The following is a 57,369-nucleotide window of genomic DNA, read 5'->3' on the forward strand; positions in this document are numbered from 1 at the left end:
TCAAAAGCGTTATATCGGACCAGTCCGAAAAGCTTGTGGAAGACCGCTCGATCCTGTCGAAGGCGCTCGAGGACGATCTCGCCAAGCTGGCGGAAAGCCGGTCGAGCATCGACGGGCTGGTTGCCGGCCAGGTCGAGAAGCTGGCCGAAGGCCGCGACATCCTCAAGCGCGCGCTCGAATCCGATCTCAACACGATCAAGGACGTCATTTCAGGCCAGTCGGAAAAGCTGGCGGAAGATCGTGGTCAACTGTCGCAAGCCTTGGAGACCGACCTGCAGAATGTGAACGGCCTGATCTCCGATCACATGAACAGGCTCGCCGCAGACCGCTCCACCCTGTCCCAGGCGCTCGAAGACGATCTCGCCAAATTGGCGGAAAGCCGGTCGAGCATCGACGGGCTGGTTGCCGGCCAGGTCGAGAAGCTGGCCGAAGGTCGCGACCTGCTCAGACGCGCGTTGGAAGCCGACCTCAATACCATCAAGGGTGTCGTCGCCGATCAGTCTCAGCAGCTGACCGACAATCGCGCAGAGTTTGCGCGGGCGCTGGAGGCCGATCTCGGCGGTGTCAATGGTCTTGTGAACAGCCACGCCGAGAAGCTCATCCAGGACCGCTCGATCCTGTCCAAGGCGCTCGAAGACGATCTCGCCAAGCTGGCGGAAAGCCGGTCGAGCATCGACGGGCTGGTTTCCGGCCAGGTCGAGAAGCTGGCCGAAGGCCGCGACATCCTCAGACGTGCGCTGGAAGCAGACCTGCAGAAAATTGCGGCAAGCCGCAGCGACATAGACGACATCATCGCCGGGCACGTCGGCAAGCTGACCGAAGGCCGCGACGCGCTGACCCGTGCGCTGGAGGACGACCTCTCCAAGCTCGCCGACACGCGCAAGGAAGTCGACCGTTCCCTGTCCGGCCATATCGACCAGATCGCCGCCAGGAGCACCGACATCTCGGACGCCATTGCCGCCGACGTCGAAAAGATCGAGCAGGCGTTCAGCCGCCAGACCGGCATCATCGAGGAGCGTGCCGGGACCATGGAGCGCGCGCTGTCGACCGGCGTCGACAACGTCCGCAACGTGCTCGAAAAGAGCGCCGTCTTCGTTGCCGGAGCGCTGCGCGAAAAGGTCATGGAAGTCACCAGCGCACTGCATGAGCAGGCAGGCGCGGCTTTCAGTGACGCCGATCGCAAGATCGCCGAACGGGCGGAGCAGACCTCTGCTGCCCTGCTCGCCAGGGCGGAGGATATCGCACGCACCTTCGAGGAAGCGGATCGCCGCCTCGCCGCACGTGCCGAAGACACGTCAAGCGCGCTCGTTGCCCGGGCGGAGGGTGCATCGAGCGCAATCATGGCCCGCGTCGACGACACCTCGAACTCGTTGCTGGCGCGCGCCCAGGAAACGGCCGACCAGCTGGCTGCCCGTGCCAGCGAGATCGCCGGTACATTCGATGCGGCGGACCAGAAGCTGGTTGCCCGCGCGGTCGAAACGGCACAGTCGCTGGCGGAACGCGCCGGCGACATCCTGCGCAATTTCGAAGGCGCCGACGAACGGCTCAGCGTGCGCATCGGCGAATCGGCCGAAGCGCTCGCAGCGCGTGCATCGGACCTTGGCCGCATTTTCGATGCTGCCGACCAACAGCTGATCTCGCGCATCGCCGAAGGTTCGGAAGCGTTGTCGGCCCGCGCGTCCGAGATCGGCCGCATCTTCGATGAGGCGGATCACCGCCTGGTGTCGCGTATCGCCGACAGCACGTCGACGATCGGAGAACATGCTGACAACATCGTCGGGGCCTTCGCCAGCACCGAGCAGCGGGTTGCCGAACGTGCAAAGCAGACCGGGCAGGACCTAGCCGTCCACGCCCGTGAGATCGAGCAGGCGCTCGCCGGCGCCGACGAGCGCCTGGCCTCCAGCGCGGCGGCCGCGGCGGCTCGCGTCGAGGAACAGGTTGCCGGCGTCGAAAACCGTCTGGTCAACACCACCGAAACGATAGGCCAGAAGCTCAACGAGCAGGTTTCGACCGCCGAGGCGCAGCTCATTTCGCGCGCCAACTCGATCGCCGAAACCTTCACGGCGGTCGGCCAGCATATCGGCCAGAGCACCAACGACGCCGCCAAGACCATCGGCACCAACACCCGCGAGCTCAACACCATGCTTGCGGCACGTTCGGCCGAGATCTCGAAAATCCTTGACGAAACGGCACGGCCTCTGGTCGAGCGCTTCGCCCACGGCGGTTCGGAATTGCAAAAGAGCATGGAAGAGGTGACCGAACGTGCCACCGAGAAGCTGCGCAGCGAAAACGCCGCCTTGGTCGACGCGCTCGCCAGCCGCACGGCCGAAACATTGTCGGCCGTCGAAGGGGCGCGCTCGACGCTCGCCGACAGCGTCGCCGACCTCATCGGCCGCATGAGCACCTCGAGCGCACAGCTCGGCCAGCTGATCGAACAGGCGGCGGCCAATCTCGGCCAGGTCGACGAACGCCTGACCGGCAGCACGCAAAGCTTTGCGGCGACCACGGAAAAAGCCGCGCAGACCTTCGCCAGCTCGGCGCGTCTGGTCGATTCGAACACGACACGGCTTACCGAGCTGTCGTCCTCGACCTTGCGCGAGGTTGCCTCGATCGCCACCAAGTTCGACGAGCACAGCCGATTGCTGTCGAGTGCTTCGGACCTGTTGAGCTCGGCCCAGAGCAACCTCGAACACACGCTGGAAAGGCAGTCGTCGCTGGAGGACCTCGCCGTCGGCCTGGTCAAGAAGTCGGAGGATCTCGAAAAAGTCATGCGCTCGTTCGAGGATCTGGTCGGCCAGACGTTGCAGAACGCCGAAGGCAAGACGCTGGAGTCGGCGGACAAGATCCGTACCTCCATTGCCGACGTCGTCGATTCGGCAACCAAGCGCTTTGCCGACGCGACCGAGGAGATGCGACGCACCGCCAGCTCGATCAAGAGCGAGCTCGACCTTACCCGCGCCGAGCTCAAGAAGGGTGTCATCGAGATGCCGGAAGAGGCAAAGGAATCGACCACGGCCATCCGTCGTGCCGTTTCCGAGCAGATCAACGCCCTGAAGGAACTCTCTGATATCGTTGCGAAATCTGGCCGCAGCACCGACTCCTCGGAGCCGCGCAACCTGCGCCCGGCACAACAGGCGCCTGCCCCGCGCGCCACTGAGCCGCTGCGCCGTCCTCCGGCCCCGGAACCCCTTGCCCCGCAGGCGCCGTCGGATGACACCGCACTGCGCGGCGACCTGGAACGCCCGCCGGAGACGGCGCCGCGCCAGCGCGACCCTAATGGCCGCGCGCCGCAGGGCGGCTGGGTACGCGATCTCTTGACCGGGGCGTCGCGCGAAGAGGCCGCCAAGCCCGCAGCACCTTCGGAAGCGCCACGCTCGGCAGCCCCTGCCCAGCGCTCGCCGCTTCATGTCGTGGAGTCGCTCAACTCGCTTTCCGTCGACATCGCCCGCGCTATCGATCACGACGCCTCGATCGAACTGTGGAACCGCTACCGGAGCGGCGAGCGTGACGTGTTCACCCGGCGTCTCTACACGCTGAAGGGACAGCAGACGTTCGACGAGATCCGGCGCAAATATCAGATGGAGGCGGAATTCCGCGCCGCCGTCGACCGTTACTGCGACGACTTCGAAAAGCTGCTCAAGGACGTCTCGCGCAACGACCGCGACAACATGATGGCGCAGACCTACCTGACGTCGGACACCGGCAAGGTCTATACGATGCTAGCCCACGCCAGTGGCCGCCTGCATTGATCAGACGATGGGCGAACGGAAATAGGCGGGAAATTCCCGCCTTTTTGGAGCAATCGCTTCGGGTTTGAATTTCACATCGTCACCGGCGTTGGCCCTGCCCCTCAGGCGGCTCCGGCTGCGACAATTGAGTGCACGGCTGTGGTCAGATCACCGAATCGGTCCAGCGGACGATGTCCTTGGCGGCATCGCCGAACGCCCTGTCGAGCGCGTCGACATAGGCCTGGTTGCCGCTGCCGGAGACGGGCGCGGTCGCGTTGAAGCTCTTAGAGGCGCGCACCTCGCCATTGCGGTCGTTCAATATCCGCACGAACAGCTCGACCTCGGCGTGTTGGCCGCCGTCGACGCGGACTTCGAAGGAACGGACCTCGACGATCACCTGATAGTCGATCGCCAGGCCCTCGCCCGGCTTGCCGACACCGGCGAAACTGCCCGAGCGCTGGAATGTCTCGGCCAGCCGCGCCTGCACGATCAGCGGCAGCCGGTCGGCCCATTGCGCTCCCTTGAGGTACTGGATCGAGCGCACCGACGGCTTGATGACGATGTTCTGGCTGTCCAGCGCCTTGAGCGCGGAAGGCTGGGCGATGAGGATTTGTTGGCGGCCGCGGCCGCGCGCATCGAGCGACGGCGCCGACAGTTCGAATGTGTCCAGGGGCGCCGGCCCGCCGCCCGGCAAAAACGCGCAGCCGGCCAGCGAAAGCGCAAGCAATGCCACACCCGCAGTGGGCCCGCCCGCTTTGACCCCGCCCAATCTAAGCACGCCCAATTTAAGCACGACCGACTTCACACGCGATCCCCGTTGTCCCCGAATCGAATGAGCAAATCGCACCCGCAGCGTACTTGCCTGCCGTTCTTGGGGCCGGCGAAAGCCGAAGTCAACGCCGCACCCTGCCATCGAATTGCCGAACCTCACCTTCGCCGCCTGACAGGATTCGCTGCGGATTGCGGCTGAGATCCGTTACCGCCTCTTCGATGCGGTTGATCGAGCGACGGCTGTCTTGGACCAGCGCTTCGACGTCCTGCAGGCCCTGGCCGGAGAATCGCGCCAGATTGTCGGTGATGGTGCCGAGGCGGGCGTTCAGCGTGTCGGCGACCTGCTTGAACGATTTCAGGGTATTCCTGGCATCGGCTATCATGCCGTCGGCCTGGCCTGAGCCGAGCAATGTATCGACCTTGACGAGGATGCCGTCGACACGCACCGAAGCGTCGTTGAGGCGCTCCGCGAGCTGCTGCGCGTCCTTGATCGTCTGGTCGATATCGTCGGCCCGGTTGGCGAATTTGTTGGTCACCTTGGCGATGTCGGCGGCAGCCTCGTTGGCGTTTTCGCTGGCCTTCTGGATGTTGGCCAGCGCGGTGCGGACCTGTGCCGGATCGATGCCGTCGAGAACGCCGTCGACCTTGGCCAGCGTGCCTTGCGTCCTTTGGGCGAAATCGTTGATCGACCCCACCGCGGTGTCGACATTCCTGACGACCGTGTCGAACTGCTTGCTGGTTTCCTTCAGGTTCTCGGTCACCGTATCGACGTTGGCGACAATACTCTTGATCTGATCCTTGTCGACGGCGTTGAGCAGCCCTTCCGCCGCCTTCAGCGTGCCGTCAAGCTTGCCCGAGACGCCCCTCAGTTCCTCCGACAGCGAACTGACGCTGGCGAGGAATTTGTCGATGCCGTCAGAGTTCTTGGCCAGCGCATCGGAGAAGGTCTGCACATTGTTGACGGTCTGCGTCAGCGGCCCGCGAACGTCGCTGGTGAAGCCTTCGAGCTGGGAGAGAACCGTATCGGCGCGGGTGAAGATGTTCTGCGCCGTCTGCAACAGGTTGGTGACCGCCGACGGGTTGGCGACGATCTCGGCGACGCGGCCCTCCTGCTCCGCCTGGTCGAGAAGGTTGACCTCCTTGGGGTCAGCGCCCCTGAGTTCGATACTCGCTTGGCCGGCGAGGCTGACGATCCCGATATCGGCCTGCGTCGATTTGGTGATCGGCGTCGTGCGGCCTACTTCGGCTTCGGCTATGGCGTCGTTCGGATTGGCGGGGTCGATATAGACGCGCCTGACATCCCCGACCCTGACGCCGTTGAACAGCACGAAACTGCCGCGGCCGAGGCCGGAAGCCGATCCCGGAATGCGCACCCGCAGCATCGCCGTCTCACCCCTGTCGCCGATCGCGGCCGTCCAATAGACGAACGCGAATGCCGCCAGGATCGCGGCTAGCGTGAAAATGCCGACAATGACGTAGTTGGCTCTGGTTTCCATTTATCCACTTATGGCTACGCGCGGGCCGCAAGATCAAGTTGCCGCGCACGTTTTCCGCGAAAATAGGATTTCACCCAGGGTTCCTCGCTCTTGAGCATGTCGTCGATCGTGCCTTCGACCAGCACTTTCTTGTTGCCGAGCACGGCCACCCGATCACAAGCGGTGAACAGCGTGTCGAGATCGTGCGTGACCATGTATACGGTCAGATCCATGGTATCGCGCAGCTTGACGACCAGTTCGTCGAACTCAGCGGCGCTGATCGGATCGAGGCCGGATGTCGGCTCGTCCAGGAATACGATGTCGGGGTCGAGCGCCAGCGCGCGCGCCAGCGCCGCACGCTTGATCATGCCGCCGGAAAGCTCGGACGGGAATTTCTGCGCCGCATCCGGCGGCAACCCGACCAGTTCGACCTTGAGCATCGCCAACTCGTCCATCAGCTTTTTCGGCAGATCGAGATATTCGCGCATCGGCACCTGCACGTTTTCGAGCACCGTGAGCGCCGAAAACAGCGCGCCGTGCTGAAAGAGGACGCCAAGGCGCATGTCGATGCGAAGGCGCTCCCTCTCGCTCGCCTTTTCGACATCGACGCCGAACAGCTTGATCGTTCCCGACTGCTTGTGCACCAGGCCGAGAATGGTGCGCAGCAGAACCGACTTGCCGGCGCCGGAGGCGCCGACGAAGCCGAGAATTTCGCCACGCCGGATATGGAGCGACAATTTATCGAGAATGACCTTGTCGCCGAAGGAGACGGTGACGTCGTGCGCAGAAAGCACGATCTCGTCCTCGTCGGCCCTTTGCGTAGTCGTGGTCGGCTTTGTGCCAAGCAGCGCCATGTCAGAACTCGATCGCTGCGTAGAACATGGCGAAAAGCCCGTCGAGGATGATCACCACGAAGATCGACTTCACCACCGAAGCAGTCACGTGCTGCCCGAGCGATTCGGCGCTGCCGCCGACCTTCATGCCTTCGACCGAGGCGATCGTGCCGATGATCATGGCCATGAACGGCGCCTTGATCAGCCCGGCAAAGATGGTGCTGAGATCGATGGCAACGCGCAGCCGGTCGATGAAGGCGGCCGGTGCGATGTCGGAGTAGAGCCATGCCGCCAGTATGCCGCCGCCGAGTGCGGCGAAATTGGCAATGATCGTCAGGCAAGGCAGTGCGATCACCAGCGCGACCAGCCGCGGAAACACCAGAACGCCGATCGGATTGAGCCCGATGACCTTCAGCGCGTCGACCTCCTCGCGCATTTTCATCGAGCCGATTTCAGCCGTGATGGCGCTGCCCGAACGGCCGGCGATCATGATCGCAGTCATCAGCACGCCGAGCTCGCGCAGGATCAGCACGCCGACAAGGTCGACGACGAAGATATCGGCGCCGAAATAGCTGAGCTGATAGGCGCCTTGCTGGGCGACGATCGCCCCGACGATGGCCGACATCAGCACAACCACCGGGATGGCGCCGACGCCCATGCGGTCCATCTGGTTGAAGATCGCCGCCGGATTGACCGCATGGCCGCGGCCAAGCTTCATCTGCGCGCCGCGTATCGTGGCGCCCAGTATGTTCATCGCGGCCAGGAAATCGTCACGCATCTCATAGACGCGCCGGCCAACCGCCTCGAGCGCGCGAATGACGATGTTCGGCGGCCCAACGATGCCGGAATCAGGTTCGCGTCGAACAGCGTCACCGACGGCGCCGAGCAGGATCGAGGCAACCTCGCTTTGCCCCTGCATCGTGATTTTCACACCCTGCTTTTCGAAGGCGCTGACCAAACGGTCGATCACCCAGGCGCCGGCGGTATCCATTTTCTCGATATGCGAGAGGTCGAGCGCCAGCGTCTGAAAGCCGCTGCGTTGCTCGATCTTGCGCATCTCGTCATCGACGAGCGCCACGGTGCGTGTCGTCCAGGTGCCGGAGAAAGCGCAGCCGAGGACGCCGCCGTCCTCGCCGACCACAACTCGCGGCTGGTGGTCGGCCTCCTTGGCGGTCGTGCCGCTTGCGTCGCGTTTGCGGATCGTCAACATGGCGTCCTGTTTAGCCTGACGGGCCGATCTGTTTAACCTGACAGAACCCACCTGTCGATTTGCCGACAAGCTTGTTGTCGCACAGCCGGAGCAGAAAAATATGGCGCGTGTCATTTCGGTCGAGTCCGAGCGCTTTCCTATCGCCGGGACCTTCACCATCTCGCGCGGTTCGAAAACCGAAGCCGAGGTCGTCACAGTGACGATCCGCGAGGACGGCCAGAGCGGGCGCGGCGAATGCGTCCCCTACAAACGCTATGGCGAAACCATCGAGGGTGTGCGCGATGCGATCGAGGCGATGCGGGAGCAGATTCAAGACGGCATCAGCCGGGCCGCGCTGCTCGACGCCATGCCGGCGGGCGCGGCGCGCAACGCCGTCGACTGCGCGCTATGGGACCTGGAGGCGAAGATCGCAGGCAAGCCGGTGGCTTCCAGCATCTGCACGGCGCCGCCGAGGGCGCTCGAAACGGCTTACACGCTGTCGCTCGGCGAGCCCGAAGCCATGGCAGCCCAGGCCCGCGCCAATGCCCTGCGCCCGCTTCTCAAGGTCAAGATCGGCGGCGACAACGACATGGCCCGCATCCGCGCGGTCAGGGAGGCGGCACCGGCGAGCCGCATCATCCTGGACGCGAATGAGGGCTGGAGCGACGACAACATCGTTGCAAACCTGGCCTTTGCCGCCGAGCACGGCATCGCGCTGATCGAACAGCCGCTGCCGGCGGGCCGTGATGGCATCCTTCGCAACATCGCCCATCCGGTGCCGATCTGCGCTGATGAAAGCCTGCATGAGGCTAAAGACCTTGCCTGGCTTGTCGGCCTTTACGATGCGGTCAACATCAAGCTCGACAAGTCGGGCGGCTTGACCTCTGCCCTCGTCCTTCGCGATCGCGCCCGCGAACTGGGTTTTGGCGTCATGGTCGGCTGCATGGTCGGCACGTCATTGGCCATGGCGCCGGCGGTGCTGTTGGCCCAGGATGCCGATTTCGTCGATCTCGACGGTCCGCTGCTGCTGGCCCGCGACCGTGCGCCTGGCCTTGTCTACCAAGTTTCGCTGGTGTCACCGCCCGATCCGGCGCTGTGGGGCTGAACGCGCCGCAAGCCCGATCAGCACAAGGCCGACCAGGGCGATCGGGATCATGGCATAAAAGCCGTCGACGCCGAAGCGGTCGTAAAGCGGGCCGCACAGGAGCGTCACCACAGCGGTGAAAAAGCCGTTGGAGAAATAGGCGATGCCTTGCGCGGCCCCGGTGCGTTCCTCCGCGACCGTCTCACCGATCATTTTCTGCAGGCCGATCAGCACCAGCGCCACCGAGACCGCGTGCAGCGTCTGGACTGCGAAAAACCCACCTACGCCAAGGCCAAGCGGCCAGATCAAGGGAAAGGCAATCCAGCGCACGATCGCGCCTATTCCCGCCATCACCATGATCGATACGACCGAGAAGGAACCGAAAACCCGAGTAAAGATCATGAACATGCCGATCTCGGCCAGGACACCCCAACCCCAAAGCAGCCCGACCACAGAGTCGCCGATGCCGATCGATTTCCAGTAGATCGAGACGAAGCCGTAGAAAAACGCGTGGCTGGCCGTGATGACGCCGACGCCGACGGAGAAATACAGGAAATAGCCGTTGAGGAGTTTTGGCGCCGACTGCTGGATGTCGGCAGCCGAAAGCGGCGAGGCACGGCGGGGACGGCCGAGCCGCGGCGCGATCAGTGCGACGACAAGTGCGGCGCCAAACGCCACGAAGATGATCACCGGAACTGCCTGGGCGCCGGTCGCCGACAGGATAAAACCGCCGACAAGATTTGCGCACAGATAGGAGATCGATCCCCATTTGCGCATGTTGGCATAATTCGAGCCGAAGCGGCGCACCCCCGACAGCGCCAGCGAATCGGCGATCGGCGAATGCGGCGTCCAGGCGACAGTGAGCGCCAGCGAAACGGCCAGCACCATGGCATAGCTCGGCGTCAGGAAATAACCGGCGGATAGCGCCAACGATGCGGCCGTCAGCGCGACATAGACATGGGCGCGGTCGCTCGCCCTGTCGGCCAGTGCCGTGAGCAATGGCGTCGTCACCACGCGCAGGAACATCGGTGCCGCGAGAATGATCGCTATCTGCTCGGCATCAAAACCGTTTGCCTGCAGCCACAACGGAAAGTACGGCAAATGTATCCCGAGCGGCACGAAAAGCGTGAAGAAGATCAGGCCCATGCGCAACTCGAAATGACGCGGCTTGACGAGCTGTTCGGGTGAAAGCGGCGGCAGGGAGGACATCAGCAGGCAATCCGTCGGCGCAGCATTCGACCGGCCGGCCAGCCAACGCACGCCGATCCCATAACATGGCGAAAAAAGCGATGAAACCGCTGCGCTAAAGCGCGTCGCGTTTGACCGGCCTCATGCGACGCGCTTCAGGTTCTTGTTTTATGCATGTCGTTATCGCAAAACCGCTGCATACCCTCGGGTCAGGCCCTCAGGGCATGCTTTTGCGCGACATGCATGAACGCATCATCGCGTCAGGCAGCCTGGACTGCCCTGCCCTTGATGCCGACGATGTCGATCGGCACCAGCACTTCGCCGCCGGCCGGAGCCTCCGGCAGGACATGTGCCCAGTGCAGGATTTCCATCTGGCCGTCGAAATGCTCGACCACCGCGGTGCAGCTCTCCACCCAGTCGCCGGTGTTGATGTATTGCACGTCCTCATAATTTTCGATCGCGGCATGGTGGATGTGGCCGCAGATCACGCCGTCGACATGCGAGCGGCGCGCTTCCTCGGTTAGCATGGTCTGGAACGAGCCGATGAAATTCACCGCCTTCTTGACGTTGACCTTGGCCCAGGACGAAAACGACCAGTATGGCAGGCCAAGCAGCTGGCGAAGTCGCGTCACCACGCGGTTGACCAGCATCGCCGCATCATAGGCGTAGTCGCCGAGATAGGCCAGCCAGCGCGCATTGTGGACGACGGTGTCGAACTGGTCGCCATGGATGACGAGAAAGCGTTTGCCGTTGGCGGTCTCGTGGACGACGCGGTCGGCGACGACGATGCCGCCGAAATGCACGCCCTGGAACTGGCGCGCGAATTCGTCGTGATTGCCGGCGATGTAGGTGATGCTGGCGCCCTTGCGCGCCTTGCGCAGCAATTTCTGGACGACGTCATTGTGGCTTTGCGGCCAGTGCCAGTTCCGTCTGAGCCGCCAGCCGTCGACGATGTCGCCGACGAGATAGATGATATCGGCGTCGTGATGGCGCAGGAAATCGATCAGGAACTCGGCCTTCGCCGCCTTCGATCCGAGATGGACGTCGGAGATGAACATGCTGCGGAATGTGCGGGGCTCTGCGCCAGGCATTGGATTCTCACCGTTGCTTCCGAACAGGCTATGCCTCGATTCATGCAACAACCGTATGACGGTTGCGATTGGTCCAGCCCCAAGAGTAGGTTGCGACCCAAATCAGAGGAGAAATCGCCATGAATCTCGGTATTCGCGGAAAAAAGGCCATCGTCTGTGCTTCGAGCAAAGGACTTGGGCGCGGTTGCGCCATGGCGCTGGCCGAAGCGGGCTGTGATCTGGTCGTCAACGGGCGCAACGCCGACCAACTGGCCAAGACCGCCGCCGAACTGCGCGAAAGATTCGGCGTTGAGGTGACCGAGATCGTCGGCGACGTGTCGAAGCCCGAGGTGCAGAAGGCGCTGCTTGCCGCCTGCCCCGATCCCGATATCCTCGTCAACAACAATGGCGGACCGCCGCTTCGCGATTTCCGCGAGCTCGACCGCGAAAAGATCCTCGAAGGCGTCACCCAGAACATGGTGACCCCGGTCGAACTGGTTCAGGCTGTCATCGACGGCATGGCCGAGCGCGGCTTCGGCCGCATCGTCAACATCACCTCGCTGTCGGTCTATGTTCCCATTCCAGGCCTCGATCTGTCGTCCGGCGCGCGCGCCGGACTGACTTCGTTCCTGGCCGGCGTCGCGCGGACGGTGATCGACCGCAATGTGACGATCAACAACATGCTGCCGGGCAAGCTCGACACCGACCGGCTGCGTCCCCCGCATGAAGCCGGCACCCCGGAAGATCCGGCAGCCGCCGCCGCACGCAAGACCCAGGCAGCAGTCAACGTTCCGGCCAAGCGGCTCGGCACGCCGGAGGAATTCGGCCAGATTTGCGCCTTCCTGTGCTCGGTTCACGCCGGCTACCTGACCGGGCAGAACATACCGGTGGATGGCGGCCTCTACGTCAGCGCGTTTTAGCGCCTAACGCTTGGTCCCGCTGGCAACGGCGAGAAAAAGGATGTTTTTCTGACCGTCTTTCACGGCGGATCCCGAGGCTTGCTGCGGCCGCCCCTGACCGCCTCCACGCACTTATGAGAGTGCAACTAGTCTCGCCCCATCAGCGTTTTGATCAGCGTCTCGGCGAGCCAGCTTTCATATTCGTCCGAAGACCAACCCCGCTCCAACACGAGCATGCGATATACGTCGCGGCCGGTATACATCCATAGGATGTCGCGCACGCGGGCTAAGCCGAGTTGGCGCGCGACAGTGACGGATGCGACGAGAAGGTTGGCACGCGCTTCCTGGAGCTTGAAGCGAACGGTCTCCAACTCCGTCTCGATCGCCTTCAGCTCGGGAGACAGGGCCGAGACGCCTCGCATAAGGCCGATCTCCTCGCGTTCAGCATCAAGGATGACCCGAGAGATCGAGGCAGTAATACGCAGAATTTCCTCGGGGTCTCTCGCGTTCTCGGCTTGCTTAGCTATCTCCGCATAGCGCGGCCCGAAGAAGGAACGGTCGACCACGGCTCTTAGAATGCCGATCTTCGACTGGAACAGGGCATAGACGGTCGGTGCCGAAACACCGGCGGCTGATGAGATGTCATTAATCGTGACCTTTTCCACTCCGCGCGCAGTAAAAAGCTCTTTCGCCACATCGAGAATGCGTTGACGCGTGCCGGAAGCGCGCTCCGACCGCAGCCGTGCGTCGTAGCGCCTGCGGGTTTTTGAATTGTCATTCATATTGGATATAGTAAGCTATACCCAATATAACCGCCAGATCATTGAATCAGTAGGCTGGAAGGAGGAGCAGCATGATCAAGTTTGTGCCGATAAACCTCTGGGGGATCGGAACTGCGGTACTCGCAGCCTGGGTTGTCGCTGGGCTTTGGTATTCGCCGCTGCTCTTTATCCGACCGTGGGCCGAGATGTCGGGCGTCGACGGCGCGAAATTCGCCGCCGGCCTGGGGCGGGCGATTGCGGTCGACCTTGCCTCGTTTGCGGTCATGGCGTTTATCCTCGATCAGGTACTTCACGCCTGGGGCGCGCTGACGATCGTCTCGACCGTCCTCTGCACTTTCCTGCTCTGGCTCGGCTTCGTCGCTGTCACGCTGCTGCATTCGGTGACCTATGAGCACCGGCCTCTGCACTATTATGCGATCAATGCCGGCTATCGCTTGGTCAGCATGGTGGCAATGGGTGTGATCCTGACCGTGTTGCGGTAACAAAGGCGCTGTTGTCGACCTGTTCCAGGCATCCGGATTTGCTCGCACTGCGGCGCAAGTTGACCCAAAGGCGACCTTCCGGAACCGATTTTCCTTCCCCAAACCGGACTTTGAACGCAACCAGCGCTCATGACCCGAAGCGGCCAAATATCAGATGGAACATTCGACCATGTGCGGGGCAGTGCTAAAAGGTGACGAGCGGGTTTACGGCCGTGTCGCGATTCTAACGAAAAATTCCAAGCGCTGGCATTGGCACTTTATGGATGACGTGTGGCTGTTGCTGTCCGCCGGTTTTCTAGGCTTGATGAGAGGCTAGGTAAGCAAAATGAGCGATGTGGACGAACACCTCGATCTGACGGAGATCAACGCCGTCCGCAGGTTGTTGACGTCAAAGCCACGACCGGTGGACTGGGGCGAACGCCGGGCGCGGCTCGACGAGGTTGGTTCGGTGTGGCCGATTGCGGACGACATCCGATGCGAGGATGCGGTTCTCGACGGCCTTGGGGGAGAGTGGTCGCTAGCGCCTGAGAGTGACAGGGATAAGGTTCTGCTCTTCTTCCACGGTGGTGGCTACTGCTCCGGCTCTCTCCAAAGTCATCGTCGAATGGTGACCGAGGCAGGTCGAGCAATGGGAATGCGCACCCTCGCGATCGACTATCGACGCGCACCGGAACATCCTTTCCCTGCGCAACATGAAGACGCACTTACCGCATGGCGCTTTCTGAGCCGGCAAGGGATCGCGCCGGACCGCATCGTGGTTGGCGGAGACAGTGCGGGCGGCAACCTCACCCTGTGCTTGGTCAATATATTGCGCGCGGCAGGGGAGCGGTTGCCGCGATGTCTTTGGCTGGTCTCGCCCTGGACGGACCTTTCGATGTCCGGCGCGACACTATCAACTAAGGACGCGATCGACCCTATCATCCACCGGGCGTATTTGGAGGACCTGGCCACCGCCTATGTTCCCCATGGCGTTGGTCGGCGCGATCCCCTGATCTCGCCGTTGTTCGCCGATCTGGGCGGATTTCCCCCAATGCTGATACAAGTCGGTTCGGCCGAGGCGCTGTTGTCGGACGCAACTCGGCTCGCGGAAACCGCTGGCGCGGCTGACGTCAAAGTACGTCTCGAAATTTGGCCGTATATGATTCACGCTTGGCCGGTTTGGAATGCAGGATTGAGTGCCGGTCGCCGCACTCTTCACAGCGCGGGTGTGTTTGTCCGCGAATATTTATAACCCTGGGTGAGGCATTTGCTGGCGCCACTTTCTCGTTCCCAATCGACGAGACGAATGACAGCATTCCGCAGGCTGCACCGTTGTAGACATCACACTGGGCGGTGGCGGCCTCTACGTCAGCGCGTTTTGGTACCTAACGCTTGGTACCCGCTGGGAACGCCGGGAGGCAATCCATCTCGGCCGTTCTTGTCAGGAAGTGACGGCTCTGAACGCAGGCGTTGCAGGTGCCGTGCCAGACCATAAGGAGCCGATTTATCGTGCGAAGTCTCAAAGACATCGGCTGCGCTGGCGAGGGGGCGGGTGTGGTGTTGAGCAGCGGGGCTATGATGGCCCCTTCCCGCGCCGGCCGCCGCTACAGTGCATAGGGCCATTCGTCCGGCACGAAGCGATAGGCGTCGCCATCGCGCGCCACATGGCCGATGCCGGGGAACGGCAAATGCATGCCTGCGATCAGCATCCGGTCGGCAGCGACCCGGTCGAGGGTCCGCTTGCGCGTTTCGGCAGCCAGCTTGGAATCGACATCGAAGGCGATGCTCCAATCCGGGCGCGCGAACTGGTAGGTCGCCATGTGCACGACATCGCCCCAGATGAACAGCGCCTCGCCGTCCGATTCCACGATGAAGCCGGCATGGCCCGGAGTGTGGCCGGGCAGCGGCACGGTGCGGATCGAGCCGAGCGCCTCGCGCTCGCCGTCCACTTGCCGCAGGCGATCCGTATAAGCGGCGGCAGCCTTGCGTGCCCCGATGAAGAACGGCTTCGCTTCGTCCGGCGCCTGGTTCATGTTCGCATCGTCGTGCCAGAAGGCGTAGTCGGTGGCGGTGACGACGAGTTCGGCATTGGGAAACAGCGCCTGGCCGGCGGGAGTCAGCACGCCGTTGATATGGTCGGGATGCATGTGGGTAATCAGCAATGTGTCGATCTGGTCCGGAGAGACGCCGGCCGCCTCGATAGCGGCCGGAAGTCGGCCGAGTGACGGGCCCATGCTGTCCGACGTACCGGCGTCGACGAGCACCAGACGGTCGCCCAGATTGATGAGATAGGCATTGACCGGTGCGCGGCGCGGTCCGGGCTTCTGGAAGCTGGCCTCAGCCAGCCGCTCCGCATCGGCCTCAGCGAGCCCGATGACCAGCTCGGAACCAATGTCGATATAGCCATCTAGTAGCGCCGTAACCTGGACCGATCCCACGTTGCGGCGCAGCGCGCCAAGCGTTGCGGCGTCGACCAGCGGCGCTCGGGCCACCGCCGGAACGGATACATTGGCTAGGAGAGTGCCGCCGGTTAGGCCGGCACCGGCGAGAAAATGACGGCGGGAAAGCGGCATTGCATCGTCTCCAGTTTGGGGATCAAGAGCTCCAGGCGGAGCAAGGCGGGTCTATGTCATAGGCTCAGCTTTTTGAACTTGCCGATTCCTTATATGTCTTATTACTCTTGTTTATTAATCACGACGGAGAGTTGCCATCATGGACCGCTTGACCGAGCTGACCAGCTTCGTACGCGCCTGCGATACCGCCAGCTTCTCGGCGGCAGCGCGCGAGTTGGGCTTGAGCCAGCCGGCCGTCAGCCAGCAGATCCGCGCACTGGAAAAGCGTCTAGGGGTCCGGCTCTTTGACCGTACGACTCGCCATGTTTCGCCGACGGAAGCCGGCCGGCGTTATCTGGAGCGCGCCCGCGACATCATCGAGCGCCTCGAGGAGGCGGACCGCAGCGTCGGCTGCCTCGAATCGAAGATGTGCGGACGTCTTGCCGTCGGCGCGCCGGCCAGCTTCGGCGCAGGTGTGCTTGGCAGCTACCTGATCGAGTTCAAGCGCGCCTATCCGGAACTGTTGCTCGACGTGGCGCTGACCGACAGTTTCGTCGATGTGATCGCAGAGGGGCTCGACGTGGCGATCCGTATGGGGACCATCGATGACGACCGGCTGATCGTGCGCAAGCTCGGCGTGATCGGGCGCTGCCTTGCGGCGACGCCAGAGTATCTCGACCGCAGGGGCCGGCCGCGACGCCCGGAAGATCTCGCCGACCATGATTATCTGCTTTACGCCCACATCAGGAAGCGCGATGTCGTGCCGCTCACCGGCCCGGGCGGCGAAAAGGCCGAGGTGCGAATCCGGCCGGCCATGCGCTCCGACAATTCGCTGCTCAATCATCAGGCGTTGCTGTCCGGCGTCGGCATCGGCCTCGGGCACAGGGTGATACTCGATCCGCTCATCGCCGAAGGCTTGCTCGAACATGTGCTGCCGGACTGGCACTATGCGCCGCACCATGTGCATGCGGTCTATCCATCGAACCGCTTCATTCCGTTGAAGGTCAGGCGGTTCGTTGCCGGCTTCGCCGATCACCTCGCCGCGATGGGTGCGTTCATCGATGACAAAAAAGCATGTACATCCAAGGAAACGGCGCCGGCCCAGTGAAGTCTGACGTTTGTACGCGCAGGGAAATGGCGGAGACGGGGGAGTCGAGATGTGGCGCGGCGGAGATAGGCGTAGCCCCGCAACCGCGCAGTGAGTAGCTGTCGGGTGGACGGCAGCCGCAAAGCTTGGAGGCGGTCGACCTGACACCGTTGCGGCTACTGCTCCCGCAGGACACATGAACTGCCCTTCATGGTCATTCCTCCTGCCGATCGAGAAACCGCTTCACGGCGCCGAGGAACACACCGCGCCCTGCTGCCTCGCGGTCGAGATGCACGAAGTGGGTAGCGTCCGGGATGTTCAGGCGTTCCGCTTTTGGTGCTTCGTCCACAATTGCCTTCGCATCCTCCGGTCGGCTCCAGAAATCCCGTCCGGAACGGATGACGAGCACCGGCATGGTGAGCGCCGCCGCCGACCATTGCCGGCGATCGAACGCGAGTTCGAAGCTGTCGGCCATGGCGCCGCTCGGTGACCGGAAACTCGGCGGCTGGCGCGTCGACGCCGTCTCGTCGGAGGCGAGTGCCGCATCACCATAGGCCGCGGCCACCGCGGGATCGCGCCACTGAGCCTTGTCCGCGACCGGGATGCTGTCGTCCCAGGCGGTGAACAGGCTCGGACGTGTATTCAGCCGATAACCGCCGAACGCATGGACATTGAACGTCCCGGGCCGATCCGGATTTTCGAGCAGCGAGCCGGTGCCAAGAGTGGGATGCTGGTCTGAGCCTCCATACAGGGTGTTGTAGAGGATGAGCCGATCGACCGTCTGCGGAAACCGGCTGGCATAGGCGCCGGCCCAATGCCCGCCGGTGGCCCAGCCGACGAGGCTGATCCTCGAAACGTCGCTCCATTTCGCGATGCCGTCGACCGCTGCGGAAATATCCGCCACGACGTCTTCGGTGCGCATCAGGGGAGCGGACTTGTCCGGCGGCCTGTCCATGGCCACAGGACGGCTCGATGCGCCGTAGCCGCGAAGATCCAGGACATAGACAAGGTGCCCGCCCGCCGCGAGGTCGGCGGCAAGCGATCCGCCCGCAACAGGCAGATCGAAGGACGCGACGCCGGGCACGCGTGCGCCATGGATGAGGAGGACGGCGGACTTGGGTTCGGACGCTGCGCCAGGACGGCGCACCTCCCGGACGAAGAGGCGCTCGCCCGTCGGTAGTTCGACGAACCTGTCGGCCCTGACGAGATCCGGCTCGCCTGCCGGGACTGGAGCCGCAGCCATGATGGCTGCGGCGAGCACAAGGGGAAAGGCGGTGAAATGGGACATGATGATATCTCCGATCGCAATCGCGTTTCGCAAAGATTGCCAGCTATTCGATATCTTATCGATGACGTATTTGAGCGCGTTTGATATCGTCAAGATATGGAACTTCGGCACTTGCGAACATTTCCTCGCCGTTGCGGAGGAATTGCATATGGGGCGTGCCGCACTGCGGCTGGCCATGGCGCAGCCTCCGCTTAGTCAATCGATCGGTCGCCTGGAGAAAGAACTCGGCGTCAAACTGTTCGAGCGGGCCAACCGCCGCCTGACCTTGACGCGCGCCGGCGCGGCCTTCGTGGAGGAGGCGCGGGCATCGGTACTGCACGCCGATGCGGCGCTTCACGTCGCCCGCGTAGCGCATGACGGCGAAGCTGGCGAGATCAGGATCGGCTTCGTGTCGGCGGCTCTGTACGACATCTGCCGCATCTCCTATCCCGGCTTCGCGAGACATATCCGGACATCCATCCAAAGCTCATCGAGGTGTCCACCAATGAGCAGATTGCGGCGCTGTCGCGGAATGAGATCGACATCGGTTTCGTGCATCCACCGCTCGGTACTGACGAACGTCTCGACGTCCATGGCTATCCGGCTGAGGATCTTATCGCGGTTCTGCCTGATGACCGGCACACGCATGGGGTGACGCTGACGGACATCGCCCGCCACGGCCTCATCATGTTTCCGGCTGCACAAGGCCCGGCACTCCACGCCCGCATCATGGACACGTTCACCAAGGCTGGTCTCGAGGTGCGGATCGTCCAGGAGGCAACGCGGGCACTGACCATGCTCTCGCTCGTAGCCGCCGGCTTTGGAGCGGCGCTGCTGCCACGATCGACCCAGCGCCTTGTGTTTCAGGGCGTCCGCTATGCAGCGATCGCAGACGTATCGCTGCCCGCCTGGCCACTTGCCGTGATCGCGAAACGGCGGCCACGGCCGGCGATTGTCGATAGCGTCTGGAAACTGCTTGAGGCTCGTTCAGACGTGAGTTGACCGCCCGCGACTGGACACGCCCGGCCGCGCGACGCGCTCGATGACATCCGCGCCGGCCGGGACGAGGCAGGTGAGGATTTCAGCGCAACAATCTGACATGGTATGGTTTTCCACGATCCATCCCCCCAAACTGGCGGTTGCGTCATTTGGCATCGTGAAAAACCAGCGCTGCATGCTAAACCTCGACGCAGCCGCCCTTTATTTCCACAAGCATCCACGCCCTGGAAAGCTTGAAATCCAGGCGACAAAGCCGCTCGGCAACCAGCGCGACCTGGCGCTCGCCTATTCGCCCGGCGTGGCGGTGCCCTGTCTCGAAATCCGAGACTAGACGGCTGCCGTAAGCTCCTTGCATTGGCCCTCATTGCGTCTTACGTTTGGCGCATCGATCAAGTGAGGGTATGATAATGCCCGAGACTGCAACCCTGTCCTCGAAGTTCCAGATATCGATCCCCAAGGCGATCCGGACCGCCCAGCATTGGGAAGCGGGTTTGACCTTGGCCTTCATCCCGAAGGGAACGGGCGTGCTACTCGTCCCTGTGCCGAAGCGGGAAGCGCTGAAGGGGCTGGCGAAGGGCGCTTCGGCGACGGAATATCGCGACCGGTCGGACCGTTTCTGATGGTGCTCGTCGATACCTCGGCTTGGATCGAATGGCTGATAGGCTCTCCGACTGGAGAGCAGGTGGCAGAGCATCTGCCCGAGCGAGCCGACTGGCTCGTTCCGACCATTGTGCAGTTGGAACTCGCAAAATGGCTCACTCGCGAAGTAGGCGAAGACAAGGCCGATCAGACCATCGCCTTTACGCAGGTCTGTACGGTGGTCCCGCTTGACACGGAAATCGCCCTAGCGGCCGCCGAAGCCTGCCGGAAGCACAAATTGGCGACCGCAGATGCGATCATTTTCGCGACCGCTCGGGCGCATGACGCGACGCTCCTGACTTGCGACAAGCATTTCGAGAGCCTGCCAGTCGTCACCCTCATCGAAAAGATTTAGCGCTGACATTGTTGGGCCGCGGGGTGATGTCGGCTCCGGCAGTTCACGACCGAGGGCGTGTGAAAACTCGGCACGTCGGTCAAGACGTAGAATTTTCTCCTCCGCCCAAGCGAACAGAGCGCGCTCGTATTCGATGCGGCTCGCGCGTGAAGGTCGTTTTCCACCCGTTGCAGACATTCAAACTGGGATGTCGGCGTAGCTCGCCGCAGCGCGCCGCCCCGCGTCCAGCATTTCGATGGGACCACGCAGCGGGACGCTATGCGAAGCCAAAGGCCGCACTTTGCGACATATCACCTCTCGAAAAGCCTCGGCTGCATGCTAAGAGACTCAAAACAGCAAACGGACTGGACTGAGGAGCGGCCGGCATGCAAGGCGAAAACAAAAAAGCAGCCCGGTCGGACCTCGACGAAGCCGCACTCTATTTCCACAAGCATCCACGCCCTGGAAAGCTGGAAATCCAGGCGACAAAGCCGCTCGGCAACCAGCGCGATCTGGCGCTTGCCTATTCGCCGGGCGTCGCGGCGCCCTGTCTGGAAATCCGCGACAATCCGGCAGCCGCCGCCGACTACACGGCGCGGGCCAATCTGGTTGGCGTCGTCTCCAATGGTACGGCGGTGCTCGGCCTTGGCAATATCGGCCCGCTGGCCTCCAAGCCGGTGATGGAAGGCAAGGCGGTGCTGTTCAAGAAATTCGCCGGCATCGACGTCTTCGACATCGAGATCGACGCGCCTGACATCGAGCGGATGGTCGAGACGATCTCGGCGCTGGAGCCGACCTTCGGCGGCATCAACCTCGAGGACATCAAGGCGCCCGAATGCTTTGAGGTCGAGGAACGGCTGAAGGCGCGCATGGCCATACCGGTCTTCCACGACGACCAGCACGGCACCGCGATCATCGTCGCCGCCGCCGTGCTCAACGGGCTGGAATTTGCCGGCAAGACAATCTCCGACATCAAGATCGTCACCTCCGGCGCCGGGGCAGCGGCCCTCGCCTGCCTCAACTTGCTGGTTTTGCTCGGCGCGCGCATCGAAAACACCTGGGTCACCGACCGTTTCGGCGTCGCCTACAAGGGCCGCGTCGACGAAATGGACCGCTGGAAGGACCCCTATGTGAAGGACACCGAGGCGCGCACGCTGGCCGATGTGCTGCCGGGCGCCGACGTGTTCCTGGGCCTTTCGGCCGCCGGCGTGCTGAAACCGGAATTGCTCCAGCACATGGCGCCAAAACCACTGATCCTGGCCTTGGCCAACCCCAACCCCGAGATCATGCCGGAAGAGGCGCGGGCGGCGCGACCCGACGCGATGATCTGCACCGGCCGTTCTGATTTTCCCAACCAGGTCAACAACGTACTCTGCTTTCCTTACATTTTCCGCGGCGCCCTGGACTGCGGCGCCAGCGCCATCAACGAAGAGATGAAGATGGCTGCGGTGCGGGCGATCGCAGCCCTGGCCCGCGAGGAACCGTCTGACGTCGCCGCCCGCGCCTATTCCGGCGAAACGCCGATCTTCGGGCCCGATTTCCTGATCCCCTCGCCGTTCGATCCCAGGCTGATCCTGCGCATCGCGCCGGCGGTGGCCAGGGCCGCCTGCGACACCGGCGTCGCGACACGGCCGATCACCGATTTTGCCGCCTATATCGACACGCTCAACCGCTTCGTCTTCCGCTCCGGCCTGGTCATGAAGCCGGTGTTCACGATGGCCAAGACGTCGAGCGCCAAGCGCGTCATCTATGCCGACGGCGAGGACGAGCGCGTGCTGCGCGCCGCCCAGGTGGTGCTGGAGGAAGGCATCGCCGAGCCGATCCTGATCGGCCGCCCGCATGTCATCGAAGTCAGGCTGAAACGCTATGGGCTGCGCATCAAGCCGGGCGTCGATTTCGGCCTGATCAATCCCGAGGACGATCCGCGATACCGTCACTATGTCGACCTTTTGATCGAGCTCGCCGGCCGGCGTGGCGTCACGACGGAGGCCGCGCGCACCATGGTGCGCACCGACAACACGGTGATCGCCGCACTTGCCCTCAAGCGTGGCGACGCCGACGCCATGGTCTGCGGCCTGGAAGGACGGTTCGAGCGGCATTTGCGCAATGTCACCCTGATCATCGGCCCGCGCGCCGGCATCAAGGATCACGACCTGTCGACGCTTTCGATGCTGATCTCGCAGCGCGGCATCATTTTCCTCACCGACACCCATGTCACCGTCGATCCGACCGCCGAGGAGATCGCCGAGATGACGGTGCTGGCGGCCGAGGAAATCCAGCGCTTCGGCATCGAGCCCAAGGCCGCCCTGCTGTCGCATTCGGATTTCGGCTCGCGCGACTCGCCAAGCGCGCTCAAGATGCGGCAGGCAGCGGCGATCCTGGCGCGCATCGCGCCGGACCTGCAATGCGACGGCGAGATGCATGCCGACTCGGCTCTGTCGGAGCCGCTGCGCCAGCGGGTCTATCCGCATTCGCGGCTGAAGGGCGAAGCCAATTTGCTGGTCTTCCCCAATCTCGATTCGGCCAACATCACGCTCACTGCGCTGCGCGCGATGATGGACGCGCTGCATGTCGGCCCGATCCTGCTCGGCACAGACAGGCCGGCGCATATATTGACGCCGTCGGTGACATCGCGCGGCGTCGTCAACATGACGGCGCTCGCGGTGGTCGAAGCGGCCCACAAGGCGCAGGCGGTCGTAACTCTGGGCGAAACCGGCCTTTCGCGGTAAGCTAAATGAACAGTTAACCGCAGACGCGGTAACCTTCGCAACCGACGAGGCAAGCGGAGTTCCGGATGGGCGCGAGGTGGAAGCTGACGCATGCCGCCGCATCAACTGTCAAAGGCGGCGCCGCCCCTCATCGCCCTGCCCGTCCTCCGCAGCAGCTGCGCTGCAGCTGCGGAGGGTGGACCGGGTACTTCTCCCCGTATGGTAACGGGGAGAAGGGGGCTGGCCGCAGTCTCGGCTCCCTTACTGCGACGCTGGTGATTGGCGAAACCGGTGACAAAAGCGCCCCTCTCCCCGTCCCTATACGGGGAGAGGATGCCGGCAGGCAGGTGAGGGGCAGCACCAACGCCCGGGGCGAGAAACCGCTAAAACTGACGCGTGCCGCAGCGCTGCTCGGTGCCCTGGCGCTATCAGCCTTTGCCGCCACCGAACTGCAGGCCGCCTCCGGTGTTTGCCGGCAGCTGGAAGCCGATCTCGCGGCCGCTTCGCGCGGTGGCGGCACCAAGCCAGCCCTGCTCAGGAAATATGACGATGCAATCGTGCGGCAGCGCCAGCAGATTTCAAAGGCCGTCAGCCAATCCAGCCGCGCCGGCTGCGGCTTTTCGCTGTCGCGCCGCAACGCCAACGCATGCGCCACACTCGACGCCACCATCGATCGCATGGCAGCCAATCTCGACGGCTTGCAAGCCACGCGCGCTGAACTCGCCGGCGACGGCTCGCACCGCAATCGCGCACGCATATTGGCTTCGCTCGACGCCAATGGCTGCCGCGATGATGCGGCGCCGCCAAAGCCGGCACCGGGCCGCGACGCCAGCCGTGGAACCGGGGAGAAAAACTTGCTCGACCAGCTTTTGGGCAGCGACGCAATTGGACCCGGCGCGTCCGACCGGCCTGAAGAGCCCGATCAAGCCATGGGTCCGCGCGACATCCGCACCATGCTCGATAATGCCGACGACATAGGCCAGCCGCACGGCGAATTCCGCACCATGTGCGTGCGCACCTGCGACGGCTATTTCTTCCCGATGTCGAACGCCGCCTCGCTGGGCGATTTCGAGCGCGACCAGAAGAACTGCGATTCGAGTTGCCCCGGCACCGAGATGCAGGTGTTTTATGCGCGCGGCTTTGGCGACGACTCGGGCGGCATGACGTCTTCGGTAACCGGCAGGCCCTACAGCGAGCTGCCGACCGCCTATCTCTACAAGCAGCCCGCGCGTCCGCCGGCCTGCGGCTGCAACGCCGCGCGAAATTTCGAGATCATTGCCGGCAACCCGCCAGGCCCGGAACAGCCTGACCCCGCCGACCCCGCGAGTTTGGCCAATGGCGAAGGCCGGCTCGATCGCGAAGCCATCGAGCCCCGTGCCGCAAAACCCTCGCCGACGACCTTGCCGCCGCCGGAGCAGCGCAAGGTCAGGGTCGTCGGGCCAACGTTCCTTCCCGACCCAGCAGCGGCAACAGATCTGCAAGCTCCGGCCCCGAGGGCTGGCCCGTAAGCGCCAGCCTGAGCGGCGTGAACAGCGCTTTGCCCTTGCGGCCGGTTGCTTCCCTGATCCTGCCGGTCCACTCCATCCAGACCGACCCGTTCCAGGGGTCTTCCGGCAAAAGGTCGAACGCCTGGCGAAGGAACTCGCGGTCGGGGTCGGAAAAGTCCGGCTGCTCCTGCGGGCCGTCGCGAAGTGTGCGCCACCAGATTGCTGCATCGGCCAGCCTGTCGAGATTGCCGCGCACCGCCAGCCAGAAGGACTCCGCCTGTTCGCCGGAAATGCCGAGCACGATCAGCCGGTCGCGCGCCTCGGAAAACGGCATATGGTGCAGCAGCGTGCGATTGAGCACGAAAAGCTCGTCCGGATCGAATTTGGCCGGGGATTTCGATGTCGCCGCCGGATCGAAGCGCTCGGCAAGCTCAGCCATCGTCTGCACCGCGACGACGTTTTCCGAGGTGCCGACGAGCACCGCCAGCGAGGCGACCGCCATCGGCTCGATGCCGGTCTCGCGCAGGCTTTCGATGGACAGCCCGCCGCTCCGCTTCGACAGGCCCTCGCCCGATGCGGTGGTCAACAGATTGTGGTGGCCGAACACCGGCGGCTCGGCACCCAGCGCCTGGAACAAGGCCAACTGCACGCCGGTATTGGTGACATGGTCGTCGCCGCGGATGACATGGCTGATCCCCATCTCGATGTCGTCGACCACCGAAGGCAGAGTATAGAGATAGGTGCCGTCCTCGCGCATCAGAACCGGGTCGGAAAGCGAGGCGAGGTCGACGGTTTCCTCGCCCCGTACCAGATCGTTCCAGTGGATTTCGGTGCGCTCCGGCTGCAGCGGATCGCTGGTGAAATTGGGCAGCAGAAAGCGCCAATGCGGCCGGCGGCCATCGGCCTGGTATTCGGCGACCTGCTCAGCCGTCAGCGTCAGTGCCTCGCGGCCGTAGACCGGCGGCAGGCCGCGCGTGCGGCGCACCTTGCGCCTGAGATCGAGCTCTTCCGGTGTTTCGTAGCAAGCATAGAGAAGGCGCGCCGCCTTCAATTTCTCCACCGCCGCATCGTAGATCTCGAAGCGCCGTGACTGGTATTCCGTAGCGTCGGGAAAGATGCCCAGCCAATGCAGGTCGTAGAGGATGGCGTCGGAGAATTCCTGCGTCGAGCGCGCGACGTCGGTGTCGTCGAAGCGCTGGATGAAGCGGCCCTTGTTGTTCATGGCGAACAGCCAGTTGAACAGCGCAGTGCGCGCATTGCCGATATGAATGCGGCCGGTGGGTGATGGGGCGAAGCGGACGGTAACTGTCATGAATGGGGCGTACCGGATGGTTTTGCTGTTGACAAGACACGCCCCCGCGCTTGGCCGCAGACATAAGACATGACGAAGGCGATGAAAAGGCGGCAGCGCCGCGCGTTTAGCGCATCGGCCCGAAAATCGGAACCGATTTTCGGAAAGCACGATGCGCAGATTCAAAGTTGTTGGACGCGCGCGGCGCTGCAAGTCGTCAGATCGCCAGCCCCTTGGTCAATTCGAGCGCCTGGCGCTCGAACAGCCGGCGGTAGATGCCGCCTTGCAGCCGGATCAGCTGATCATGCGAGCCCTCCTCGACGATGCGGCCGCGATCGAACACCAGAAGCCTGTCCAGCGCTCGCACCGTCGAAAGCCGGTGCGCGATGACCAGCGTCGTGCGGCCGACCATCAACCGCTCCATCGCCTGCTGGATCAGCACCTCCGATTCCGAATCGAGGCTCGACGTCGCCTCATCCAGAATGAGGATCCGCGCGTCGGCAAGGAAAGCCCGCGCGATCGCCACCCGCTGGCGCTCGCCGCCCGACAATTTCACGCCGCGCTCGCCGACCAGCGTGCCATAGCCTTTCGGCAGATCGACGATGAAGTCGTGCGCGCTTGCAAGCCGTGCGGCATGCTCGATCTCGGCCTGCGTCGCGCTCGGCCGGGCATAAGCGATGTTTTCGGCCAGCGACCGGTGGAACAGGATCGGCTCCTGCTGGACGATAGCGATCTGCCCGCGCAGCGACGCCTGCGCCACCCCGGAAATATCCTGGCCGTCGATCAGGATCGTTCCCGCGTTCACGTCGTAAAGCCGCTGGATCAGCTTGACGAACGTCGTCTTGCCCGAACCCGAATGGCCGACCAGCCCGACGCGCTCGCCCGGCGCGATGTCCACCGAAAATTCGCGATACAGCGGCAGTCGGTGGCTGCCATAATGGAAGGTGACGTTGTCGAAGCTGATGCGGCCGTCGGTGACGCGGATCGGCCTGGCGCCGGGCACATCCTCAATGCCGAGCGGCTCGAACTGGAAGTCGACCAGTTCCTCCATGTCGTTGATCGAGCGCTGCAAATTGCGGATGTGCGTGCCGATATCGCGCAGATAGCCTTGCAGCACGAAGAACGAGGTCAGCACGAAGGTGACATCGCCGGCGCTCGCCTGCCCCCACGACCACAAAAGCAGCGAAAATCCGATCACCGCTGTTCGCAGAAGCAGCAGCATCGATCCTTGCGTGGTGCCGTTGATGGTGCCGCGCACCCAGGTGCGGCGCGTGCGGGCGCGCCATCTGGCGACGACCTTGGCGAGGCGTGTTTCCTCGCGTTCCTCGGCGCCAAAGCCCTTGACCACGGCGTTGCAGCTCACCGCATCGGCCAGAGAGCCGCCAAGGCGCGTGTCCCATGCATTGGCAAGCCTTGCCGCGGGCGCGACATAGCCAAGCGACAGCAGCGCCGTCACCGCGATGAACAGCACCGAGCCTGCGGCGACGACAGCACCCATCAGCGGCCAGAACCAGCCGAGCAGCAGCGTCGAGCCGACGAGCATGACGACGGACGGCAGCAGCGCGATCAGGATCGTGTCGTTGAGCAGGTCGAGCGCCCACATGCCACGGGTTATCTTGCGCACGGTCGATCCGGCGAAGCTGTTGGCGTGCCAGTCGGTGGAGAAACGCTGGACCCGGTGGAAGGCGTCGGCGGCGATATCCGCCATCATCTTCAGGGTCAATTCGACGATGGCCATGAAGGCGAGGTTGCGCAGCACGACACCGGTGAGCGCCAGTGCCACCAGCATCGAAAAGGCCGCCATCGCCGCGTCCCAGGCGACATCGTCGGCCGCAGCACTGCTGGCGACGGCGTCGACCAGCCGGCCGGAATAGAGCGGCGTCAGCACGTCGGCCAAGGTCGACAGCAGGAATGTGCCCATGATGAGCGAAAGCCGCCACGGCTGGCGCCGCCAATGACTGAGCATGAAGCCAAGGACGCTGCGAAAGGCGCCGGCGCGCAAATCGATCTGAAAACGAGCCATGATGTCATTCGGGCGCAAACGAGCCCGGTCCCGGTAAGGTCGAAATTGAGAAAACCGCGTTGGGCGCGTGAGTGCCCGGGAATGCGGAAGGTTCGGCATATTGGCGGCTCGCCCGAATACGGGCGGCGACCGGCATCGACGAATGCCTGCTGTCAGATTGCTTGGCCGTGAAGCTGAAAAACCTTCCGGCGCGCCCTCTGAGAGCTAGGCTTCGCGGCCTCGCATAACGATGTCAAATCCTGGCATTCGGTCCTCCCATTAGAGCGACGTGCGTCCATTCGGACGCACAAAGTACGCTCTAACTTCTTGAATCTGCGCATCGTGCTTTCTGAAAATCGATTCCGATTTTCAGGCCGATGCGTAGGGATCGCGGAGACGCCTTTATAGAGACGCGTCTACGCCGCGCCAAGCCAGCAGGTTGCGGAAGGCGCATCTGGTCCAACTGGTGAGGCGATTTTGCAACAATCGCGGGTTGTGCACTTCCTCGCGGCAGCAATTTTCACAGGAGCAAAAATCGGCGATCTATCCGCCGTCCCTGAACCGGTTGGTGATGGGATAACGGCGGTCGCGGCCGAAATTCTTTTTTGTGATCTTGACACCCGGCGCCGCCTGCCGGCGCTTGTATTCGGCAATGTAGAGCAGGTGCTCGATGCGCGTCACCGTTGCCCGGTCGTGGCCGCGGGCCACGATCTCGTCGACACCCATCTCGTTCTCGACCAGACACTCCAATATGTCGTCCAGCACCGGATAGGGCGGCAGCGAATCCTGATCCGTCTGGTTCTCGCGCAGTTCCGCCGACGGCGCCTTGTCGATGATGTTGTTCGGGATCACCTCGCCGGATGGGCCCAGCGCACCCGGCGGCACATGCGTATTGCGCCAGCGCGCCAGCGCATAGACCTGCATCTTGTAGAGGTCTTTTATCGGGTTGAAGCCGCCATTCATGTCGCCGTAGAGCGTGGCGTAGCCGACCGACATCTCGCTCTTGTTGCCGGTGGTCACCACCATCGAGCCGAACTTGTTGGAGATCGCCATCAAAATGGTGCCGCGCGCGCGGCTCTGCAGGTTTTCTTCGGTGATGCCTTCCTTGGTTCCCTCGAAAAGCTGCGTCAGCGTATGCAGGAATCCCTCGACCGGCTCGAAGATCGGCACGATGTCGTAACGGCAGCCGAGCGCGCGGGCGCAATCCTCGGCGTCTTTGAGCGAGTCCTTCGAGGTGTAGCGGTAAGGCATCATCACGGCGCGCAGCCGCTCCTCGCCGAGCGCATCGACGGCAAGTGCGGCGCAGATCGCCGAATCGATGCCGCCGGAATGACCGAGCACGACATTCCTGAAACCGTTCTTGTTGACGTAGTCGCGCAGGCCCAGCATGCAGGCGCGGTAATCGGCCTCCTCCTTTTCCGGGATTTTCGACATCGGTCCTTCGGAGCAGACCCAGCCATCAGGACCATTTCCAAGTTGCGCGCCTGCGGCGGCGTTATTTCTATTTTGCGCGCCTGCGGCGGCGCGGTTGCGCTTCCAGGTGGTGACGTTGACCGTTTCCTCGAACTGGCTCATCTGGAAGGCCAGCGTCTTGTCGGCGCCGATGGCAAACGACGCGCCGTCGAAGATCAGTTCGTCCTGGCCGCCAAGCTGATTGGCGTAGATGATCGGCAACCCGCATTCGATGACCTGGCGGATGACAATCTGGTGGCGAACATCGACCTTGCCGCGATAATAGGGCGAGCCGTTCGGCACCAGCAGGATTTCAGCACCGCTTTCGGCCAGCGTCTCGCAGACGCCGACATCGCCCCAAATATCTTCGCAGATCGGAATCCCCAGGCGCACGCCGCGGAAATTGACCGGCCCCTGGATTTCAGGGCCGGCCTGGAAGACGCGCTTCTCGTCGAATTCGCCGTAGTTCGGCAGATCGAGCTTGTAGCGCTCGGCAAGGATCTTGCCGCCATCGGCAAAGATGATCGAATTGTGCGTGCCGCTCTTGCGCTTCAGCGGCGTGCCGATGATGACGCCCGGCCCGCCATCGGCAGTGTCGCCAGCGAAATCCTGCGCCGCCCGCTCGCAGGCCTTCAGGAACGCCGGTTTCAGCACCAGGTCTTCGGGCGGATACCCAGCAAGGAAAAGCTCGGTGAACAGCACGATGTCGGCGCCCTGGCGAGCGGCATCCGCCCTCGCCTCGCGCGCCTTGGCGAGATTGCCGGCGACATCGCCAACCGTTGGATTGAGCTGGGCGACGGCGATGCGCAATATGTCGGAAGCGGTCTTGTCGGTCATGCCTGCTGACTTAGCGCGACAGAATTGGCCGGGCAATGGCGTTTGCTTGGACCACCCCAGACCGAATGACCTAGGTCATTCGTGTCAGACCGTATGACACATGTCATTCGTAAGACCGATCGGACCGCCGGATACCGATCGCGTCCTATTCGCCCATATATTCGCGCAGTGCCTGCGGCGAGTGGTTTTCGCCGATCGACATCGCCAGGATGCGCGAAATATGCCGGCGCGGCAGGCCGGTTTGTGCCGCCCAGGCATTGATCTGGTTCTGGATCTTGTCGAGATCCCTTTTGGAGGTCGGGATTTGGGCGATGTCCAGGCCGGCGTCGCGCAGTGCGGCGGCCATGTCGCCTGAGATGATGAAGGCGTCCCACTCCAGCCACCTCAAAAAATACTGGCCGGTATTGCCGCCGAGCCGGCTGCCATGCTTGCCGAGATAGGCCATCAGTCCAACCTGGTCGTCTTCTGGCCAGTCGGCGAGGAACCTGCCAAAGCCACCGTGCTCCTTCGACACAAGCTCGACGAAAGCCGCGTTGTCGCGAACCGCCTTGATCTTCTGCGGATTGCGCACGATGCGCTCGTCGGCCGTCAGCTCGTGCCAGAAATCGTCAGGCTGGAACAACAGCCGCTTCGGCTCGAAGCCGAGAAACGCTTGTTCGAAACCCGGCCATTTCTGCTCGATGACGCTACAACAGTCAATTAGACATAGAACTTTTCAGAACTTTCACCGGGTTCTTTCCAATGGTATCAATCGGCTTTTCGGGGGACGATTGAATGCGTAAACTCATATTGCTCGCAATGGCTGTGATGCCAGCAACTGCATTCGCTTCGGATATCCCGACCACGATCTATGTTCAAAACACCAACCTCATAAGCGATGACTGTCTCTCGAAAGACAAAAAGCAGGATCTTTGTCAATTCGCCAAAGGTATTCAGGAGACGTTGGCACCCAACCTGCCAAGAGCTCTCAGCTCAAAGCTCACGATCAACGCCGTTGCGGCAATAGGCAAGAGGTTGATCACCTATGCCGTGTGGCCGCAGACAAAAGCCCAGATGGATGCATATGTTAAATCTCTTGGCGTCTCGCAATCTCAATATGATCAAGGGTTGCTGCAGGTAACGAAGAGAATGGTGTGCGACCCAAAGGGCATGCTCGAATTTATTCAGCAAGGTGGAGAGATCGAATACCAGTACAGGACTGCAGACGCCTTCCTCGACAAAAGTGCACTTGTTACCGAATGTCCGTAGTGACGAAACGGTTTTCGGGAGGGGAAACGATCATGTGCAAAATCACAGTTCTTGCCTTGGCGATGATCCCCATGACCGGCGCATTCGCTGATGAGAACTTCCCGGCTTACGTCACCGTCCAGAACACCGATGGCATGAGCGTTAGACTGACACGCAAAACCGTCAACCCGGGTTTCCGATTTCGTTGAATCCCATAGCAAACAGTGCTGCTGCACCTATCCGCTGATATGACCGCTGGTGTAAGGCTGTCTGACCAATGAGGGGCAGTTTCATGAACATCAGGCAGGGTTTCAAGCGGATTTACATTATCGGCGTGGTAGCAGCCGAATTGGTGCTGGTCATACGGCCACTGCTGACCATTGGCATGACAGCACCAACGAGGGAAATTCCGGCAAGTGCCATGAAAATTGCGATCATGGAGTCTCTGATGCTTCTGTTTGCTGCGGGAGTCGTTTGGGTAATAATTGACTGGATTTGGCGTGGGTTCACCGAACCCGGAGCATAGTGCCCTGCCCCTATTGCCTACCAATGAGACGACGAACCGTCATGTGTGGCATGTCGAGTTGTGCACCGATCTTGCGAGGCGATAGCCCCTCACTGTGGAGTGCCATGATACGGGCGATTACAGCCTGTTCAGCATCGTTGGCCACCAGCTTACCATCACTTCCCACATCGTAGCCGAATGGCCGCTTGCCGCCATTGTAGAGGCCACGTGATGCCATGTCCTTCTTCACGTCTCTAATGCGTTCCCTGATACGGTCCCGCTCTTGCTCTGCCACGGCTGACAGGATCGTGAACACCAGCTTGGAAACGCCATTGTTCACAACGTCACCACCCAAATCGATCATGTGAAGGCCAACCTTCTGTGCCTTCAATTCTTCAAGCGTCACCAGTGCGTCAACAGCGGAACGAAACATGCGGTCTAGCTTGGGTGTAATGATGATATCGCCAGCCCCTACAGCGGCTAGGAGCTTCTGCCCTTCCGGCCTGTCAGCCAATGGGACGGAACCACTCACACCGGCTTCTGTGAACGTCTCTGTGATGGTCCAGCCATTCATCATGGCATAGCCTTCAAGTGCACGTCTCTGGGTTTCGAGGCTTTCGCCATTGGCCGCTTGGTCGCGCCAGACGAAACCGGCGGCAAAAACACGCTCGGCCATCGTCGACAGGATGCGGTCATCGCTAATGTCAGCCACCGCGGCATTGTCGGGCATCGGCCCCAGCAGCGATGCCAGCACCGCTTCCCCGCCCTTGCGTTTGGCCGCGCGGGCGCGGATTTTCTGAAAATCCATCATTGTTTCCTCACCCTGTCGCGTCAATCTACCACTTCCCGCGCGAACCGGCAGCCTCTAGGTCTATGCGGACGCTGACGACGGAGGCGACAATGAACAAGTCGATCGAAGATCTGGCAAACCGCTGGCTGCGGCGAAGGCCGGATGGCCTAAGCCAGGTCGAGAGCCAGGTGCTGCAAAGCACGCTCGAACGCACCACGATCGCGAAGGACACCAACAAGGCCGTCGCTTTTCACCAGACGTTTGGCGACCGCCTCGCCGATACCATCGCCCGGATCGGCGGTTCGTGGTCCTTCATCCTGGTCTTCATCGCCTTCCTGATCCTGTGGACGTCAGGCAATGCTTGGCTTTTGTCGCGCGACGCCTTCGATCCCTATCCCTTCATCTTCCTCAACCTTATCCTGTCGATGGTCGCTGCGCTGCAGGCGCCGGTGATCATGATGGCGCAGAACCGCCAGGCCGAGCGCGACCGCATCGACGCCGCCCACGACTACGAGGTCAATCTCAAGGCCGAGATCGAGATCATGGCGCTGCATGAGAAGCTGGACGAACTGCGCCACAGCCAGATCGTTGGCATGCGCGACGAGATCGCGCAGCTGGCCGAACAGGTGAAGCGGATCGACTATATCCTGTCGAAGCAGCGGACGCCTTCATGACGGATGCCATCCATAATCTAATCGAGCAATATGGGCTGATTGCCGTCTTTCTGGGCTGTGTCGCCGAGGGCGAAAGTGCCGCCCTCCTCGGCGGTTTTTTCGCGCATCAGCATGTCTTCGTCCTGTGGCAGGCGTTTCTGGCGGCCGCCATCGGCGCCTTTGCCGGCGACAGCTTTTTCTTTATCCTCGGACGAAGCTTCGCCGACCATCCGTTCGTGGTCAAACTGAAGGGCCGGCCGGGTTTCAGCCACGCCTACCGTCTTGTCTCCACCCATCCCGACATTTTCGTGCTGACGAACCGCTTTATCTATGGCCTGCGCCTGGTCGGCGGCATCGCGGCCGGACTGTCCGGCATGGCCGTGACGCGCTTTGTCATTCTCAACGCCATTTCGTCGATGGTCTGGGCCGGATTGTTCACCACCGTCGGCTATGTGTTCGGGCTGGGCGCGGAGCGCATCGTCGGCCAGGCGCTGGTCCGTCACGAGCGATTGCTGATCGCCCTGGCGATTGGGTTGGGCGTGGCCGTCTTTGCCTGGTTCATCGCTCATACCATTGCCAAGAAGGAGCGTAGCAAGGAGACGTGATGATCAGTCGATGCCGAGCGCCCGGTCGCCGCGATCAAGGATCAGCGGGATGATCAGGTCTTCCTCGTCGGCAAGGTGCCGGGTCAGCATGGCGATCAGCCGGCTGTTCTCGTCGGCATAGGCATCGGCGGCAAAGCGCTGCTTGTCCTCGCTCTCGCTTAGCGTGCGGATGAAAGCGTTTGCCGCCTCGGCATTGCGCTCCAGCCCTTCATGGATCGTATGATGATCGGCATCGAGAATCTCGAAGCCGCGCTTCAGCCGGGTCTCGGCCTTGGCGAAGACCGGAAAATAATGGATATCCTCGACATTATGGTGGCCGTCGAGGTGCCCAAGAAAATGATTGAGCCGCGGCGCGAACCAGCGCGCGAACTCCGGCGCCGTCAGCCGGCCCTCGCGATAGTCGTCAGTGCCGTTGGTCAGCATGCCGCCGAGCTCGCGGAACATGTCGTGCCGCTGCAGCCACATAGTGGCGATGCCATGGATATTGGCGTGGCCCTGCCAGACCTCTCGCGGGTATTTTTCAGCCAGCCAGCGCAAATCGTCCGGCAGGCCTGCGCGTTGGAGCAGCAGGGAATCGGCGGTCATGTCGGTCTCCTCAGACCATGATCCCGGAAAGTGGATACCGGGTTCGGAACAGATCATGGGATCAGGTTGTGGTGACCGGCATGTAGGGGTTTGATGGCTAGATCGGTAGCCCCATGATTCGCTCGATGATGGCGATGCCCCAGACGCCGGCAACGATCACCACCGAAATCAGCACCGCCAGCGAACCGCAGTCCTTGGCGAGCTGGATATCGACGTTGAACTCCCGGCTGAACGCATCGCATGCGGCCTCGATGCCGGTGTTCAGCACTTCTACCATGATCAGCAGCAGCACCGCGCCGATCAGCAGCGCATAGCCGCGCCACGACACCGAAACAAACCAGCCGAGCGGCAGCGCCAGCACGAGCAGCATCAGCTCCTGCTGGAAGGCTTTTTCGCTGGAAGCCAGTTTGCGAAATGCCCGCACTGAATTGTAAAAAGCATCGATCAGCCGCTGCATGCCAAACCTTTCCGAATCACCGGCAGGGGATAGCGCAATGGCCGGATCAAGGGAATAAGGCGATCGCTGCAAAATCATTTGCCGGCGAGCTTGTCACTCATCGGCGACCTTGATCGACGGCGTCGACTTTTCGAACTGCGGCAGCCCATCGTCGATCATGTAGTAGTCGCCCTTGTCGCCGACGAATATGTGGCATTGGCCCTGAAGTCCGGTGGGCTTGTCGAACAGTCCGGCGAGAACCGAAACATATTCATCATCCTGCGGCTTCCAGAACAGCAACGAGCCGCATGTCTTGCAGAAACCGCGCCTGGCAAACGACGATGCTTGGTACCAGGTGATGCTTTCCGCGCCCATAATCGTGATGTCTGCGTTGGCAACATTGGTTGCAGCGTAGAAATGCCCGCTCTGCTTCCGGCATTGCGAGCAGTGGCAGTAGATGACGCCGCGCAAGGCCCCTCGCGTCTTGAACCGCACAGCCCCGCACAGGCAAGAGCCGCTATGTGTGTTGTCCATCTCGGGCCTCCCGACGCAGCCGTGATCCTCGGCGTCCCTTGCCAGGATTCCAGTTTTGCAGCGGCCGTGCTCAAGCGAATGCGACATTCGACGGGCGTGTTCCGCACAGCACGGTTGGGAGAAAGCGGCAGGCCGCGCCAACAGCCTCTCGACGGTCCGCCAATTGTTAAAGCAATAACTTTCCATATGAATTTTTGTGCGCTATATTTTCATCAGAAAGGAGACGCTGCCGACAATGCAACCCAATCTCGCCGCCAATACGGCCGAAAATGCAGTGCTGACCAAGGCGACGCTGCGCGCCGCCGACCTGCTGGACATTACCGCCAGGATGCTGGCCTCCATCATCGGGGTTTCGGAAGCCACGGTTTCGCGCATGCGCAGGCAGGAATTCCTGCTGGAGCGTGGAACCAAGCCGTTCGAGCTTGCCGTGCTGTTCGTCCGCCTGTTCCGCTCGCTCGACGCCATTGTCGGCGGCGACGAGACCGTCGCCCGGGCATGGCTGAAGAATGCCAACACGGCCTTCGATGGCACCCCGCTCGAAAAAATCGTGACGATATCAGGGCTTGTCGATGTCATCGCCTATCTGGACTCCCGACGCGCTCTCGTCTGAAGCCGCCAAACGAGGTGGCAAGCATGGGCTCGATGGCAAATACTGGCGCATGGTCGAGGCGCAGCACCGCGTCTCGACATTGAAAGTCGTTGACACGCTAGACGAGCAGGCCGTCCTCGAAGACCTGATCGAGGAAACCAAGCCGCAAATCCCCTTGGAATGCCGGCATCTGCATTATCTCCTGGCAACGCCCTTCCGCTACGGCTCGATCTATCCGCACGGTTCGCGCTTCCGCCGCGCCGGCAGGACCAAGGGCGTCTACTATGCGGCGGAAACCATTATGACCGCCGTCTCTGAGATGGCTTTTTACCGCCTGCTGTTCTTCGCCGAATCGCCGGCTACGCCGTGGCCACGCGACGCCGCCGAATACACCGCCTTCGCCGCAGCGATACGCAGCACAAAGGTGATCGACCTGACGCGGCCGCCGCTCGACCGCGACGCAGCGGCGTGGACGCACCCGACCGACTATGCGGCCTGCCAAAATATTGCCGATGTCGCGCGCGAAGCCGGGCTGGAGGCGATCCGCTATCGCTCCGTGCGCGACCCGAAAGGCGCTAATGTGGCGCTGCTGGCATGCAGCGGCTTTGCCAAGCCGAAACCGCTGGAACCCCACACCTGGCGCATCAGGCTGGGCGCCTTCGGCGTGCAGGCGATCTGCGAGTTCCCGCAAAACCGGATCGAGTTTTCCAGGACGGCGTTTGCCGCCGATCCCCGGCTCAACGGACTGCGCTGGGAGCGCGGCCGCTAGCCGGATCCTGGCTAAAAACCGGCGGGTGCGTAGCGCAGCAGCGTCACGCCCTGGGTTAGGGTTTCCTTACCAAGCGGCTTCAAGGTCAGCGACAGGCCGGACTGGAAATACGGCTTGCCGCCGCCAAGCACGACCGGGTGGATGTAGAGCGGGTACTCGTCGATCAGACCCGAGCGTGCAAGATGCGCGGCAAGATCGGCGCCGGCAACGGTAATCTGGCCATCCGCTTCCGACTTGAGGGATCTCACCACGTTCTCGACATCGCCGTTCAGCAGACGGGCATTGGGTCCGACTTCCCGAAGCGTCGTCGAAAACACGATCTTTGGGGTCTCGCGCCAGGCGCGGGCAAAATCACGCTCGATCTCGGCACCGGTCTCTCGGTCCGGACTGTCCCAGAAGCGCATCACCTCGTACATCCGGCGTCCACAGAGCGCGATCGAGGTCTGCCCCATCATGTCGTTGAAATGCCGGTGCAACTCCCCTTCGGGTATCGGCAAGGCAATGTCTCCGTCCGGCCCGGCGATGTAGCCGTCCAGGGACATCAGCATGGCATAGACGATCCTGGCCATCGGTGCCTCCGTTTATGTCCTCGCGCGAAGATACATAACCGATTGCATATCGCAATCAGTCTATCGCAAGATGCGTGGAATTCAATGCGGAATCAAGAAGCACCGGATTTCTCCGGCGCTTCTTTATCGTGAATTCCGATGGCGACTGAAATCAGCCGTTGACGGCCTGCTTGTGCTGAACCGGGTGGCTCTTCTTGAGCAGGTCCGAGACCAGGAACGCCAGTTCGATCGCCTGGTCGGCGTTGAGGCGCGGGTCGCAATGGGTGTGGTAGCGGTCCTGCAATTCCTCGGCGGTGATGGCGCGGGCGCCACCGGTGCATTCGGTGACGTTCTTGCCGGTCATCTCGATATGGATGCCGCCCGGATGCGTGCCTTCGGCGCGATGCACCTCGAAGAAGCTCTGCACCTCCTTCAGGATGCGGTCGAACGGCCGTGTCTTGTAGCCGGCGGCCTCGATCGTGTTGCCATGCATCGGGTCCGACGACCACACCACGCTGCGGCCTTCCTTCTGCACTGCGCGCACCAGCTTCGGCAGATGCTCGGCGACCTTGTCGGAGCCGAAGCGCGCGATCAGCGTCAGCCGGCCGGGCTCGTTTTCCGGATTGAGCAGGTCGATGAGCTGCAACAAGCCGTCCGGCGTCAGCGACGGGCCGCATTTCAGGCCCAGCGGGTTCTTGATGCCACGGCAGTATTCGACATGGGCATGGTCGGGCTGGCGGGTGCGATCGCCGATCCAGATCATGTGGCCGGAGGTTGCATACCAGTCGCCCGAGGTCGAATCGACGCGGGTCAGCGCCTCCTCGTAGCCGAGCAGCAGCGCCTCGTGGCTGGTGTAGAAGTCGGTCTCGCGCAGCGCGTAATTGGTCTCCGAGGTGATGCCGACAGCCTTCATGAAGTCCATCGTCTCGGTGATGCGGTTGGCGAGCGACTCGTATTTCTCGCCCTGCGGGCTGTCGGACACGAAGCCGAGCATCCATTGATGCACGTTCTCCAGGCTGGCGTAGCCGCCCTGCGCAAAAGCGCGCAACAGGTTGAGCGTCGCCGCCGACTGGCGGTAGGCCATCTCCTGGCGTGCGGGATCGGGAATGCGTGACTTGGCGTCGAACTCGATGCCGTTGATGATGTCGCCGCGATAGCTGGGCAGGGTCACGCCGCCCTTGGTCTCGGCGTCCGACGAGCGCGGCTTGGCGAACTGGCCGGCAACACGGCCGACCTTCACCACCGGCTGCGCGCCGGCGAAGGTCAGCACCACGGACATCTGCAGGAAGACGCGGAAGAAGTCGCGGATGTTGTCCGCGCCATGTTCGGCAAAACTCTCGGCGCAATCGCCGCCCTGCAGAAGGAATGCGTCACCGGCAGCGACGGTCGCAAGCTGCTTCTTCAGCTTGCGTGCCTCACCTGCAAAAACCAGCGGTGGAAAGGTGGCGAGCTGGGCTTCCGTGTTCTTCAGCGCGGCAAGATCCGGATAGGCAGGAACCTGCTGGATCGGCTTTGCTCTCCACGAATTCGGCGACCATTTCGTCATCGTTGCACCCAAAATTCTTTCCAGCGGGTGCTGTCGCCCGCCATTTCGCCCCAATATGGGGATCGCGGCTCCATACACGAAGCCGATTTCCTATTCTAGACCGGAATTTCGGTGGTGGCGAATGGCGCAAGCTCGCCGCCTGTCTTTCCTTCTCCCCTTGTGGGAGAAGGTGGATTGGCGCGCAGCGCCAAGACGGATGAGGGGTGTTGGCCGGAGCGCGGTTTTGCCAAGCTGGAACACCCCTCATCCGACCGCTTCGCGGCCACCTTCTCCCACAAGGGGAGAAGGGGGAGCCGGCTGAGCCGCGCTAAGCCGCCTTCTCCACCAGCCTTGCCAGCTGCGTCATGACGACCGCTGAACCGGCCAGCCGCTTTTCAGGTGTCGGCCAGTCGCGGACGAAAACGACGCTGTGGTCCGGCCGGATCTTGGCCAGCGAACCCTGCTCGCCGATGAAGGTGACCAGCCCGACGGGGTTGGAGAACTCGCGCTTGCGGAAATGGATGACGACGCCCTTTGGTCCGGCATCGAGCTTTTCGACATTGGCCTTGCGGCACAGCGCCTTGATGAAGACGATCTTCAAGAGATGCTTCACTTCCTCCGGCAGCGGTCCGAAGCGGTCGATCAGCTCGGCGCCGAAAGCGTCGATCTCCTCGGTGTTTTCGAGATCGCCGAGGCGGCGGTAGAGCGCCAGCCGCAGCTGCAGGTCCGGAACATAGCTTTCGGGGATCATCACCGCCGTGCCGACGGCGATCTGCGGCGACCAGCCGCCATCCTGCACCTCGCCGGAATCCTTGACCTCGGCAACGGCCTCCTCCAGCATTTGCTGGTAGAGCTCGAAGCCGACCTCCTTGATGTGGCCGGACTGCTCCTCGCCGAGAAGATTGCCGGCACCGCGGATGTCGAGATCGTGGCTGGCGAGCTGGAAACCGGCGCCGAGCGTGTCGAGCGACTGCAGCACCTTCAGCCGGCGCTCGGCGGTATCGGTCAGCTTGCGGTTGGCCGGCAGCGTGAACAGCGCATAGGCGCGCACCTTCGAGCGGCCGACGCGGCCGCGCAGCTGGTAGAGCTGCGACAGGCCGAACATGTCGGCGCGATGCACGATCAGCGTGTTGGCGGTCGGGATATCGAGGCCGGATTCGACGATGGTCGTCGACAACAGCACATCGTACTGGCCGTCGTAGAAGGCGTTCATGATGTCGTCGAGCTCGCCGGGCGGCATCTGGCCGTGAGCGACAGCCACCTTTAGCTCGGGTACGGATTCACGAAGGAAATCATGAATTTCCGCCAGATCGCTGATGCGCGGCACGACATAGAAGGAATGACCGCCGCGGTAGCGTTCCCGCAGCAGGGTCTCGCGGATGACCAGCGGGTCGAAGGGCGAGATGAAGGTGCGCACCGCCAGGCGGTCGACCGGCGGCGTGGCGATCAGCGACAGTTCGCGCACCCCGGTCAATGCCAGTTGCAGCGTGCGCGGGATCGGCGTTGCCGACAGCGTCAGCACATGCACATCGCTCTTCAGATCCTTCAGCCGTTCCTTGTGCTTGACGCCAAAATGCTGTTCCTCGTCGATGATCAACAGGCCGAGATTCTTGAACGAGATCGACGAGCCGAGCAGCGCGTGAGTGCCGATGACGATGTCGACGGTGCCGTCGGCGATGCCTTTCTTGGCCTCTGCCAGTTCCTTGGCGCCGACCAGCCGCGAGGCCTGGGCGACGCGGATCGGCAGGCCGGAGAAGCGCTGCGAGAAGGTCTTGAAATGCTGGCGCGACAACAGCGTCGTCGGCACCACCACCGCGACCTGAAAGCCTTCCATCGCCGCAATGAAGGCGGCGCGAAGTGCGACCTCGGTCTTGCCGAAGCCGACATCGCCGCAGATCAGCCGATCCATCGGCTTGCCGGCGCCCAGGTCGCCCATCACCGAATCGATCGCCGTCTGCTGGTCGTCGGTCTCCTCATAGGGAAACCGCGCGGCGAATTCGTCATAGAGACCGTCTGCCGGCACCAGCGAAGGGGCAGCGCGCATATGCCGCTCGGCGGCGATGCGGATCAACTGCCCGGCCATGTCGAGCAGCCGCCGCTTCAGCCGCGCTTTTCTGGACTGCCAGGCGCCGCCGCCAAGCTTGTCCAATGTCGCTTCGGCCGAATCCGAGCCATAGCGCGACAAAAGCTCGATGTTCTCCACCGGCAGGAACAGCCGGTCGTCGCCGGCGTAATGGATTTCGAGGCAATCATGCGGTGCGCCGATCGCCTCGATGGTGCGCAGCCCGATGAAGCGGCCAATACCGTGGTCGCTATGGACGACGATGTCGCCGGAGGACAAAGCCGAGGCCTCGGCGATGAAATCGGAAGGGCGCTTCTTGCGCTTCGAGCGACGGATGAGCCGGTCGCCCAGAATGTCCTGCTCGGCGACGAAGACCAGTTTCTCGGTCTCGAAGCCGGATTCGAGCGGCAGCACGGCAAGTCCCGCCTGCCCCGGTTCGAGCTTTTCCGCCTCGGCCAGCGTAGCCACCGGCTCGAGGTTGCCGAGATGATGCTCGGCCAGGATCTGGCCGAGCCGGTCGAGCGAACCTTCGGTCCAGCCGGCGACGACGACGCGACGGCGGGCGGCGCGCTCGTCGGCGATGTGTTTTACAACGACGTCGAAGACGTTGACGTTGGGGTCGGCGCGTTCCTCGACGAAGCTGCGGCCGTGCCGCGACCCGGCATGGAAGATTTTCCTGGCGCCGGCGTCGGGCGCGTCGAACGGCGTGAAGTCGATCGCCTCGCGCGGGCCAAGCGAGGCGATGAGGTTTTCCGGCGACAGATAAAGCAGGTCGGGCGGCACCGGCTTATAGGGGACGGCGTCCTTCAGCGCGCCGTCGGCCTGCTTCCTGCGCGCCTCGTAATGGTCGAGGATCAGCGCATGGCGCTCCGCCAGCGCCTCATGCGCCAGATGATCGAACACGACAGGCGTGTCCGGCAGATAGTCGAACACCGTCTCCAGCCGCTCGTAGAAGAACGGCAGCCAGTGCTCCATGCCGGCAAAACGCCGTCCCTCGCTGACCGCCGCATAGAGCCCATCGTCACGCGAGGGCGCGCCAAAAGCGTCGATGTAGGAGCGGCGGAAGCGGCTGATGGTCTCCGGCGTCAGCGCCACTTCGCTCATCGCCTGCAGCGCCATCGACTTGCGCTGGCCGGTGGTGCGCTGCGTGGCGGCGTCGAAGACGCGGATCGATTCCAGCGTATCGCCGAAGAAATCGAGCCTGAGCGCTTCCGTCCAGCCCGGCGCCAACAGGTCCAGAATGCCGCCGCGCACGGCGAACTCGCCGACGCCGCGCACGGTCGGCACCCGCTCGAAGCCTGATACCTCCAGCCGCGACGCCAGTGCGTTCATGTCGATCTGGTTGCCGGGTTTGGCGTGAAATGTCTGCGCCTCGACAAGGCTTGCCGGCGGAATGCGCTGCAGCAGCGCGTTGGCGGTGGTCAGGATGACGGCGCGGTGCGGGTTTTTTGCCAACGCGATCATCGCGGTGAGCGCGTCCAGGCGCCGCGCGGCTGCATCCGAGCCGGGCGAAACGCGGTCATAGGGCAGACAATCCCAGGCCGGCAGTCCGAGCACCGGCAGGCCAGGCGCGGCGAAGGAAAGCGCCTCGACGATCGCAGGCAGGCGCTGGCCGTCACGTGCCACGAACAGCACCGGCTTGTCGGGCGCGATCTCGTGCGCGGCCTGCACCAGCGCGAAGGCTTCGTAACCATCGGCGACGCCGTCGACGATGAACTGGCCGGCGCGGCCTTTCGGCAGGCCGATTGTGGGGATCAGGCTCATGGAATCACGTATTTCAGAATGTCATCGCCTGGCGCGACGCCAGGATTTTTTGCAGGACGGCACAGTCGATGTCAGCCGGAATCGGCCGCTCGCCGGTGATCACGGGCAGGAATTCGGTGTCGGCAATTTCGAGGAGCCTCTCATATTGGTCGAGTTCGTCGCCGGTCAAGCCGCCGATCTCGGCGTCTGCGAAACTGCCGAGAATAAGGTCCATTTCGCGCATGCCGCGATGCCAGGATCGAAACAGAAGCTTGCGGCGGCGGGCGTCGAGCCCCTCGCTTGATCGTCTTGTTCCGGTCATTGTCCAGCATCCTTGCCTGAAGCGGCGCATATAGCGTGGATAGAGCGCGGTGTCAGCCTTGCAACGGTCCGGCGGGTGTCTAACATCCCGGTGTGACATACACTCCTGACACCGTCGGCGCTAAGACCCCCCTCTGTCCTGCCGGACATCTCCCCCTCAAGGGGGGAGATTGGATGTTGTTTCTGCTTTCGCAAATCTCCAATGCTGTAGAAGGCACGCTGTCGGCAAAGCTGCCGATCTCCCCCCTTGAGGGGGAGATGGCCGGCAGGCCAGAGGGGGGTGAGCGCCGACATCGCGTGGTCTCTCACCCGTGAGACCTTCCCTCCTCGATCCGATGTTTGTCCCGATCACCTCGCTTGCCGGCGTCGGGCCGAAGGTCGGCGCCCTGATCGAGAAAATCGTGCCGGCCGATCTCGGCGACCGCCGCCCCGCACGTGCCGGCGATCTTCTGTTCGTGCTGCCGCATTCGGTGATCGACCGCCGCAACCGGCCGGGCATCGCCGGTTCGGTCGAAGGCGCGATCGTCACCCTCGAAGTGCGCATCGATCACCACCAGCCGCCGCCGCGCGGCAACCGATCGGTGCCGTACCGGGTTTACGCCCATGACGACACCGGCGAGATCGCGCTGACGTTCTTCCATGCGCATGCCGCCTATCTCGAAAAGGCGATGCCGGAGGGCGAGCATGTCGTGGTCTCCGGCCGCATGGAATGGTTCAACGGCCGCCCGACCATGGTTCATCCCGACCACATCGCGCTGGCCAGCGAAGTGGAAAACCTGCCGCTGGTCGAGCCGGTCTATCCGCTCACCGCCGGCCTCTCGGGAAAAGTGCTGCGCCGGGCAATCGGCCAGGCGCTCGCTCGCTTGCCGGTGCTGCCGGAATGGCAGGAGGGTGAGTTTCTGCGCCGCCGCAGCTTTCCCGCCTTCGGTGATGCTCTCTCCCGCATCCACAATCCCGCCGACCCGATCGACGTGTCCGTCGACGGCGCGGCCTGGCGGCGTCTCGCCTATGACGAGTTTCTGGCAGGCCAGGTGTCGCTGGCGCTGGTGCGCGCAAAAGTCCGCCGCCTGTCCGGCCGGCCGCTGGTCGGCGACGGCCGCTTCGTCGAAAAGCTGCGCGCCGCCCTTCCCTATTCGCTGACCAATTCGCAGGAAATGGCGCTTGCCGAAATCAATGCCGATCTCGGTGACCCCGAACGCATGCTGCGCCTTCTGCAGGGTGATGTCGGGTCAGGCAAGACGGTTGTCGCGCTGCTCGCCATGGCGCGCGCTGTCGAGGCCGGCGGCCAGGCGGCATTGATGGCGCCGACCGAAATTTTGACGCGTCAGCATCTTGCGACGATTGCGCCGTTGGCGGAACAAGCCGGCCTGCGCATCGCCATCCTCACCGGCCGCGAAAAGGGCCGCGAGCGCGCCGAGACGCTGACCGGCCTGGCCAGTGGCGAGATCGACATCGTCGTCGGCACCCATGCGCTGTTCCAGCAAACGGTGACGTTCCACGACCTCGTCCTCGCCGTCATCGACGAACAGCACCGGTTTGGCGTCCACCAGCGGCTGGCCATCACCGCCAAGGGCGACGCGCCCGACATGCTGGTGATGACGGCGACGCCGATCCCGCGCACGCTGGTGCTGACTGCTTTCGGCGACATGGATGTGTCGAAGCTGACGGAAAAACCGGCCGGGCGCCAGCCGATCCGCACCGTCACCCTGCCGCTCGAGCGGCTCGACGAACTTGTCGGCCGCATGCGCGACGCAGTCGCCGACGGCCAGAAGATCTATTGGATCTGTCCGCTGGTCGAGGAGTCCGAAGAGATCAAGCTGATGTCGGCGGAGGACCGTTTTGCCTCCTTGAAGCCGCTGTTCGGCGACCGGATCGGCCTGGTGCACGGCCGCATGAAGGGCGCCGAAAAAGACGAGGCGATGCGCGCCTTCAAGGCCGGCGAGACACGCATCCTGATCGCCACCACGGTCATCGAGGTCGGCGTCGATGTGCCGGATGCGACGATCATGGTCATCGAGCATGCCGAGCGCTTCGGCCTCGCTCAGTTGCACCAGTTGCGCGGCCGGGTCGGTCGCGGCGAAAAACCGTCGTCCTGCGTGCTGCTCTACAAGGATCCGCTCGGCGAGACGGCAACGCGCCGGCTGTCGGTGATGCGCGAAACCGAGGATGGGTTTCGCATCGCCGAGGAGGATCTGAAGCTGCGCGGCGAAGGCGAGTTGCTCGGCACCCGCCAGTCCGGCACCCCTGGCTTCCAGGTGGCGCGCATCGAGGCGCATGCCGACCTGCTCGAAGCCGCTCGCGACGACGCGCGGCTGATCCTGTCGCGCGATCCGGAACTGCAATCCGAACGCGGCGCCGCCCTTCGCATGCTGCTCTATTTGTTCGGACGCGACGAGGCGGTGCGGCTCTTGCGCGCCGGCTGAGGCTCGGCATCCACCGGCGGATTGCCGATCTGGCCGCCGATCGGCTTGCCGTTCAACGTCACCATGTTCGTCTTGACCGCCGGCGCCACCAGCCCTGCCGAAACGATCAGCTTGGCGCCGTCCTCGATCGTCATGTCGAGCAGCACGATATCGGATTTCGGCACATACATCAGGAAGCCGGTGGTCGGGTTGGGCGTGCACGGCATGAACACCGCGATCAGCGGATCACCCTCCTGGTCGAGCTTCTGGTTGATCTCGGTTTCCTTCTCGCTGGCAACGAAGACCAGCGACCAGACGCCCTTGCGCGGGTATTCGACCAGCCCGACCTGGCGGAACATGTCGCCCTTGTTCGACAGCACGGTCTCGAAGATCTGCTTCAGCGACCCATAGATGCCGCGCACCAGCGGCATGCGGCCGAGCAGCCGCTCGCCGAACAGGACGATAGCCCGGCCGACGATATTGGCGGTCAGGAAACCGATCAGGGTGATCAGGATCAAGGCGACGATCAGCCCGAATCCCGGAACCGGCGCCGGCAGATAGCTATCGGGGTTGTAACGCGCCGGAATATAGGGTTTCACCCAGGAATCGACCCAGCCGATGAACGACCAGGCGATGTAGGCGGTGATCGCCAGCGGCGCGCAGACGACAAAGCCTGTCAGAAAGTAATTCCGCAGCCGGGTCATGCCTGAGGTCTTGGAAGCATCGGACATGGTTCACCGCAGCGCTGATTGCGGCGCGACATTAATGAACCGCATCCGGCTTTGGAACTGCGAATTTTTTAAACCACGCCTATTCCACCGTCACCGATTTCGCCAGGTTGCGCGGCTGGTCGACGTCGGTGCCCATGAACACCGCGGTGAAATAGGCCAGCATCTGGATCGGCAGCGCGTAGATGATCGGCGAGATGATTTCCGGCACGTCCGGCAGCACGATCGTCTCCATCGTCTTCACCGTGGCGTGCGCGGCACCCTTGCTGTCGGTGATCAGGATGATCTTGCCGCCCCGCGCCGCCACTTCCTGCATGTTCGACACGGTTTTTTCAAAAATCCGGTCATGCGGGGCAATGACGATCACCGGCATGTTCTCGTCGATCAGCGCGATCGGCCCGTGCTTCAGCTCGCCGGCAGCATAGCCCTCGGCATGGATATAGGAGATTTCCTTGAGCTTCAGCGCGCCTTCCATGGCCAGCGGGAAATTGGTATCGCGGCCAAGATAGAGCACGTTCTTGTAGTGCGAGAGGTCGCGCGCGACCTTTTCGATCTGGCCGTCGAGTTTCAGGACCTGGTTGGCATAGCGCGGCGCTTCCGACAGTTGGCGGACCAGCGTCGTTTCCTGTTCCTGCGAAATCGTACCGCGCGCCACGCCGGCCCGCACGGCAAGCGAGGCCAGCACCGACAATTGACAGGTGAAGGCCTTGGTCGAGGCGACGCCGATCTCCGGCCCGGCCAGCGTCGGCAGGATAACGTCGGATTCACGCGCCATCGTCGATTCGCGGACATTGACGACCGCGCCGATCTTCATGCCCGCTTTGCGGCAATAGCGCAGCGAGGCTAGCGTGTCGGCGGTCTCGCCCGATTGCGAGATGAAGAAGGCGGCGTCTGTCTTCGACAGCGGCATTTCACGGTAACGGAATTCCGAAGCGACATCGATGTCGACCGGCAGCCGCGCATAGCGCTCGAACCAGTATTTGCTGATCAGGCCGGCCAGATAGGCAGTGCCGCAGGCCGAAATCGCCAGCCGGTCGATTTTGGCGAAATCGAACGGCAAGTCGAGCGGCTTCGAGACGCCGCCAACGAAATCCACATAATGCGCCAGCGTGTGCGAGATCACCTCGGGCTGTTCATGGATTTCCTTCTCCATGAAATGGCGCCGGTTGCCCTTGTCGACCATGAAGCTGGTGCTGAGCGACTGCTGGCGCTTGCGGTCGACCTTGTTGCCGTCCATGTCGAAGATGGCGACGTCGTTGCGGCGCACCACCGCCCAGTCGCCATCCTCCAGATAGGTGATCGAATTGGTGAAGGGGGCAAGCGCGATGGCGTCGGAGCCCAAAAACATCTCGCCATCGCCATGGCCTACGGCCAGCGGCGGGCCGTTGCGCGCGCCAACGATGAGATCCTCGTCTCCCGTGAACATGATGGCCAGCGCAAAGGCGCCTTCCAGCCGCTTCAGCGCCTGGTGCGCGGCCTCGACCGGCTGCAGGCCCCTGGCCAGTTCGCGCCCCACCAGGTGTGCGACGACCTCGGTATCGGTCTGCGATGAAAATGTGTAGCCGTCGCGCATCAGTTCGTCGCGCAATTCGGCGAAATTCTCGATGATGCCGTTGTGGACGATGGCGACGCCGTCGGAAAAATGCGGATGCGCATTGGTCTCGTTGGGCACGCCATGCGTCGCCCAGCGCGTATGGCCGATGCCTATCATGCCGTCGAGCGGTTCGTCCTTCAGCCGGCGTTCGAGATTGATCAGCTTGCCCTCGGCGCGGCGACGCGCCAGCTGGCCGTGCTCGACGGTGGCGACGCCGGCCGAATCATAACCGCGATACTCGAGCCTTTTCAGCGCATCGACGATCAGTGGCGCGACCGGCGAGTGACTGACGATTCCGACGATACCGCACATAGACGTTGCCCCCGATTCCGGCATGAAAACCCGGCGCTATTTAGGGTTGGCCGGGCTGCCGCGAAAATCACATTGCGTTTTGTTCCGTATCAGCCGGAACGGTTCTGCACAGATGCACCATGACCGAGTGCGCTGGCAATCCGATTACCGCAGCCAGGCTAGCCTTTTTTCCGGGCAGCCGCAGCCGAAGCAAAACGCTCGCGCAATTCCTTGCCCTTGCCGGGCAGCGTCCTCTGGCGGGCGCGGCCGAAGGCGAGCGCATCGTCGGGCACGCTTTCGGTGATCACGCTGCCCGAAGCGATGTAGCCGCCCTTGCCGATTGTGACAGGCGCCACCAGCGACGAATTCGAGCCGACGAAAGCGCCCTCGCCGATATCGGTGAAGAACTTCGAGTAGCCGTCATAATTGCAGGTGATGGTTCCAGCGCCGATGTTGGCGCCGGCGCCGACGCGAGCATCGCCGATATAGGTCAGGTGATTGACCTTGGCGCCCTCCTCGACCGTCGCCTGCTTGACCTCGCAGAAATTGCCGACCTTGGCTTTTTGCCGGAGATCGGCGCCCGGCCGCAGCCGTGCAAACGGGCCGACATCGCAATTCGAAGCGATCGTGGCGCCCTCAATATGGCTGAAGGCATGGATCCTGGCGCCGGTGGCGATTGTCACGCCCGGTCCGAACCAGACATTGGGCTCAACGATCGTATCGGCGCCGATCTCGGTATCGTATGAAAAGAATACGGTTTCGGGCGCGATGAGGGAAACCCCGGAGAGCATGGCTTCGCGCCGCCGGCGCGCCTGCCAGATGCCTTCCGCCGCAGCGAGTTCGGCACGGTTGTTGATGCCGAGCACATTCTCAAAGCCGGCTTCTGCGGCGATGACATTAAGGCCTTGCCCGCTTGCGATCTCGACGATGTCGGTGAGGTAATATTCGCCCTTGGCGTTGTCGTTGCCGACCTGGTCGAGCAGCTGCAGCGCGTGCTTGCCTGCAACCGCCATCAGCCCGCCATTGCAGAAGGTGATTTTCTTCTCCTCGTCGGTGCAGTCCTTTTCCTCGCGGATGGCGATGAGCTTGCCGCCCTTTTCGATCAGCCGGCCATAGCCGGACGGATTTGAGCTGCGGAAGCCGACCACAACGACGGCAGCGCCATCAGTCAGCTTCAGGCGCGCAGCCGTCAGCACCTCCGGATCGATCAGCGGCGTATCGCCGAACATGACGAGGATGTCGTCGTAACCCTTTGAGATCGCATCGCGAGCCGCCAGCGCGGCATGCGCCGTGCCGAGCCGCTTGTCCTGGACGAAGGTCTCCGCCTTCGGCGCGAACTTTTGCGTGGCCTTGCGCATCTCGTCGGCGCCATGGCCGATCACCAGCGCCAGATCGCCGCTGCCTGCGGCTTCCGCAGCCTTGACGACATGGGCGACCATCGGCAGGCCAGCGATCGGGTGCAGCACTTTTGGCACGGCGCTTTTCATGCGCGTGCCTTCGCCGGCGGCGAGAATGACGGACAGGCAGGTTCTCTGGCTCATGGAATGCGACCGTATGAAGAGGGTTGGGAATCAAGGCATCTCTAGCCCAGAATTTCACTAGCATTTGGCGCCATGCTGCACCAATGCGGTTAAATTCCGGTGAGGTGGTCGAGCAACTGACTTTTGATCAGTAGGTCTAGGCGGGCGATCAGGTGGTTACCCTACATCTCCGGTTTCAGCTTTTGCAGCGGCTGCAGCCGCCAAGCCTTGGCGTTTGCGCGGAAATTGGCATCGGAGATGGAATGAATTCAAACAGCCACCCTGCACGACTTACGCTCCTTACGTGGAAGCATGGGCAATGATCTGGCCATTTCCTGCCAGTGATAGGTCTTTTCCGTTATATTAGCATCTGATACGTTCGCTCGGGGGGAGTTGTTCCTGCCATGCGCAGCGTTCGTTTTATCCTCATCTTATTGTTTACAGCTGTTTCGGCGGATGCGCTCGCAGATAGGCGCGTTGCGCTGGTGATGGGTAATTCGGCGTACCAAAACGTACACGGACTTCCTAACCCCACGAACGATGCCAGCGACATGACCGCCAAATTGAAAGATTTGGGCTTCGAGGTAGTGACCGGTCTGGATCTCGATTTGGCCAGGATGCGTGTCACGATACGGAACTTTATCAAGAAGCTCGATAGGGCGGACATTGCGCTGTTCTATTATTCCGGGCATGGCCTGCAGGTTAACGGCAACAATTATATGGCGCCTGTGGATGCTCACCTGTCGTCCTATGACGACCTCGATTTCGAGACACTGCCGATGGACCTTGTTCTTGCGGCGATGGAGCGCGCTTCTAAGGTCAATCTTGTCTTCCTCGATGCCTGCCGGGACAACCCGCTCGCCGAGAATCTTGCCCGGTCGATGGGAACACGATCCGGTTCTGTGGGTCGGGGTCTAGCCAAGCTTGGCAGCGGTGTCGGTTCTCTCATCGCATTCGCAACGCAGCCGGGCAACGTGGCATTCGACGGGTCAGGTAGAAACTCCCCCTTCACAACTGCATTGCTCAGGCATCTCGGCACGCCGGGGCAGGATATCACCCGCGACCTCGTTCATGTGCGACGAGATGTGCTCGAAGCGACGTATGGAAAGCAAGTTCCATGGGACAATTCCTCGCTCACGGGCGATGTGGTGTTGAATCCTCTCCCGATTCAGGAGCCGAAGGCGGAATCCGCCCGCACGCCGGTACCAGTCGGGCCTGACAATGCGGTTGAGATCGCTTATTGGGAAACGATCAAGGACTCGGCGGACAAGAGTTTCTTTCAAGCGTACCTACAGCAATATCCGAATGGCGCGTTTGTAGCCCTAGCCAAGTTAAAGATCGACGCAATAAACAGTCGGGTCGATTTGCAACGGCAGGCGACTGATCGACAAAAGGCAGAACAAGATCGCGTGCAAGGGAGGCCTGTCGCAAAGGCTTCAGACGACGTCAAGACCGTCGCCAGGCTTGAACATCCCAATCCGGAAGTCCAACCGGAGAGGTCTTCAGTAGATTCTGATGGCTCCGGCGAACTTGCTCTTTCCACCCAGAGGGAGTTGGCCCGAATCGGATGCCTTACTGGCCAGGTCGACGGAAAATGGGGTTCCGCCAGCCAGAAAGCTTTGAACGACTATGCGAAGCGGCAAGGGATTAAGCTCGCGTCGGTCGAGCCGACGGGCGACCTTCTAAAAGGGCTGAAAGCAATTCGGGCTAGGGTCTGCCCCCTTCTTTGTGCTGAGGGAATGGAGGCACGAGAGGGTCGTTGCACGGGTGCAGGGTCTGCCGGTTTAAGTGCTTTCGACGGAAGATGGGCTTTGACGAGACGTGCCACCAATTCGTTGTGCGGGTGGCGGGAGATTACAGCAAATGTTTCGATCAAAAGCGGTAAGATTTCTGCCCCAAAGTGGGAAGGAAAAATCGCGAGCGATGGCACCTTAAGAATAATACATCGCTTTGTTCACGAGGGGAAAAAAGAAAGCAATATTTTAAACGGAAAGATAAACGGTAACAGAGGTAAAGGGAAATTCTACCATGTAGGCGGAGAGTGTGCAGGCGTTGTTGAAATAGACAAAATGGCACCAATTCAGTAGCAGTATCTTTGTCGCAGATTGAGTATAGGTCAAATTCTGTGGGCCAGCATGGGTTTGCGGGTACAGACCTACCCCAACTGCCCCAGCACCGGGAAATTCTCCAGCAGCCAGTAGGATGCAGCCTGCACGCCGCCGGTCAGAAAAAGCACGCCCGCGACGACCAGCAGCGCGCCCATTGCCTTTTCGACGCGGCCGAGATGGACGCGGAATTTTGCGAGAAAGCGCATGAAGGCGCCGGAAAACAGCGCCGCGACCAGGAACGGTATGCCGAGGCCAAGCGAATAGGCGGCAAGCAGAGCCGCGCCCTCGCCGACCGTCTCGCGGCCGCCGGCCAGCGTCAGGATCGGCCCCAGCACCGGTCCGATGCAGGGTGTCCAGCCGAAGGCGAAGGCCAGTCCCATGACATAGGCGGCAACGATACTGGCCGGCTTGCCCTGCGACTGGAAGCGCGCCTCGCGCGACAGCATCGGGATGCGCAATATGCCGAGAAAGTTCAGACCCATCAGGATGATCAGCACGCCAGCCGCCATCCCCAGCGGCTCCTGCCAGACGCGCAGCAGCCGGCCAATGGTCGAGGCGCCGGCGCCCAGCGCCACGAAGACGGTCGAGAAGCCGAGAACAAAGGCGATCGAGGCAAAAAGCAGCGCGCCGCGTGCGTCGGCCTTGGCGGTGACGCCGGCATTGCCGCGGAAATCATCGACCGACACGCCGGCCATATAGCAGAGATAGGGCGGCACCAGCGGCAGCACGCAAGGCGACAGGAACGAGATCGCCCCCGCCCCGACCGCGCTGACATAGCCGATATCCAACGCCATTCCCGAACTCCTGATGGTTTGCGCTGCCATATAGCCGCGACCGCGCCGATCCGCCAATCACCATCGCGTGGTAAGTCGCAGACGGCCGCTTGCCACGCCTGTCTCGCCCGTCAACGTCGCATCATGCCGCCCGTCTCTTCAAACCAGGGCTGGCGCGTGATCGATGTTTCTCTTATATCGGCGGAAGTATTTGTCCCGTTCTCCCGGATTCATTGCCGGTTTGTCCAACGATCAGGGCAGCCGCTCTCCCTATCCAGGATAGCGGATATCACATGACGCATCCCTAGGTTGCGCGCTCAAAGCAGGACTGCATTTTGGGCGCTTCCCCTTGACCGGATGCAAAAGCACGGCCATGTGAGCGACAATTATACGAGATTTCGTCGCGCGCAGCGGAATTCTTCTGCCGCACCACAGCTGATATGAGACCTCATGGACGTCGTCGTCGTCGAATCGCCGGCCAAAGCGAAGACAATCAACAAGTACCTCGGAAAGAACTACAAGGTCCTGGCCTCGTTCGGCCACGTCCGCGATCTGCCGGCCAAGGATGGCTCGGTGCGTCCGGACGAGGATTTTGCCATGTCCTGGGCTGTCGACACCGCCTCGAGCAAACGTCTTGCCGACATCGCCAAGGCGGTCAAGGACGCCGACGGCCTGATCCTCGCCACCGACCCGGATCGCGAGGGCGAAGCCATTTCCTGGCATGTTCTGGAAGTGCTGAAGCAGAAGCGCGCGCTGAAGGACAAGCCGGTCAGCCGCGTCGTCTTCAACGCCATCACCAAATCGTCGGTGCTGGAAGCGATGGCCAATCCGCGCCAGATCGATGCGCCGCTGGTCGACGCCTATCTCGCCCGCCGCGCGCTCGACTATCTCGTCGGCTTCACGCTGTCGCCCGTGCTGTGGCGCAAGCTGCCGGGCGCCCGCTCCGCCGGCCGCGTCCAGTCGGTGGCACTGCGCCTCGTCTGCGACCGCGAATTGGAAATCGAGCGCTTCATCCGCGAGGAATACTGGCAGATCGCCGCCATTCTCGGCACGCCGCGCAAGGATAATTTCGAGGCGCGGCTGACCGCCTTCGATCGCAAGAAACTGCAAAAGCTCGACATTTCGAACAAGGCGCAGGCCGACGACATCAAGGCGATGCTGGATGGCGCGACCTTCAAGGCGCTGTCGGTCGAAGCCAAGCCGACCAGGCGCAATCCAGGCCCGCCCTTCACCACCTCGACGCTGCAGCAGGCCGCCTCCTCGCGCCTCGGTTTTTCGGCAAGCCGCACCATGCAGGTGGCGCAGCGGCTCTATGAAGGCATGGACATCGGCGGCGAGACCACCGGCCTGATCACCTATATGCGAACCGACGGCGTGCAGATGGCGCCCGAGGCGATATCAGCCGCGCGCGATGCGATCGCAAAAGAGTTCGGCCCAAAATACCTGCCCGAAAAGCCGCGCAACTACACCACCAAGGCCAAGAACGCCCAGGAAGCGCACGAAGCCATCCGCCCGACCGACTTCATGCGCACGCCGGCTTCGGTCAGGCAATATCTCGATGCCGACCAGGCGCGGCTTTACGAGATTGTCTGGAAACGCGCCATCGCCAGCCAGATGCAGCCAGCCGAGATCGAGCGCACCACGGTCGAAATCGAGGCGGTCAACGGCGCCCGCAGCGCGGAGCTTCGCGCCGTCGGTTCGGTCGTTCGCTTCGATGGCTTCATTGCCGCCTATACCGACCAGAAGGACGAGGATGCGGAAGACGAGGAAGACCGCCGTCTGCCCGAGATCCGTGCCGGCGAACAGCTCGACCGCGAGGCCATCAACGCCACCCAGCACACCACCGAACCGCCGCCGCGCTATTCGGAAGCCTCGCTGATCAAGAAGCTGGAAGAGCTCGGCATCGGCCGGCCGTCGACCTACACGGCGATCCTGAAGACGCTGGAGGACCGCGACTACGTCAGCATGGACAAGCGCAAGCTGTTGCCGCAGGCCAAGGGCCGACTGTTGTCGGCCTTCCTCGAGAGCTTCTTCGAGCGCTATGTCGAATATGACTTCACCGCCTCGCTCGAGGAAAAACTCGACGAGATTTCCGACGGCAAGCTCGCCTGGAAGGATGTGCTGCGCGATTTCTGGAAGGATTTTTCAGGCGCCGTCGCCGACATCAAGGAATTGCGCGTCACCGACGTGCTCGACGCCCTCAACGAGGAACTGGCGCCTCTGGTATTTCCCGCACGGGAAGACGGTTCAAATCCGCGGATCTGCCCGAAATGCGGCACCGGCAACCTGTCGCTGAAGCTCGGCAAATTCGGCGCCTTTGTCGGCTGCTCGAACTATCCCGAATGCTCCTTCACCCGCCAGCTCGGCGACGCCGCCAACCCCAATGCCGAAAACGGCAATGGCGAGGATGGCACCAAGGTGCTGGGCAAGGACCCCTACACAGCGGAGGAAATCACGCTGCGCAGTGGTCGTTTCGGGCCCTATGTCCAGCGCGGCGACGGCAAGGAAGCCAAGCGCTCCAGCCTGCCCAAGGGCTGGACCGTCGATTCGATCGACCACGAAAAAGCCCTCGCCCTGCTGTCGCTGCCGCGCGACGTCGGCAAGCATCCGGAATCCGGCAAGATGATCTCGGCCGGGCTGGGGCGCTACGGTCCGTTCGTGCTGCATGACGGCACCTACGCCAATCTCGACAACATCGAGGACGTGTTCTCGATCGGTCTCAACCGCGCCGTGTCGGTGATCGCCGAGAAGCAGTTGAAAGGCCCCGGCGGTCGCAATGGCGGCACGCCCGCCGCCTTGAAGGAACTTGGCGAGCATCCGGCGGGCGGCGGCAAGATCGTCGTGCGTGACGGCAAATACGGGCCTTATGTTAATTTCGGCAAGGTCAATGCGACGCTGCCGAAGGGCAAGGACCCGCAGTCGGTGACGATCGAAGACGCGGTGGCGCTGATTGCCGAAAAGGAAGCCAAGGGCGGCAATGGCGGCAGAAAGCCCTTCCGCAAAGCGGCCGCACCTGCCAAAAAGCCTGCGGCCAAAAAACCGGCGGCCCAAAAAATGGCGGCCAAGAAAGTGGCCAACAAAAAGGGATAGTGCATCGTGGCGCGCAGGGTATCCGGAAGAAGTCATGGCGATCTGCGCACCGCCGACACCCGGGCCAAGGTCAAGGATGATTACCGGCCGTCCCGCGACGAAATCCTACGCTATATCGCCGAAAATCCGGATCGCTCAGGCAAACGCGACATCGCCAAGGCGTTCGCACTGCGCGGCGAGGACCGTATCTGGCTGAAGGACGTTTTGCGCGACTTGCAGGATGAAGGCCTGCTGACCAAGGAGCGCAAGCGGCTCGCCCGCGTCGGCTCCCTCGCCCATGTCGCCGTGCTCGACATCTTTGGCCGCGATGCCGACGCCGTCCTTTTGGCGCACCCAACCGAAGCGGTGGGCAACGGCGAGCCTCCTGTCATAGCGATACGCGTGTCGCGCGGCGGCGGCGGCCCGACACCGGGCATTGGCGACCGCGTGCTGGCCAAGACCTTTCCAACCGATGATGCGACCGGCCCTGCCTATACCGGGCGGGTGATGAAGATCTTCGAGAAGCGCACCGATGCTGTTCTCGGCGTTTTTCGCGTGCTGCAGGACGGTACCTTCCGCATCGAGCCTGTCGAAAGGCGCCAGCCGGAGCTGGTCGTCGACAAGGAATTCCAGAACGGCGCCAAGAACGGCGATCTGGTCGAGGTCGAGCCGGCGCGGGCCTCCCGCTACGGGCTGCCCAGGGCCAAGGTGCTGGCGGTGCTGGGTTCGCTGACCAGCGAAAAGGCGGTCTCGATGATCGCCATCCACGCGCACGACATTCCGCATATTTTCCCGGCAGACGTCATCGCCGAGGCGGAGGCGGTCAAACCGGCGACGGTGGCCGGCCGCGAAGACTGGCGCGACCTGCCGCTGATCACCATCGATCCGGCCGACGCCAAGGACCATGACGACGCCGTGTTCGCGACAGCAGATCCAGACGAGAAGAACCCCGGCGGCGTGGTCGTTACCGTGGCGATTGCCGATGTCGCCGCTTACGTGCGCTATGGCACCGCGCTCGACCGCGAGGCGCTGAAGCGTGGCAACTCGGTCTATTTCCCGGATCGCGTCGTGCCGATGCTGCCGGAGCGCATCTCCAACGACCTTTGTTCGCTGCGCGAAGGCCAGGACCGCCCGGCGCTGGCGGTCCGCATGACCTTCTCGGCCGATGGCCGCAAGCTCAGGCATTCGTTCCACCGCATCATGATGAAATCGGCGGCAAAACTCGCCTATCGCCAGGCGCAGGCCGCGATCGACGGCGCGCCGGACGACAAGACCGGCCCGATTCTCGACACGGTGATGAAGCCGCTGTGGGACGCCTATGCCGTGGTGAAGCGCGGTCGTGAGACGCGCCAGCCGCTTGAGCTCGAACTGCCGGAGCGGAAAATCCTGCTCAAGGAGGACGGCACCGTCGACCGCGTCGTCGTGCCGGAGCGGCTCGACGCGCACAAGCTGATCGAAGAATTCATGATCCAGGCCAATGTCGCGGCGGCCGAGACGCTGGAGGCGAAACGACAGGCGCTGGTCTACCGCATCCATGACGCACCTTCGCTGGCCAAGCAGGAATCGCTGCGTGAATTCCTGCAGACGCTTGGCCTTTCGCTGGCGCGCGGCGCCCAGATGCGGCCAAACCAGTTCAACGGCATCCTGGATCGCGTCCGCGGCGCCGACCATGAGGGGCTGGTCAACGAGGTGGTGCTGCGCACGCAGATGCAGGCCGAATATTCGCCAAGCAATATCGGTCATTTCGGCCTCAACCTGAAACGCTATGCGCACTTCACCTCGCTGATCCGCAGATATGCCGACCTGATCGTGCATCGCGGGCTGATTGCCGCGCTCGGCTTCGGTGCAGGCGGACTG

The 57,369-nt window shown here is 62.6% G+C and carries 47 protein-coding genes and 2 pseudogenes (2 of these 49 running past the window's edge); 24 read left to right on the forward strand and 25 right to left on the reverse strand.

Annotated elements, in window-relative coordinates; all coding sequences use genetic code 11:
* Positions 1-3,749 carry the 3' portion of a kinesin gene (locus AC0L3O_RS15675; protein WP_473615992.1) on the forward strand. It extends 3,427 nt beyond the left edge of the window, so 3,749 of the gene's 7,176 nt are visible here — the last part of the coding sequence; its start codon lies off the left edge, out of view; it ends in the stop codon at positions 3,747-3,749.
* Between the two features lie 142 nt (positions 3,750-3,891).
* On the opposite strand, the gene AC0L3O_RS15680 is transcribed toward AC0L3O_RS15675, so the two are convergent.
* The 4 genes from AC0L3O_RS15680 to AC0L3O_RS15695 form a co-directional block, all read right to left on the reverse strand.
* Entirely contained in the window at positions 3,892-4,506 is a 615-nt protein-coding gene (locus tag AC0L3O_RS15680; RefSeq protein WP_413468521.1) for an ABC-type transport auxiliary lipoprotein family protein, read from the reverse strand.
* Between the two features lie 115 nt (positions 4,507-4,621).
* Positions 4,622-5,995, reverse strand: coding sequence for an MlaD family protein (locus AC0L3O_RS15685; protein WP_128169027.1), 1,374 nt, complete (start codon positions 5,993-5,995; stop codon positions 4,622-4,624).
* A 14-nt stretch (positions 5,996-6,009) separates the two neighbouring features.
* Positions 6,010-6,828: an ABC transporter ATP-binding protein gene (locus AC0L3O_RS15690; RefSeq protein WP_023801128.1), complete on the reverse strand. Its 819-nt coding sequence runs from the start codon at positions 6,826-6,828 to the stop codon at positions 6,010-6,012.
* A gap of 1 nt (position 6,829) precedes the next feature.
* Entirely contained in the window at positions 6,830-8,017 is a 1,188-nt protein-coding gene (locus AC0L3O_RS15695; protein WP_128244844.1) for an ABC transporter permease, read from the reverse strand.
* A gap of 100 nt (positions 8,018-8,117) precedes the next feature.
* Between AC0L3O_RS15695 and dgcA the strand changes: the two genes are divergently transcribed.
* Complete coding sequence (gene dgcA / locus AC0L3O_RS15700) at positions 8,118-9,101, forward strand: N-acetyl-D-Glu racemase DgcA (protein WP_473615993.1); 984 nt, start codon at positions 8,118-8,120, stop codon at positions 9,099-9,101.
* Here dgcA and AC0L3O_RS15705 read toward each other — a convergent pair.
* Both AC0L3O_RS15705 and AC0L3O_RS15710 read right to left on the reverse strand, forming a co-directional pair.
* Entirely contained in the window at positions 9,072-10,289 is a 1,218-nt protein-coding gene (locus AC0L3O_RS15705) for an MFS transporter (RefSeq protein WP_473615994.1), read from the reverse strand. The genes dgcA and AC0L3O_RS15705 overlap by 30 nt on opposite strands.
* 239 nt (positions 10,290-10,528) lie before the next feature.
* Positions 10,529-11,359, reverse strand: coding sequence for a UDP-2,3-diacylglucosamine diphosphatase (locus AC0L3O_RS15710; RefSeq protein ID WP_473615995.1), 831 nt, complete (start codon positions 11,357-11,359; stop codon positions 10,529-10,531).
* A 119-nt stretch (positions 11,360-11,478) separates the two neighbouring features.
* Here AC0L3O_RS15710 and AC0L3O_RS15715 point away from each other — a divergent pair, with 119 nt between their 5' ends.
* Positions 11,479-12,258 carry an SDR family oxidoreductase gene (locus tag AC0L3O_RS15715; protein ID WP_473615997.1) on the forward strand — a complete coding sequence of 260 codons (780 nt, stop codon included), beginning with the start codon at positions 11,479-11,481 and terminating at the stop codon, positions 12,256-12,258.
* A gap of 125 nt (positions 12,259-12,383) precedes the next feature.
* On the opposite strand, the gene AC0L3O_RS15720 is transcribed toward AC0L3O_RS15715, so the two are convergent.
* Positions 12,384-12,932, reverse strand: coding sequence for a TetR/AcrR family transcriptional regulator (locus tag AC0L3O_RS15720; protein ID WP_236392367.1), 549 nt, complete (start codon positions 12,930-12,932; stop codon positions 12,384-12,386).
* A gap of 158 nt (positions 12,933-13,090) precedes the next feature.
* Between AC0L3O_RS15720 and AC0L3O_RS15725 the strand changes: the two genes are divergently transcribed.
* Positions 13,091-13,501: a DUF1761 domain-containing protein gene (locus AC0L3O_RS15725; RefSeq protein WP_473615998.1), complete on the forward strand. Its 411-nt coding sequence runs from the start codon at positions 13,091-13,093 to the stop codon at positions 13,499-13,501.
* Positions 13,502-13,826: 325 nt separating this feature from the next.
* Positions 13,827-14,732 carry an alpha/beta hydrolase gene (locus AC0L3O_RS15730; RefSeq protein WP_473615999.1) on the forward strand — a complete coding sequence of 302 codons (906 nt, stop codon included), beginning with the start codon at positions 13,827-13,829 and terminating at the stop codon, positions 14,730-14,732.
* Between the two features lie 352 nt (positions 14,733-15,084).
* On the opposite strand, the gene AC0L3O_RS15735 is transcribed toward AC0L3O_RS15730, so the two are convergent.
* Positions 15,085-16,053 carry an MBL fold metallo-hydrolase gene (locus tag AC0L3O_RS15735; protein WP_473616000.1) on the reverse strand — a complete coding sequence of 323 codons (969 nt, stop codon included), beginning with the start codon at positions 16,051-16,053 and terminating at the stop codon, positions 15,085-15,087.
* Between the two features lie 139 nt (positions 16,054-16,192).
* Here AC0L3O_RS15735 and AC0L3O_RS15740 point away from each other — a divergent pair, with 139 nt between their 5' ends.
* Positions 16,193-17,140, forward strand: coding sequence for a LysR family transcriptional regulator (locus AC0L3O_RS15740; RefSeq protein WP_287238088.1), 948 nt, complete (start codon positions 16,193-16,195; stop codon positions 17,138-17,140).
* Positions 17,141-17,333: 193 nt separating this feature from the next.
* Here AC0L3O_RS15740 and AC0L3O_RS15745 read toward each other — a convergent pair whose 3' ends face one another.
* Entirely contained in the window at positions 17,334-18,407 is a 1,074-nt protein-coding gene (locus AC0L3O_RS15745) for an alpha/beta fold hydrolase (protein ID WP_473616002.1), read from the reverse strand.
* 175 nt (positions 18,408-18,582) lie between these two features.
* Here AC0L3O_RS15745 and AC0L3O_RS15750 point away from each other — a divergent pair.
* From AC0L3O_RS15750 to AC0L3O_RS15780, 7 genes and pseudogenes are all read left to right on the forward strand, one after another.
* Positions 18,583-18,627 (forward strand): annotated as a pseudogene (locus tag AC0L3O_RS15750) (hypothetical protein); the annotation flags it as partial.
* Between the two features lie 191 nt (positions 18,628-18,818).
* Positions 18,819-19,388, forward strand: a complete 570-nt coding sequence (locus AC0L3O_RS15755; protein ID WP_473616037.1) for a LysR family substrate-binding domain-containing protein — start codon at positions 18,819-18,821, stop codon at positions 19,386-19,388.
* Between the two features lie 172 nt (positions 19,389-19,560).
* The gene (locus tag AC0L3O_RS15760; RefSeq protein ID WP_287238086.1) at positions 19,561-19,716 is read left to right on the forward strand and encodes a hypothetical protein; all 156 of its coding nucleotides are present in this window, start codon (positions 19,561-19,563) and stop codon (positions 19,714-19,716) included.
* Positions 19,717-19,786: 70 nt separating this feature from the next.
* Complete coding sequence (locus tag AC0L3O_RS15765) at positions 19,787-20,005, forward strand: AbrB/MazE/SpoVT family DNA-binding domain-containing protein (protein WP_268929459.1); 219 nt, start codon at positions 19,787-19,789, stop codon at positions 20,003-20,005.
* Positions 20,005-20,379 (forward strand): type II toxin-antitoxin system VapC family toxin, encoded by a 375-nt coding sequence (locus AC0L3O_RS15770; RefSeq protein WP_023801114.1) that lies wholly within the window; start codon positions 20,005-20,007, stop codon positions 20,377-20,379. The genes AC0L3O_RS15765 and AC0L3O_RS15770 overlap by 1 nt, the downstream gene beginning before the upstream one ends.
* 365 nt (positions 20,380-20,744) lie before the next feature.
* Positions 20,745-23,087: an NADP-dependent malic enzyme gene (locus AC0L3O_RS15775; RefSeq protein ID WP_473616004.1), complete on the forward strand. Its 2,343-nt coding sequence runs from the start codon at positions 20,745-20,747 to the stop codon at positions 23,085-23,087.
* Positions 23,088-23,413: 326 nt separating this feature from the next.
* The gene (locus AC0L3O_RS15780) at positions 23,414-24,574 is read left to right on the forward strand and encodes a DUF2865 domain-containing protein (protein WP_287238084.1); all 1,161 of its coding nucleotides are present in this window, start codon (positions 23,414-23,416) and stop codon (positions 24,572-24,574) included.
* Here AC0L3O_RS15780 and gltX read toward each other — a convergent pair.
* From gltX to AC0L3O_RS15800, 4 genes and pseudogenes are all read right to left on the reverse strand, one after another.
* Positions 24,492-25,865, reverse strand: coding sequence for a glutamate--tRNA ligase (gene gltX, locus AC0L3O_RS15785; RefSeq protein WP_287238083.1), 1,374 nt, complete (start codon positions 25,863-25,865; stop codon positions 24,492-24,494). The two genes, AC0L3O_RS15780 and gltX, sit on opposite strands and share 83 nt — an antisense overlap.
* A gap of 196 nt (positions 25,866-26,061) precedes the next feature.
* Positions 26,062-27,867, reverse strand: a complete 1,806-nt coding sequence (locus AC0L3O_RS15790) for an ABC transporter ATP-binding protein (RefSeq protein WP_473616005.1) — start codon at positions 27,865-27,867, stop codon at positions 26,062-26,064.
* Positions 27,868-28,389: 522 nt separating this feature from the next.
* The gene (locus AC0L3O_RS15795) at positions 28,390-30,135 is read right to left on the reverse strand and encodes an NAD+ synthase (RefSeq protein ID WP_473616006.1); all 1,746 of its coding nucleotides are present in this window, start codon (positions 30,133-30,135) and stop codon (positions 28,390-28,392) included.
* Between the two features lie 145 nt (positions 30,136-30,280).
* A pseudogene (locus AC0L3O_RS15800) lies at positions 30,281-30,820 on the reverse strand (DNA-3-methyladenine glycosylase I); the annotation flags it as partial.
* A gap of 89 nt (positions 30,821-30,909) precedes the next feature.
* Here AC0L3O_RS15800 and AC0L3O_RS15805 point away from each other — a divergent pair.
* The 3 genes from AC0L3O_RS15805 (at position 30,910) to AC0L3O_RS15815 (ending at position 31,888) form a co-directional block, all read left to right on the forward strand.
* Positions 30,910-31,383, forward strand: a complete 474-nt coding sequence (locus tag AC0L3O_RS15805; RefSeq protein ID WP_473616007.1) for a hypothetical protein — start codon at positions 30,910-30,912, stop codon at positions 31,381-31,383.
* 32 nt (positions 31,384-31,415) lie between these two features.
* Positions 31,416-31,571 carry a hypothetical protein gene (locus AC0L3O_RS15810; RefSeq protein WP_473616008.1) on the forward strand — a complete coding sequence of 52 codons (156 nt, stop codon included), beginning with the start codon at positions 31,416-31,418 and terminating at the stop codon, positions 31,569-31,571.
* 83 nt (positions 31,572-31,654) lie between these two features.
* Complete coding sequence (locus AC0L3O_RS15815; protein ID WP_473616009.1) at positions 31,655-31,888, forward strand: hypothetical protein; 234 nt, start codon at positions 31,655-31,657, stop codon at positions 31,886-31,888.
* A gap of 10 nt (positions 31,889-31,898) precedes the next feature.
* Here AC0L3O_RS15815 and AC0L3O_RS15820 read toward each other — a convergent pair whose 3' ends face one another.
* On the reverse strand, positions 31,899-32,678 hold the full coding sequence (locus AC0L3O_RS15820; protein ID WP_473616011.1) for a recombinase family protein: 780 nt from the start codon (positions 32,676-32,678) through the stop codon (positions 31,899-31,901).
* A gap of 89 nt (positions 32,679-32,767) precedes the next feature.
* Here AC0L3O_RS15820 and AC0L3O_RS15825 point away from each other — a divergent pair, with 89 nt between their 5' ends.
* Complete coding sequence (locus AC0L3O_RS15825; protein ID WP_473616012.1) at positions 32,768-33,331, forward strand: DUF1003 domain-containing protein; 564 nt, start codon at positions 32,768-32,770, stop codon at positions 33,329-33,331.
* Positions 33,328-33,915 carry a DedA family protein gene (locus tag AC0L3O_RS15830; RefSeq protein ID WP_473616013.1) on the forward strand — a complete coding sequence of 196 codons (588 nt, stop codon included), beginning with the start codon at positions 33,328-33,330 and terminating at the stop codon, positions 33,913-33,915. Before AC0L3O_RS15825 ends, AC0L3O_RS15830 begins: the two co-directional genes overlap by 4 nt.
* Positions 33,916-33,918: 3 nt before the next feature.
* Here the strand turns inward: AC0L3O_RS15830 and AC0L3O_RS15835 are convergent, their stop codons facing one another.
* The 3 genes from AC0L3O_RS15835 to AC0L3O_RS15845 all read right to left on the reverse strand — a co-directional run bounded on the left by AC0L3O_RS15835 (position 33,919) and on the right by AC0L3O_RS15845 (position 35,470).
* Positions 33,919-34,500, reverse strand: a complete 582-nt coding sequence (locus AC0L3O_RS15835; protein WP_473616015.1) for a hemerythrin domain-containing protein — start codon at positions 34,498-34,500, stop codon at positions 33,919-33,921.
* Positions 34,501-34,597: 97 nt separating this feature from the next.
* The gene (locus AC0L3O_RS15840) at positions 34,598-34,957 is read right to left on the reverse strand and encodes a diacylglycerol kinase (protein WP_091593617.1); all 360 of its coding nucleotides are present in this window, start codon (positions 34,955-34,957) and stop codon (positions 34,598-34,600) included.
* Between the two features lie 93 nt (positions 34,958-35,050).
* A complete protein-coding gene (locus AC0L3O_RS15845) occupies positions 35,051-35,470 on the reverse strand; it encodes a GFA family protein (protein ID WP_473531032.1) in 420 nt (139 codons plus the stop codon).
* Between the two features lie 235 nt (positions 35,471-35,705).
* Here AC0L3O_RS15845 and AC0L3O_RS15850 point away from each other — a divergent pair, with 235 nt between their 5' ends.
* Entirely contained in the window at positions 35,706-36,080 is a 375-nt protein-coding gene (locus AC0L3O_RS15850) for an MbcA/ParS/Xre antitoxin family protein (protein ID WP_091593990.1), read from the forward strand.
* Positions 36,040-36,828, forward strand: coding sequence for an RES family NAD+ phosphorylase (locus AC0L3O_RS15855; RefSeq protein WP_473490285.1), 789 nt, complete (start codon positions 36,040-36,042; stop codon positions 36,826-36,828). The genes AC0L3O_RS15850 and AC0L3O_RS15855 overlap by 41 nt, the downstream gene beginning before the upstream one ends.
* A gap of 11 nt (positions 36,829-36,839) precedes the next feature.
* Here the strand turns inward: AC0L3O_RS15855 and AC0L3O_RS15860 are convergent, their stop codons facing one another.
* From AC0L3O_RS15860 to AC0L3O_RS15875, 4 genes are all read right to left on the reverse strand, one after another.
* Positions 36,840-37,397 carry a dihydrofolate reductase family protein gene (locus tag AC0L3O_RS15860; RefSeq protein ID WP_473616016.1) on the reverse strand — a complete coding sequence of 186 codons (558 nt, stop codon included), beginning with the start codon at positions 37,395-37,397 and terminating at the stop codon, positions 36,840-36,842.
* A gap of 151 nt (positions 37,398-37,548) precedes the next feature.
* A complete protein-coding gene (locus AC0L3O_RS15865; RefSeq protein ID WP_091593609.1) occupies positions 37,549-38,922 on the reverse strand; it encodes a class II 3-deoxy-7-phosphoheptulonate synthase in 1,374 nt (457 codons plus the stop codon).
* Between the two features lie 307 nt (positions 38,923-39,229).
* Entirely contained in the window at positions 39,230-42,727 is a 3,498-nt protein-coding gene (gene mfd / locus AC0L3O_RS15870) for a transcription-repair coupling factor (protein WP_473616017.1), read from the reverse strand.
* 13 nt (positions 42,728-42,740) lie between these two features.
* Entirely contained in the window at positions 42,741-43,028 is a 288-nt protein-coding gene (locus AC0L3O_RS15875; RefSeq protein WP_023801098.1) for an FAD assembly factor SdhE, read from the reverse strand.
* A gap of 334 nt (positions 43,029-43,362) precedes the next feature.
* Between AC0L3O_RS15875 and recG the strand changes: the two genes are divergently transcribed.
* The gene (gene recG, locus AC0L3O_RS15880; RefSeq protein WP_473616038.1) at positions 43,363-45,450 is read left to right on the forward strand and encodes an ATP-dependent DNA helicase RecG; all 2,088 of its coding nucleotides are present in this window, start codon (positions 43,363-43,365) and stop codon (positions 45,448-45,450) included.
* On the opposite strand, the gene AC0L3O_RS15885 is transcribed toward recG, so the two are convergent.
* The 3 genes from AC0L3O_RS15885 to glmU all read right to left on the reverse strand — a co-directional run bounded on the left by AC0L3O_RS15885 (position 45,402) and on the right by glmU (position 49,583).
* Positions 45,402-46,160: a DUF502 domain-containing protein gene (locus tag AC0L3O_RS15885; protein ID WP_031255660.1), complete on the reverse strand. Its 759-nt coding sequence runs from the start codon at positions 46,158-46,160 to the stop codon at positions 45,402-45,404. The two genes, recG and AC0L3O_RS15885, sit on opposite strands and share 49 nt — an antisense overlap.
* Positions 46,161-46,239: 79 nt before the next feature.
* Positions 46,240-48,063, reverse strand: a complete 1,824-nt coding sequence (gene glmS / locus AC0L3O_RS15890; RefSeq protein ID WP_128168999.1) for a glutamine--fructose-6-phosphate transaminase (isomerizing) — start codon at positions 48,061-48,063, stop codon at positions 46,240-46,242.
* A 158-nt stretch (positions 48,064-48,221) separates the two neighbouring features.
* Positions 48,222-49,583 (reverse strand): bifunctional UDP-N-acetylglucosamine diphosphorylase/glucosamine-1-phosphate N-acetyltransferase GlmU, encoded by a 1,362-nt coding sequence (gene glmU / locus AC0L3O_RS15895; protein ID WP_023801093.1) that lies wholly within the window; start codon positions 49,581-49,583, stop codon positions 48,222-48,224.
* A 383-nt stretch (positions 49,584-49,966) separates the two neighbouring features.
* On the opposite strand from glmU, the gene AC0L3O_RS15900 reads away from it, so the two are divergent.
* Positions 49,967-51,649, forward strand: coding sequence for a caspase family protein (locus AC0L3O_RS15900; protein WP_473616018.1), 1,683 nt, complete (start codon positions 49,967-49,969; stop codon positions 51,647-51,649).
* 68 nt (positions 51,650-51,717) lie between these two features.
* Here AC0L3O_RS15900 and AC0L3O_RS15905 read toward each other — a convergent pair whose 3' ends face one another.
* Entirely contained in the window at positions 51,718-52,464 is a 747-nt protein-coding gene (locus AC0L3O_RS15905) for a cytochrome c biogenesis CcdA family protein (RefSeq protein ID WP_023801091.1), read from the reverse strand.
* Between the two features lie 429 nt (positions 52,465-52,893).
* On the opposite strand from AC0L3O_RS15905, the gene topA reads away from it, so the two are divergent.
* Both topA and rnr read left to right on the forward strand, forming a co-directional pair.
* Positions 52,894-55,533 carry a type I DNA topoisomerase gene (topA, locus tag AC0L3O_RS15910; protein ID WP_128168997.1) on the forward strand — a complete coding sequence of 880 codons (2,640 nt, stop codon included), beginning with the start codon at positions 52,894-52,896 and terminating at the stop codon, positions 55,531-55,533.
* 6 nt (positions 55,534-55,539) lie between these two features.
* Positions 55,540-57,369, forward strand: partial view of a ribonuclease R gene (gene rnr, locus AC0L3O_RS15915; RefSeq protein WP_473616020.1) — the 5' portion only. It continues 477 nt past the right edge of the window; 1,830 of the gene's 2,307 nt are visible here — the first part of the coding sequence; the start codon lies at positions 55,540-55,542; its stop codon lies beyond the right edge, outside the window.

The sequence above is a fragment of the Mesorhizobium sp. WSM4810 genome (genome assembly GCF_055811235.1).

What these genes read in the sequence shown, in the direction of transcription:
- AC0L3O_RS15765 (WP_268929459.1), top strand. Translation starts at nt 19,787, where the DNA reads ATGATAATGCCCGAGACTGCAACCCTGTCCTCGAAGTTCCAGATATCG.
- AC0L3O_RS15710 (WP_473615995.1), bottom strand. Translation starts at nt 11,359, where the DNA reads ATGCCTGGCGCAGAGCCCCGCACATTCCGCAGCATGTTCATCTCCGAC.
- AC0L3O_RS15760 (WP_287238086.1), top strand. Translation starts at nt 19,561, where the DNA reads ATGCTAAACCTCGACGCAGCCGCCCTTTATTTCCACAAGCATCCACGC.
- AC0L3O_RS15855 (WP_473490285.1), top strand. Translation starts at nt 36,040, where the DNA reads ATGTCATCGCCTATCTGGACTCCCGACGCGCTCTCGTCTGAAGCCGCC.
- AC0L3O_RS15705 (WP_473615994.1), bottom strand. Translation starts at nt 10,289, where the DNA reads ATGTCCTCCCTGCCGCCGCTTTCACCCGAACAGCTCGTCAAGCCGCGT.
- AC0L3O_RS15695 (WP_128244844.1), bottom strand. Translation starts at nt 8,017, where the DNA reads ATGTTGACGATCCGCAAACGCGACGCAAGCGGCACGACCGCCAAGGAG.
- AC0L3O_RS15690 (WP_023801128.1), bottom strand. Translation starts at nt 6,828, where the DNA reads ATGGCGCTGCTTGGCACAAAGCCGACCACGACTACGCAAAGGGCCGAC.
- AC0L3O_RS15845 (WP_473531032.1), bottom strand. Translation starts at nt 35,470, where the DNA reads ATGGACAACACACATAGCGGCTCTTGCCTGTGCGGGGCTGTGCGGTTC.
- AC0L3O_RS15715 (WP_473615997.1), top strand. Translation starts at nt 11,479, where the DNA reads ATGAATCTCGGTATTCGCGGAAAAAAGGCCATCGTCTGTGCTTCGAGC.
- mfd (WP_473616017.1), bottom strand. Translation starts at nt 42,727, where the DNA reads ATGAGCCTGATCCCCACAATCGGCCTGCCGAAAGGCCGCGCCGGCCAG.
- AC0L3O_RS15685 (WP_128169027.1), bottom strand. Translation starts at nt 5,995, where the DNA reads ATGGAAACCAGAGCCAACTACGTCATTGTCGGCATTTTCACGCTAGCC.
- AC0L3O_RS15900 (WP_473616018.1), top strand. Translation starts at nt 49,967, where the DNA reads ATGCGCAGCGTTCGTTTTATCCTCATCTTATTGTTTACAGCTGTTTCG.
- AC0L3O_RS15865 (WP_091593609.1), bottom strand. Translation starts at nt 38,922, where the DNA reads ATGACGAAATGGTCGCCGAATTCGTGGAGAGCAAAGCCGATCCAGCAG.
- AC0L3O_RS15770 (WP_023801114.1), top strand. Translation starts at nt 20,005, where the DNA reads ATGGTGCTCGTCGATACCTCGGCTTGGATCGAATGGCTGATAGGCTCT.
- AC0L3O_RS15740 (WP_287238088.1), top strand. Translation starts at nt 16,193, where the DNA reads ATGGACCGCTTGACCGAGCTGACCAGCTTCGTACGCGCCTGCGATACC.
- AC0L3O_RS15735 (WP_473616000.1), bottom strand. Translation starts at nt 16,053, where the DNA reads ATGCCGCTTTCCCGCCGTCATTTTCTCGCCGGTGCCGGCCTAACCGGC.
- AC0L3O_RS15790 (WP_473616005.1), bottom strand. Translation starts at nt 27,867, where the DNA reads ATGGCTCGTTTTCAGATCGATTTGCGCGCCGGCGCCTTTCGCAGCGTC.
- topA (WP_128168997.1), top strand. Translation starts at nt 52,894, where the DNA reads ATGGACGTCGTCGTCGTCGAATCGCCGGCCAAAGCGAAGACAATCAAC.
- AC0L3O_RS15850 (WP_091593990.1), top strand. Translation starts at nt 35,706, where the DNA reads ATGCAACCCAATCTCGCCGCCAATACGGCCGAAAATGCAGTGCTGACC.
- gltX (WP_287238083.1), bottom strand. Translation starts at nt 25,865, where the DNA reads ATGACAGTTACCGTCCGCTTCGCCCCATCACCCACCGGCCGCATTCAT.
- recG (WP_473616038.1), top strand. Translation starts at nt 43,363, where the DNA reads ATGTTTGTCCCGATCACCTCGCTTGCCGGCGTCGGGCCGAAGGTCGGC.
- glmU (WP_023801093.1), bottom strand. Translation starts at nt 49,583, where the DNA reads ATGAGCCAGAGAACCTGCCTGTCCGTCATTCTCGCCGCCGGCGAAGGC.
- AC0L3O_RS15830 (WP_473616013.1), top strand. Translation starts at nt 33,328, where the DNA reads ATGACGGATGCCATCCATAATCTAATCGAGCAATATGGGCTGATTGCC.
- AC0L3O_RS15795 (WP_473616006.1), bottom strand. Translation starts at nt 30,135, where the DNA reads ATGACCGACAAGACCGCTTCCGACATATTGCGCATCGCCGTCGCCCAG.
- AC0L3O_RS15730 (WP_473615999.1), top strand. Translation starts at nt 13,827, where the DNA reads ATGAGCGATGTGGACGAACACCTCGATCTGACGGAGATCAACGCCGTC.
- AC0L3O_RS15815 (WP_473616009.1), top strand. Translation starts at nt 31,655, where the DNA reads ATGAACATCAGGCAGGGTTTCAAGCGGATTTACATTATCGGCGTGGTA.
- AC0L3O_RS15860 (WP_473616016.1), bottom strand. Translation starts at nt 37,397, where the DNA reads ATGGCCAGGATCGTCTATGCCATGCTGATGTCCCTGGACGGCTACATC.
- AC0L3O_RS15825 (WP_473616012.1), top strand. Translation starts at nt 32,768, where the DNA reads ATGAACAAGTCGATCGAAGATCTGGCAAACCGCTGGCTGCGGCGAAGG.
- AC0L3O_RS15775 (WP_473616004.1), top strand. Translation starts at nt 20,745, where the DNA reads ATGCAAGGCGAAAACAAAAAAGCAGCCCGGTCGGACCTCGACGAAGCC.
- AC0L3O_RS15875 (WP_023801098.1), bottom strand. Translation starts at nt 43,028, where the DNA reads ATGACCGGAACAAGACGATCAAGCGAGGGGCTCGACGCCCGCCGCCGC.
- AC0L3O_RS15835 (WP_473616015.1), bottom strand. Translation starts at nt 34,500, where the DNA reads ATGACCGCCGATTCCCTGCTGCTCCAACGCGCAGGCCTGCCGGACGAT.
- dgcA (WP_473615993.1), top strand. Translation starts at nt 8,118, where the DNA reads ATGGCGCGTGTCATTTCGGTCGAGTCCGAGCGCTTTCCTATCGCCGGG.
- AC0L3O_RS15885 (WP_031255660.1), bottom strand. Translation starts at nt 46,160, where the DNA reads ATGTCCGATGCTTCCAAGACCTCAGGCATGACCCGGCTGCGGAATTAC.
- AC0L3O_RS15810 (WP_473616008.1), top strand. Translation starts at nt 31,416, where the DNA reads ATGTGCAAAATCACAGTTCTTGCCTTGGCGATGATCCCCATGACCGGC.
- AC0L3O_RS15840 (WP_091593617.1), bottom strand. Translation starts at nt 34,957, where the DNA reads ATGCAGCGGCTGATCGATGCTTTTTACAATTCAGTGCGGGCATTTCGC.
- AC0L3O_RS15745 (WP_473616002.1), bottom strand. Translation starts at nt 18,407, where the DNA reads ATGTCCCATTTCACCGCCTTTCCCCTTGTGCTCGCCGCAGCCATCATG.
- AC0L3O_RS15905 (WP_023801091.1), bottom strand. Translation starts at nt 52,464, where the DNA reads ATGGCGTTGGATATCGGCTATGTCAGCGCGGTCGGGGCGGGGGCGATC.
- AC0L3O_RS15820 (WP_473616011.1), bottom strand. Translation starts at nt 32,678, where the DNA reads ATGATGGATTTTCAGAAAATCCGCGCCCGCGCGGCCAAACGCAAGGGC.
- AC0L3O_RS15805 (WP_473616007.1), top strand. Translation starts at nt 30,910, where the DNA reads ATGCGTAAACTCATATTGCTCGCAATGGCTGTGATGCCAGCAACTGCA.
- glmS (WP_128168999.1), bottom strand. Translation starts at nt 48,063, where the DNA reads ATGTGCGGTATCGTCGGAATCGTCAGTCACTCGCCGGTCGCGCCACTG.
- AC0L3O_RS15725 (WP_473615998.1), top strand. Translation starts at nt 13,091, where the DNA reads ATGATCAAGTTTGTGCCGATAAACCTCTGGGGGATCGGAACTGCGGTA.